The 56,368-nt window shown below is 73.8% G+C and carries 44 protein-coding genes, 1 tRNA gene, 2 pseudogenes and 1 riboswitch; of the genes and pseudogenes, 14 read left to right on the top strand and 33 right to left on the bottom strand.

Annotated features, from left to right (window positions below; genetic code table 11):
- Window positions 1–18: 18 nt before the first annotated feature.
- From ACIQ9P_RS20760 to mca, 5 genes are all read right to left on the bottom strand, one after another.
- A complete protein-coding gene (locus ACIQ9P_RS20760) occupies window positions 19–783 on the bottom strand; it encodes a sterol desaturase family protein (protein ID WP_402357793.1) in 765 nt (254 codons plus the stop codon).
- 116 nt (window positions 784–899) lie between these two features.
- Entirely contained in the window at window positions 900–1,796 is an 897-nt protein-coding gene (locus tag ACIQ9P_RS20755; protein ID WP_402357790.1) for a GNAT family N-acetyltransferase, read from the bottom strand.
- A 42-nt stretch (window positions 1,797–1,838) separates the two neighbouring features.
- The gene (locus tag ACIQ9P_RS20750) at window positions 1,839–3,905 is read right to left on the bottom strand and encodes a thioredoxin domain-containing protein (protein ID WP_402357787.1); all 2,067 of its coding nucleotides are present in this window, start codon (window positions 3,903–3,905) and stop codon (window positions 1,839–1,841) included.
- A 42-nt stretch (window positions 3,906–3,947) separates the two neighbouring features.
- Window positions 3,948–4,139: a hypothetical protein gene (locus tag ACIQ9P_RS20745; protein ID WP_030307612.1), complete on the bottom strand. Its 192-nt coding sequence runs from the start codon at window positions 4,137–4,139 to the stop codon at window positions 3,948–3,950.
- A gap of 49 nt (window positions 4,140–4,188) precedes the next feature.
- Window positions 4,189–5,094 carry a mycothiol conjugate amidase Mca gene (gene mca / locus ACIQ9P_RS20740; RefSeq protein WP_402357784.1) on the bottom strand — a complete coding sequence of 302 codons (906 nt, stop codon included), beginning with the start codon at window positions 5,092–5,094 and terminating at the stop codon, window positions 4,189–4,191.
- A 241-nt stretch (window positions 5,095–5,335) separates the two neighbouring features.
- On the opposite strand from mca, the gene ACIQ9P_RS20735 reads away from it, so the two are divergent.
- Both ACIQ9P_RS20735 and greA read left to right on the top strand, forming a co-directional pair.
- Window positions 5,336–5,746: a DUF4307 domain-containing protein gene (locus ACIQ9P_RS20735; protein ID WP_402357781.1), complete on the top strand. Its 411-nt coding sequence runs from the start codon at window positions 5,336–5,338 to the stop codon at window positions 5,744–5,746.
- A 361-nt stretch (window positions 5,747–6,107) separates the two neighbouring features.
- The gene (greA, locus tag ACIQ9P_RS20730; RefSeq protein ID WP_030397059.1) at window positions 6,108–6,608 is read left to right on the top strand and encodes a transcription elongation factor GreA; all 501 of its coding nucleotides are present in this window, start codon (window positions 6,108–6,110) and stop codon (window positions 6,606–6,608) included.
- A 129-nt stretch (window positions 6,609–6,737) separates the two neighbouring features.
- On the opposite strand, the gene ACIQ9P_RS20725 is transcribed toward greA, so the two are convergent.
- From ACIQ9P_RS20725 to ilvA, 3 genes are all read right to left on the bottom strand, one after another.
- A complete protein-coding gene (locus ACIQ9P_RS20725) occupies window positions 6,738–7,595 on the bottom strand; it encodes an ABC transporter permease (protein ID WP_402357778.1) in 858 nt (285 codons plus the stop codon).
- A gap of 1 nt (window position 7,596) precedes the next feature.
- Window positions 7,597–8,634 (bottom strand): ATP-binding cassette domain-containing protein, encoded by a 1,038-nt coding sequence (locus ACIQ9P_RS20720; RefSeq protein WP_402357775.1) that lies wholly within the window; start codon window positions 8,632–8,634, stop codon window positions 7,597–7,599.
- A 132-nt stretch (window positions 8,635–8,766) separates the two neighbouring features.
- Entirely contained in the window at window positions 8,767–9,978 is a 1,212-nt protein-coding gene (gene ilvA / locus ACIQ9P_RS20715) for a threonine ammonia-lyase (protein ID WP_402357772.1), read from the bottom strand.
- Window positions 9,979–10,100: 122 nt separating this feature from the next.
- Here ilvA and ACIQ9P_RS20710 point away from each other — a divergent pair, with 122 nt between their 5' ends.
- On the top strand, window positions 10,101–10,580 hold the full coding sequence (locus ACIQ9P_RS20710) for a MarR family winged helix-turn-helix transcriptional regulator (protein ID WP_402357769.1): 480 nt from the start codon (window positions 10,101–10,103) through the stop codon (window positions 10,578–10,580).
- Window positions 10,581–10,669: 89 nt separating this feature from the next.
- Here the strand turns inward: ACIQ9P_RS20710 and ACIQ9P_RS20705 are convergent, their stop codons facing one another.
- Window positions 10,670–11,827: a cystathionine gamma-synthase gene (locus tag ACIQ9P_RS20705; RefSeq protein WP_402357766.1), complete on the bottom strand. Its 1,158-nt coding sequence runs from the start codon at window positions 11,825–11,827 to the stop codon at window positions 10,670–10,672.
- Between the two features lie 131 nt (window positions 11,828–11,958).
- Between ACIQ9P_RS20705 and msrA the strand changes: the two genes are divergently transcribed.
- Together msrA and ACIQ9P_RS20695 are read left to right on the top strand one after the other, a co-directional pair.
- Window positions 11,959–12,630, top strand: a complete 672-nt coding sequence (msrA, locus tag ACIQ9P_RS20700; protein WP_402357763.1) for a peptide-methionine (S)-S-oxide reductase MsrA — start codon at window positions 11,959–11,961, stop codon at window positions 12,628–12,630.
- Between the two features lie 119 nt (window positions 12,631–12,749).
- Window positions 12,750–13,118 (top strand): cupin domain-containing protein, encoded by a 369-nt coding sequence (locus tag ACIQ9P_RS20695; protein WP_402357760.1) that lies wholly within the window; start codon window positions 12,750–12,752, stop codon window positions 13,116–13,118.
- A gap of 18 nt (window positions 13,119–13,136) precedes the next feature.
- Here the strand turns inward: ACIQ9P_RS20695 and ACIQ9P_RS20690 are convergent, their stop codons facing one another.
- From ACIQ9P_RS20690 to ACIQ9P_RS20675, 4 genes are all read right to left on the bottom strand, one after another.
- A complete protein-coding gene (locus ACIQ9P_RS20690) occupies window positions 13,137–13,652 on the bottom strand; it encodes a DUF1203 domain-containing protein (protein WP_402357757.1) in 516 nt (171 codons plus the stop codon).
- A gap of 71 nt (window positions 13,653–13,723) precedes the next feature.
- Entirely contained in the window at window positions 13,724–15,034 is a 1,311-nt protein-coding gene (locus ACIQ9P_RS20685) for an Ig-like domain-containing protein (protein ID WP_402357754.1), read from the bottom strand.
- A gap of 181 nt (window positions 15,035–15,215) precedes the next feature.
- The gene (locus ACIQ9P_RS20680; protein ID WP_402357751.1) at window positions 15,216–15,554 is read right to left on the bottom strand and encodes a hypothetical protein; all 339 of its coding nucleotides are present in this window, start codon (window positions 15,552–15,554) and stop codon (window positions 15,216–15,218) included.
- 524 nt (window positions 15,555–16,078) lie between these two features.
- Complete coding sequence (locus ACIQ9P_RS20675) at window positions 16,079–17,482, bottom strand: cystathionine beta-synthase (RefSeq protein ID WP_402357748.1); 1,404 nt, start codon at window positions 17,480–17,482, stop codon at window positions 16,079–16,081.
- 199 nt (window positions 17,483–17,681) lie between these two features.
- On the opposite strand from ACIQ9P_RS20675, the gene ACIQ9P_RS20670 reads away from it, so the two are divergent.
- The 3 genes from ACIQ9P_RS20670 to ACIQ9P_RS20660 all read left to right on the top strand — a co-directional run bounded on the left by ACIQ9P_RS20670 (window position 17,682) and on the right by ACIQ9P_RS20660 (window position 21,406).
- On the top strand, window positions 17,682–18,863 hold the full coding sequence (locus ACIQ9P_RS20670; RefSeq protein ID WP_402357745.1) for an SGNH/GDSL hydrolase family protein: 1,182 nt from the start codon (window positions 17,682–17,684) through the stop codon (window positions 18,861–18,863).
- 62 nt (window positions 18,864–18,925) lie between these two features.
- Entirely contained in the window at window positions 18,926–20,146 is a 1,221-nt protein-coding gene (locus ACIQ9P_RS20665; RefSeq protein ID WP_402357742.1) for an acetyl-CoA C-acetyltransferase, read from the top strand.
- A 291-nt stretch (window positions 20,147–20,437) separates the two neighbouring features.
- Window positions 20,438–21,406: a hypothetical protein gene (locus ACIQ9P_RS20660; protein ID WP_402357739.1), complete on the top strand. Its 969-nt coding sequence runs from the start codon at window positions 20,438–20,440 to the stop codon at window positions 21,404–21,406.
- 192 nt (window positions 21,407–21,598) lie between these two features.
- Here ACIQ9P_RS20660 and ACIQ9P_RS20655 read toward each other — a convergent pair whose 3' ends face one another.
- The 3 genes from ACIQ9P_RS20655 to ACIQ9P_RS20645 form a co-directional block, all read right to left on the bottom strand.
- Window positions 21,599–22,003, bottom strand: coding sequence for a hypothetical protein (locus tag ACIQ9P_RS20655; protein ID WP_402357736.1), 405 nt, complete (start codon window positions 22,001–22,003; stop codon window positions 21,599–21,601).
- A gap of 105 nt (window positions 22,004–22,108) precedes the next feature.
- Window positions 22,109–23,020 (bottom strand): Bax inhibitor-1/YccA family protein, encoded by a 912-nt coding sequence (locus ACIQ9P_RS20650; RefSeq protein ID WP_402357733.1) that lies wholly within the window; start codon window positions 23,018–23,020, stop codon window positions 22,109–22,111.
- A gap of 138 nt (window positions 23,021–23,158) precedes the next feature.
- A tRNA-Leu gene (locus tag ACIQ9P_RS20645) sits at window positions 23,159–23,240 on the bottom strand.
- A 400-nt stretch (window positions 23,241–23,640) separates the two neighbouring features.
- On the opposite strand from ACIQ9P_RS20645, the gene ACIQ9P_RS20640 reads away from it, so the two are divergent.
- Entirely contained in the window at window positions 23,641–24,414 is a 774-nt protein-coding gene (locus ACIQ9P_RS20640) for an ABC transporter ATP-binding protein (protein ID WP_402357730.1), read from the top strand.
- Between the two features lie 62 nt (window positions 24,415–24,476).
- A complete protein-coding gene (locus ACIQ9P_RS20635) occupies window positions 24,477–27,035 on the top strand; it encodes an ABC transporter permease (protein ID WP_402357727.1) in 2,559 nt (852 codons plus the stop codon).
- Between the two features lie 210 nt (window positions 27,036–27,245).
- Here the strand turns inward: ACIQ9P_RS20635 and ACIQ9P_RS20630 are convergent, their stop codons facing one another.
- The 7 genes and pseudogenes from ACIQ9P_RS20630 to ACIQ9P_RS20600 form a co-directional block, all read right to left on the bottom strand.
- Window positions 27,246–28,622, bottom strand: a complete 1,377-nt coding sequence (locus ACIQ9P_RS20630) for an NAD(P)/FAD-dependent oxidoreductase (RefSeq protein WP_402357724.1) — start codon at window positions 28,620–28,622, stop codon at window positions 27,246–27,248.
- Window positions 28,623–29,050: 428 nt separating this feature from the next.
- On the bottom strand, window positions 29,051–29,992 hold the full coding sequence (locus ACIQ9P_RS20625; RefSeq protein ID WP_402357721.1) for an exopolyphosphatase: 942 nt from the start codon (window positions 29,990–29,992) through the stop codon (window positions 29,051–29,053).
- A 140-nt stretch (window positions 29,993–30,132) separates the two neighbouring features.
- Window positions 30,133–30,660, bottom strand: a pseudogene (locus ACIQ9P_RS20620) (DUF501 domain-containing protein); the annotation flags it as partial.
- Window positions 30,632–31,126: a septum formation initiator family protein gene (locus ACIQ9P_RS20615; protein ID WP_402357718.1), complete on the bottom strand. Its 495-nt coding sequence runs from the start codon at window positions 31,124–31,126 to the stop codon at window positions 30,632–30,634. The gene ACIQ9P_RS20615 and the pseudogene ACIQ9P_RS20620, both read right to left, overlap by 29 nt.
- Before the next feature lie 126 nt (window positions 31,127–31,252).
- Complete coding sequence (eno, locus tag ACIQ9P_RS20610; protein ID WP_030398007.1) at window positions 31,253–32,539, bottom strand: phosphopyruvate hydratase; 1,287 nt, start codon at window positions 32,537–32,539, stop codon at window positions 31,253–31,255.
- Window positions 32,540–32,845: 306 nt separating this feature from the next.
- Entirely contained in the window at window positions 32,846–33,688 is an 843-nt protein-coding gene (locus ACIQ9P_RS20605; protein ID WP_402357715.1) for a transglycosylase family protein, read from the bottom strand.
- 5 nt (window positions 33,689–33,693) lie between these two features.
- A riboswitch (cyclic di-AMP (ydaO/yuaA leader) is annotated at window positions 33,694–33,842 on the bottom strand.
- A 231-nt stretch (window positions 33,843–34,073) separates the two neighbouring features.
- Window positions 34,074–35,360, bottom strand: coding sequence for a cytochrome P450 (locus tag ACIQ9P_RS20600; RefSeq protein ID WP_402357712.1), 1,287 nt, complete (start codon window positions 35,358–35,360; stop codon window positions 34,074–34,076).
- A 222-nt stretch (window positions 35,361–35,582) separates the two neighbouring features.
- Here ACIQ9P_RS20600 and ACIQ9P_RS20595 point away from each other — a divergent pair, with 222 nt between their 5' ends.
- Complete coding sequence (locus ACIQ9P_RS20595) at window positions 35,583–36,005, top strand: SDR family NAD(P)-dependent oxidoreductase (RefSeq protein WP_402357709.1); 423 nt, start codon at window positions 35,583–35,585, stop codon at window positions 36,003–36,005.
- 68 nt (window positions 36,006–36,073) lie between these two features.
- Here the strand turns inward: ACIQ9P_RS20595 and ACIQ9P_RS20590 are convergent, their stop codons facing one another.
- Window positions 36,074–37,150, bottom strand: coding sequence for a MazG family protein (locus ACIQ9P_RS20590; RefSeq protein WP_402357706.1), 1,077 nt, complete (start codon window positions 37,148–37,150; stop codon window positions 36,074–36,076).
- A 77-nt stretch (window positions 37,151–37,227) separates the two neighbouring features.
- A complete protein-coding gene (locus tag ACIQ9P_RS20585; RefSeq protein ID WP_402357704.1) occupies window positions 37,228–37,905 on the bottom strand; it encodes a hypothetical protein in 678 nt (225 codons plus the stop codon).
- A gap of 202 nt (window positions 37,906–38,107) precedes the next feature.
- On the opposite strand from ACIQ9P_RS20585, the pseudogene ACIQ9P_RS20580 reads away from it, so the two are divergent.
- A pseudogene (locus ACIQ9P_RS20580) lies at window positions 38,108–38,686 on the top strand (phosphatase PAP2 family protein); the annotation flags it as partial.
- Between the two features lie 216 nt (window positions 38,687–38,902).
- Here the strand turns inward: ACIQ9P_RS20580 and ACIQ9P_RS20575 are convergent.
- The 5 genes from ACIQ9P_RS20575 to ACIQ9P_RS20555 all read right to left on the bottom strand — a co-directional run bounded on the left by ACIQ9P_RS20575 (window position 38,903) and on the right by ACIQ9P_RS20555 (window position 46,062).
- Window positions 38,903–39,631 (bottom strand): response regulator, encoded by a 729-nt coding sequence (locus ACIQ9P_RS20575; protein ID WP_402357701.1) that lies wholly within the window; start codon window positions 39,629–39,631, stop codon window positions 38,903–38,905.
- Window positions 39,632–39,638: 7 nt separating this feature from the next.
- Window positions 39,639–41,069, bottom strand: coding sequence for a sensor histidine kinase (locus tag ACIQ9P_RS20570; protein ID WP_402357698.1), 1,431 nt, complete (start codon window positions 41,067–41,069; stop codon window positions 39,639–39,641).
- A 110-nt stretch (window positions 41,070–41,179) separates the two neighbouring features.
- A complete protein-coding gene (locus tag ACIQ9P_RS20565) occupies window positions 41,180–42,823 on the bottom strand; it encodes a protein kinase (RefSeq protein WP_402357696.1) in 1,644 nt (547 codons plus the stop codon).
- Window positions 42,820–43,617, bottom strand: a complete 798-nt coding sequence (locus ACIQ9P_RS20560; RefSeq protein WP_402357694.1) for a hypothetical protein — start codon at window positions 43,615–43,617, stop codon at window positions 42,820–42,822. Before ACIQ9P_RS20560 ends, ACIQ9P_RS20565 begins: the two co-directional genes overlap by 4 nt.
- A gap of 246 nt (window positions 43,618–43,863) precedes the next feature.
- Window positions 43,864–46,062 carry an N-6 DNA methylase gene (locus ACIQ9P_RS20555; RefSeq protein WP_402357691.1) on the bottom strand — a complete coding sequence of 733 codons (2,199 nt, stop codon included), beginning with the start codon at window positions 46,060–46,062 and terminating at the stop codon, window positions 43,864–43,866.
- A gap of 223 nt (window positions 46,063–46,285) precedes the next feature.
- Between ACIQ9P_RS20555 and ACIQ9P_RS20550 the strand changes: the two genes are divergently transcribed.
- Window positions 46,286–46,939 (top strand): DUF4352 domain-containing protein, encoded by a 654-nt coding sequence (locus ACIQ9P_RS20550; RefSeq protein WP_402357688.1) that lies wholly within the window; start codon window positions 46,286–46,288, stop codon window positions 46,937–46,939.
- A gap of 181 nt (window positions 46,940–47,120) precedes the next feature.
- Here the strand turns inward: ACIQ9P_RS20550 and mfd are convergent, their stop codons facing one another.
- Entirely contained in the window at window positions 47,121–50,750 is a 3,630-nt protein-coding gene (gene mfd, locus ACIQ9P_RS20545; RefSeq protein WP_402357685.1) for a transcription-repair coupling factor, read from the bottom strand.
- Window positions 50,751–51,454: 704 nt separating this feature from the next.
- On the opposite strand from mfd, the gene ACIQ9P_RS20540 reads away from it, so the two are divergent.
- Window positions 51,455–52,771 carry a nucleotide sugar dehydrogenase gene (locus ACIQ9P_RS20540; RefSeq protein WP_402357683.1) on the top strand — a complete coding sequence of 439 codons (1,317 nt, stop codon included), beginning with the start codon at window positions 51,455–51,457 and terminating at the stop codon, window positions 52,769–52,771.
- Between the two features lie 130 nt (window positions 52,772–52,901).
- Here the strand turns inward: ACIQ9P_RS20540 and ACIQ9P_RS20535 are convergent, their stop codons facing one another.
- The gene (locus tag ACIQ9P_RS20535; RefSeq protein WP_402357680.1) at window positions 52,902–54,377 is read right to left on the bottom strand and encodes a hypothetical protein; all 1,476 of its coding nucleotides are present in this window, start codon (window positions 54,375–54,377) and stop codon (window positions 52,902–52,904) included.
- 266 nt (window positions 54,378–54,643) lie between these two features.
- The coding region (locus tag ACIQ9P_RS20530) for an SUKH-4 family immunity protein (RefSeq protein WP_402357677.1) at window positions 54,644–56,368 on the bottom strand (1,725 nt) is incomplete at its 5' end.

Raw genomic sequence — 56,368 nt, 5'->3', positions numbered from 1 at the left:
GACTACCGGCCGGAGGCCCTACCGGTCGTACCGGCCGGGGTCCGGAGCCGCTCGGCGGGCGTCGTAGCCGGGGTCGACGGTGCCGAACAGCCGGTCCCAGACCGTGGTGTAGAAACCCAGGTTCACCGCGGGGTCCCGGTGGTGGCCGACGTGGAACATCGGCAGCGCCACCCACCGGAACACCGCCAGCCGCCGGACCCCGACCGGGAACGGCTCCACCCCGAGGTGCCCGAGCAGACCGAAGACCAGATTCACGCCGATGTAGCCGACCAGCGCCGCGGCGGACATCCCCGGCCAGAGACAGAGCACCGCGATCCAGGCCCCGCCGAAGCCCAGCACCTCCAGCGGGTGCAGCACGAACAGGGTGGCCGGGCCCGGATCCGGGTAGGCGTGGTGCAGTTCGTGCGCCAGCCGGTAGAGCCGGCGCCGGTGGGCCAGCCAGTGGCCGCCGTACATCAGCGCGTCCATCACCAGTGAGAACAGCAGCAGGTCGGCCAGTGCCCGCGGCCCGGTGTCCGCCGTGAGCCGGATCCAGCCCGCCCGCCAGAGCAGCCAACCGGCCAGTCCCAGCGCCGAGTTGAGCAGCACCGCCACCACCGTCAGCAGCCGTTCGCGGCGGTCCGGCGGCGCGGGGGCCGGGGTCAGCCGCCGGTCACCGAAGCGGCGCACCAGCCAGCCCCCGGCCAGCACGGCCACCACGAACAGCGCGAGGTTGCCGGCCAGCGCACCGGCCGCCACCTCCAGCGGCCCCAGCCCGGCCGCCCGTGCGAGTACCTCGTCCACCGCCACGCCCCCTCCGGCCGTCTGCCCTGCCTGCTCCGGCCGCCCCACCGGTCCGACGTCCTCCCGGTGCCGGCGGTTCCCGGGCTCCGCGGCCGTCCGCCGCCGGGCGGCGGACCTCAGTCGCCGAAGGCCAGCTCCACGCAGTCCTCCACCGGCCGGTAGCCGATCTGCTGGTAGATCGAGTTGCTGGTCGGATTGGCGAGGTCGGTGTAGAGCAGCACCTCCGCCGCACCCAGGGCGAGGGCGGCGGCCGAGGCTGCCGCCGTGACGCCGCTGGCGTAGCCCCGGCCCCGGGCATCGGCCGGGGTGTAGACCGGACCGATCCGCGACATCCCGGCGATCACCGCACTGGCCCCCGCCACCGCGACCGGCCGCCCGTCGTCCTCCCACAGGTGCAGCTGGCCGGCGGCGGTCCGGTCGTCCACCGCCGTCGCGAGGTTGGGTATCCGGATGTCCACCTCCTCGGCGAACTCGGCGAACCAGCGGATCAGCAGCTCGCGGTCGTCCGCTGCGGCCAGCCGGGACCGGCCGGACGGCGGGCGCGGCGGGTCCGTCAACTCACCCAACCGGTAGAGCCGTTCGTTCGTCCGGACGGTGCTCGTGGTGCCGGTGGCCCCGGCCCAGGCGGCCCCGAAGGCCAGCGTCGCCGCCGCGCCGCCGCCCGCTCCGGTGATCGCCGCGGGCCCGGCCGGGGCGGCGGCCGGCCCGGTCTCCCGCCCGCCGGCCGGATCGGTGGCCAGTTCGGTCGCCAGCTCGGCCGCGGCGGACTCCGGCATCAGCCCCAGCCGCGGGGTGAACGGCGGCGTGTGCACGAACGCGCCGCCGACCGGTCCCTCCGGTTCGGCGCGCCACCAGCCGAACACCGGCACGCCGTCGCCGTAGTAGTGCGGACCGCTCGTCGCCAGCCGGTCGGTGATCGTGAGCAGGACGGTGTTCCGGGCCGGGTGCGCGGCGAGGAATTCGCCGGCCCGGGCGCGGAACTCGTCGAGGGAACTGCTGATGGTCCAGGGCATGGCCCATCCTCCCCCGTCTCCCCCGGCCCCACCACCGCTTTCCTACTGTTCGGCCGCCTCCTGGAACACGCCCAGCCGGGCCGCGAGGACGCCCGGATCGGTGGTCGGGGCGTCACAGGTGAAGTGGCGGCAGACGTACGCGGCGGGCGCGCCGTCGACCAGCGGCCGGCCGGCCAGCAGTGGGACGTCGTCGCTGCCCGCGCCCGGCTCGCCGAACGCGACCACCGCGCCGGGCGCGGTGCCCAGCAGCGCGGTCCGGTGCAGCGCGACCGTCGCCGGGTCGCCGGCCGGACCGATCACCGCGACCTCGCGCGGCCCGTCGACCAGCGCCTCGGCCGCCGCCAGACCCCAGCCGACGAACCGGGGCGCACGCGGGGCCAGCGCCCCGACGATGCCCAGCGCCCGCTCGGCGGCGGTCCGGTGACGGTCCGAACCGGTGTAGGCGGCGTAGCCGAGCAGTGCGTTCGCGGCCGCGGTCCAGCCGGACGGGGTCGCGTTGTCGGTCGGGTCCTGCGGGCGCCGGATCAGCTCCTCCGCGTCGTCGGCGGTGTCGTGGAGGGCACCGGTCGCCTCGTCGGCGAAGTGCTTGAGCACGGTGTCGAGCAGCCCCCCGGCCAACTGGAGCCACTCCGCCTCCCCGGTGACGGCGTACAGCGCGAGGAAGCCCTCGGCGGTGTCGGCGTAGTCCTCCAGCACACCCGCGTTGGCGCCGGGGCGGCCGTCGCGGGAGGTGCGCAGCAGCCGGCCGTCGGAGGTGAGGTGGACGGCGAGCAGCAGATCGGCGGCGCGTTCGGCGGCGGCGACGAGGTCGGGGCGCTCCAGCAGGGCGCCGGTCTCGGCGAGGGCGGCGATCGCCAGGCCGTTCCAGGCGGCGACGACCTTGTCGTCCCGGGCGGGCGCCGGGCGCTCCGCGCGTGCCGCCAGCATCCGCGCCCTGATCGTCTCGTACTCGGCCCGGTCCTCGGGGTCGGCGAGGAGCTGGAGCACGGAGGTGCCGTGTTCGAAGGTGCCCTCGGCGGTGACGGAGAACAGCCGGGCGGCGGTGGCCGCGTCGGCCGGACCGAGCAGGTCGACCAACTGGCCCGGCTCCCACACGTAGTACGCGCCCTCACTGCTGGCGCCGGTCTCCTCGTCGAGGCTGTCGGCGTCCAGCGCCGAGGCGAACGCGCCCTCGGGGGTGCGCAGTTCGCGCAGCAGGAAGTCCGCCGTGGAGAGCGCCGTCCGCCGGGCCAGCGGGGAGCCGGTCGCCCGCCACAGGTGCAGGTAGGCGCGGAGCAGCAACGCGTTGTCGTAGAGCATCTTCTCGAAGTGCGGCACCACCCACGCGGCGTCCACCGCGTACCGGGAGAAGCCGCCGCCGAGCTGGTCGTGGATCCCGCCGCGGGCCATCGCCTCCCCGGTGCGGACGGCCATCTCCAGCGCCGCCCCGGAACCGGTCCTGGCGTGGTGGCGCAACAGGTACTCGACCACCATCGCCGGCGGGAACTTCGGCGCCCCGCCGAACCCGCCGTGCCGCTCGTCGAACTCCCGGCCCAGCCCGACCAGCGCCCCGTGCAGCCCCGCCTCGTCGGGCGCCGTGTGCACCCCGCTGCCGACCCCGTACACGGAGGCCCGCTCGGCCAGATCCGCCCGGATCCGACCGGCCACCTCACCGACCTCGTCCCGCCGGTCCCGCCACGCCGCGTGCACCCCCTCCAGCACCTGCCGGAACGAGGGCATCCCGTGCCGCGGCTCCGGCGGGAAGTACGTCCCGAAGTAGAACGGCTCCTTCTCCGGAGTCAGGAAGACGGTCATCGGCCACCCGCCCTGCCCGGTCGCCGCCTGCACCGCCTCCATGTAGACGGCGTCGACGTCCGGCCGCTCCTCCCGGTCCACCTTCACCGCGACGAACCGCTCATTGAGGTACGCCGCCGCCCCCTCGTCCTCGAACGACTCATGGGCCATCACATGGCACCAGTGACAGGCGGCGTACCCGACCGACAGCAGCACCGGCACCCCCCGCCGCTCCGCCTCCGCGAACGCCTCGGGCCCCCAGGGCCACCAGTCCACGGGGTTGTCGGCGTGCTGCTGCAGGTACGGCGACGTGGCGTCGGCGAGGCGGTTCGGCATGCCCCCCATCCTTGCGCATCGGCGCCCGGGAGGGGGCGTGGCTCACTCCTTGGGGGCCTCCGGCTCCTCGGCGAAGTCGACCTTCTTGAACTGGCGGTTCATCGACTTGGCCAGGAACCAGGTGGCCACGCCGAGGGCGGCGAAGACGACGAAGCCCAGCAGGCCGGGGGTGACCTTGGCGTCGTCGACGGCGAGCTCGGCGGCGAGGTGGGTGAGGTTCACGGGGGCGCTCATATCTCTATGGTGGCCCGGCTCACGGGGAGCCGGGCCGTCGGGGGGTGCTTCAGTCCCGCGTGTCGGCCGACTCGGCCGTCAGGCTGGGGGTCCGCAGGCCGGCGAAGAGGTCGGCCTCCGGCAGGTCCACGTCGACCAGGGTACGGGCGAGCTCGTAGTCCTCGGTGGGCCAGACCTCGCGCTGGACCTCCAGCGGGACGCGGAACCACGGGCCGTCCGGGTCGATCTGGGTGGCGTGCGCGATCAGCGCGCGGTCCCGGGTCTCGAACCAGTCGTCGCAGCGGACCCGGGTGGTGATCTCGCGCTCCTTGCGGCCGCTCTTCTCCCAGCCGGCGATCCACTCGCCGTAGGGGGACTCGTGGCCGTTCTCGCTGAGGTACTTGTGCAGGGCGCGGATGCGGCCCATCGGGAAGCCGTGGTTGTAGTAGAGCTTCAGCGGCTGCCAGGGCTCGCCGGCCTCGGGGTAGGCGTCGGGGTCCCCGGCGGCGTCGAAGGCCACCATGGTGATCTTGTGGGTCATGATGTGGTCGGGGTGCGGGTAACCGCCGTTCTCGTCGTAGGTCGTGATGACCTGCGGCTTGAACTCCCGGATCAGGCGGACCAGGGGCTCGGCCGCCTCCTTGACGTCCTGGAGGCCGAAGCAGCCCTCGGGCAGCGGGGGCAGCGGGTCGCCCTCCGGCAGGCCCGAGTCCACGAAGCCCAGCCACGCCTGCTTGATCCCGAGGATCGCGCGGGCCTCGTCCATCTCCTTGCGCCGTACCTCGTGGATGTTCTCCTCGATCTCCGGCTTGCCCTGCAGCTTCGGGTTGAGGACCGAACCGCGTTCCCCCCCGGTGCAGGTGGCCACCAGCACGTCCACCCCCTGGTCGACGTACATGGCCATGGTCGCCGCGCCCTTGCTGGACTCGTCGTCCGGGTGTGCGTGCACCGCCATCAGTCGCAACTGCTCAGTCAACGCGTGCGTTCCTTCCACAAATCTCCGGGCGTCCCGTCGCTATCCGGTCTGCCCACCGTCCGAGCCGCTCTCGGGGCCGCGTCACCGCGGGACCGGCCGCCGCGCCGGGCGCCGACACGACCGAGCCCCGCCCCCGCCGGACCGGCCGCGGGCGTGCCCCTCCTATAGTGACGGACTGGAGGAGCCCCGCATTCCCCCGCACCACCCGCGCGGCCTCCTCCTCACGAGAGGACTGAGCCCCATGAGTGCTGGCACCCGGACCCCGCGGCTCCCCGAGGGGCGCTACGGGCGGCGCGGCGACCGCGAGACCGACCGCCGGCTCAAGGTGGTCGGAGCGGTCTGCGCGGTGCTGGCGCTGGGCCTGATCGCCTGGCTGGGCAGCTCGTACCTGATCCGCGAGACCCGGATCAACGGCACCGTGCCGACCTTCCAGGCGCTCTCGGACAGCGAGCTCCAGCTGCACCTGGCGGTGCGCAAGACCGACGGCACGGCCGGCAGCTGCACCGTCCGCTCGCAGGGCGAGGACGGCGCGGTGGTCGGGGTCGCGGACTTCCCCGTACCGGCGGCGGGAACCGGCTACGACGCGGTGGTCAGCCTGCGGACGACCGCCCGCGGCACCACCGCCGAGCTGCTGGGCTGCACCCCCGCTTAACCCCGGGACCAGCTTCCGGACGCCGGCCCCCGGACGGCGGCCCGCAGCTCCGGAGAGCCCGACCCGCCCGGGAATTCATCGGCGGCCACCCCCGTGGTCGGCGCATATTCACCCGGGTGGACGGGCATCCGTAGGGGAGTCGCCCGCCGATCCGGTACACCTCGGCGCAATGCCGCCGTCAATGGCGCGCCAACGACCCTCCCGATTGTCGGCAGGAGTTGTTAGGCTCGTGGTTTCGCCCCTTCCGCACCAGCTGGTACGGGAGCGGGCGTTGCTTTGTAGTTAAGACCGTTATCAGCACCGCCCTACGCGCTGACGACTGACACCCTCAGCACAGCCCCAGCACCTACGAGGAGCACCCGTGACCCAGACCAGCGAGAACGTGACCTGGCTCACTCAGTCCGGTTACGACCAGCTCAAGGCCGAGCTGGATCACCTGACCGGCCCCTGGCGGATCGAGATCGCGCAGAAGATCGAGGCCGCGCGTGAGGAGGGTGACCTCAAGGAGAACGCCGGCTACCACGCGGCCAAGGAGGAGCAGGGCAAGTACGAGCTGCGGATCCGCCAGCTCACCCAGCTCCTGGAGCGCGCCAAGGTCGGCGAGGCCCCGGCCGACTCGGGCGTGGTGGCGCCGGGCATGGTCGTCACGGTCGCCTTCGACGGCGACGTGGACGACACGATGAAGTTCCTGCTGGGCTCGCGCGAGGTGGCCGGCGACGACGACCTGGAGATCTACTCGCCGCAGTCCCCGCTGGGCCGCGCCATCGACGCGAAGACGATCGGCGACGAGGCGACGTACGAGCTGCCGAACGGCAAGCGCGCCATGGTCAAGATCATCGAGGTCAAGCCCTACACCGGCTGACCCCGCCCCGCCGGTCCGGCGGACGAGCGGAAGGGCGGCCGTGGCATCTGCCACGGCCGCCCTTCGCGCACCCGGGGCCCGCCGGGCCGGGCCGGGCCGGCCCCGGGCGGCAGGGGGTCCCGCCCCGGCTCAGCCGGCGGCCGAGCGGTACTTGCGCACCGAGAGCCAGGAGAACACCGCGATGATCGCCAGCGACCAGAGCACCGACATCAGCTCCGCGTGCTGCATCGGCCAGACGTCGTCCACCGGCCCGACCTGGTTGCCGAAGAGGTTGCGGCACGCCTGCACGGTGGCGCTGAACGGGTTCCAGTAGGCGATCCCCTGCAGCCAGCCCGGCATCGAGCTGACCGGCACGAAGGCGTTGGAGATGAAGGTCAGCGGGAACAGCCAGATCAGCCCGGCCGAGGTGGCCGCCTCCGGACTGCGCACCGAGAGGCCGATCAGCGCCCCGATCCAGGAGAACGCGTAGCCGAGCAGGAGCAGCAGCCCGAACGCCCCCAGCGCGGACCAGAACCCGTGGTGGATCCGCCAGCCGACCAGCAGGGCCACCACCGCGAGCACCACCAGGGTGAAGGCGGTCTGACAGAGGTCCGCCAGGGTACGGCCGACCAGCACCGACGAGCGGGTCATCGGCAGGGAGCGGAACCGGTCCACCAGCCCCTTGGACATGTCCTCGGCGATGCCGGCCGAGGCGCCGGCCACCGCGAAGGTGACGGTCTGGGCGAAGATGCCGGCCATCAGGAACTGGATGTACGTGGAGGAGCTGGACTGCGTCCCGGGGATCTGGATCGCGCCGCCCATGACGTACGAGAACAGCAGCACGAACATCACCGGCTGCATGAGCCCGAACACCACGATCTCGGGGATCCGGGTCATCCGGCGCAGGTTCCGCTTCGCGACCACCCACGAGTCGTGCAGGACGGCGGCCACGCCCCGGCGCTGCTTGGGCACCGCCCCGCCGATGGCGTGCTCGGTGGCACTGCTCATCTCACCGCTCCTTCCCGGCCGGGACGGCCCGCTCGTCGGTGTCCGGGCCGCCGTCGCGGCCCTTGCCCCGGCCCTTGCCGCCGGCCTCCTCCTGGTCGGCCTCGGTGTGGTGGCCGGTGAGCGAGAGGAAGACGTCGTCCAGGGTCGGCCGGCGCAGGCCGATGTCGTCGATCTCGATCGAGCGGGTGTCCAGCTCGCGGATCACGTCCGCGAGCACCCGGGCGCCGCCGCTGACCGGGACGGTGATCCGGCGGGTGTTCTTCTCCAGCGTCGGCTCGCCCAGCGCGTAGGCGGACAGCGCGGCCACGGCCTCGCCGACCAGGTCGGCCCGGTGCACCACGACCTCGATCCGCTCGCCGCCGATCTGTGCCTTGAGCTGGTCGGCGGTGCCGCGGGCGATCACCCGGCCGTGGTCGACCACCGCGATGTCGTGGGCGAGGCGGTCGGCCTCCTCCAGGTACTGGGTGGTGAGCAGCAGCGTGGTGCCCTGCTCGACGAGGGTCTCGATGACCTCCCACAGGGCGAGCCGGTTGCGGGGATCGAGGCCGGTGGTGGGCTCGTCGAGGAACATCACCGGCGGCCGGACCACCAGGGCGGCGGCGAGGTCGAGGCGTCGGCGCATGCCGCCGGAGTAGGTCTTGGCGGTGCGGTCCTTGGCCTCGGTGAGGTTGAACCACTCCAGCAGTTCGAGCGCCCTGGCCTTGGCCGCGCGGACCGGCATCTGGTAGAGCTCGCCGACCATCTGGAGGTTCTCGAAGCCGGTGAGGTACTCGTCGACCGCCGCGTACTGGCCGGAGAGGCCGATCAGGCTGCGGACCCGGTTCGGGTGTTTGAGGACGTCGACGCCGGCCACCGTGGCGCGGCCGGAGTCGGGCTGGAGCAGGGTGGTGAGGACACGCACGGTGGTGGTCTTGCCGGCGCCGTTCGGGCCGAGCAGCCCGAGCACCGTGCCCTCGGGGACGTCGAGGCTGACGCCGTCCAGGGCTCGTACGTCGCCGAAGGTCTTCACCAGGTTCTCGGCTTGGATGGCTGGCGCCATGGGCCTGCCTCATCTCCTCGGGGAGGGCGGAAGGGCGGGGACGACTGCGCGGGACAACATGTGGTCTGTCCACTCTGCCCCCATTCCGGGTGGGCCAGCGACTCCGGAGCCCCGCGCCGGTACCCCGGCCCGCTACCCGGAGACCACGTACCCCGCGTCCCGCAGCTCGCCGAGCACCGCCGCGCAGTGCTCCGGTCCCTTGGTCTCCAGGTGCAGGTCCACCTCCACCTCGGTCAGCCCCAGCCGGGGGTCGACCCGCACGTGCGCCACGTCCAGCACATTGGCGTCGACCCGGGTCAGCACCCCGAGCAGCCCCGCCAGCGCCCCCGGCCGGTCGGCCAGCCGCACCCGCAGCGAGAGGTACCGGCCGGCGGCCGCCAGTCCGTGCCGCAGCACCCGCTGCATCAGCTGCGGATCGATGTTGCCGCCGGAGAGCACCGCCACCACCGGCCCCTCGAAGGAGTCCGGCCGCTCCAGCAGGGCCGCGATCGGCGCCGCCCCGGCCGGTTCCACCACCAGCTTCAGCCGCTCCAGACCGAGCAGCAGCGCCCGGGACAACGAGTCCTCGGACACGGTGCGGACCCCGTCCGCCAGGGTGTTGACGATCTCGAACGGCACGTCCCCGGGCCGGCCCACCATGATCCCGTCGGCCATGGTGGCGAACCGCTCCAGCGAGACCGGCCGCCCCGCCGCCAGCGAGGGCGGGTACGCGGCGGCCGCCGCCGCCTGCACCCCCACCACCCGGACGTCCGGCCGCAGCGGTTTCACCGCCGCCGCGATCCCGGCCAGCAGGCCGCCGCCGCCCACCCCGACCAGCACGGTCCGCACCTCGGGGCACTGCTCCAGGATCTCCAGCCCGACCGTGGCCTGCCCGATCACGATGTCCCGGTGGTCGAACGGGTGGATGAACACCGACCCGCTCGCCTCCGCGTACCGCTGGGCGGCCAGCAGAGCCTCGTCCACGGTCGTCCCGTGCAGCCGCACCTCGGCGCCGTACTCCCGGGTCGCCGCGACCTTCGGCAGCGGCGCGGCCAGCGGCATGAAGACGGTGGAGCGCACCCCGAGCAGCGAGGCCGCCAGCGCCACGCCCTGGGCGTGGTTGCCGGCACTGGCCGCGACCACCCCGCCCGCCCGCTGCACCGGCGAGAGGCCCGCGATCCGGACGTACGCCCCGCGCAGTTTGAACGAGCCGGTGCGCTGGAGGTTCTCGCACTTCAGGTGGACCGGAGCGCCGACCAGCGCGGACAGGTGGCGACTGCCCTCCATCGGCGTCGTCCGGGCCACCCCGGCGAGCATCTTCTGGGCGCCGCGGACATCGTCGAGGGTGATCGGCCAGCTGTGCATGACAGCAGCCTAGAGCTCCGCGACGCGCCGTCCGGGGACGTCGGCCCTGTTCCCGGGCCCGCCCGGCCCGCGTACGCTGCTGGTTCTGAGCCTCTCTCACCGCATGACGATCGTGAGCCGCGATGACGACGACCTCGCCCCTGGCCTCCGACCTCAACGACCCCGTGCACACGCAACTCCAGTACCAGCTGGCGCTGTTCGCCCGCAGAATGGAACAGGTCCGCGGATCCGACGGAGTGGCCGCCCTGGTACGGGCCGCCTACCTGCTGCTGGAGCGGCTGGAGCGGCTCGGACCCGCCAACGTCAAGGCCCTGGCCGACGCGCTGGGGGTCGACTCCTCCACCGTCACCAGGCAGGTCGCCCCGCTGGTCGCGGCGGGCCTGGTCGGCCGGGTGCAGGACCCGGCCGACCGGCGCGCCGTCCGGCTCGCCCTGACCCCGCTCGGCGCCGACCGCCTGGCCGAAGTCCGGGCGGGGCGGACGGAGTTGACACGCCAGCTGGTCGCCGACTGGCCGCCCGAGGAGCAGCAGGTGTTCTGCGCCCTGCTGGCCCGCTTCAACCACTCGATGGAGTCGTACTCGGCGGGCCGGCAGGGCTGCTAGGGCCTGTCTCCTGGATTTTGTCGGATCAGGCGAGGGTCCAGGAGACAGGCCCTGGGGCCGCTCCCGGAGGGGCGGACCCGCGGGCGCCGCTACTTGCCCAGCGCCTGGCGGAGGTCGGCCAGCAGGTCGTCGATCGACTCGATGCCGACGGAGACCCGCACCAGGTCGGCCGGCACCTCCAGCGCCGAACCCGCCACCGAGGCGTGCGTCATCCGGCCCGGGTGCTCGATCAGCGACTCCACGCCTCCCAGCGACTCACCGAGGGTGAACAGCTCGGCCCGGTTGCAGACCTCGACCGCCGCCTCCTCGCCGCCGGCCACCCGGAACGACACCATGCCGCCGAACGCCTTCATCTGCTTGGCGGCGATGTCGTGGCCGGGGTGCTCGGGCAGGCCCGGGTACAGCACCTGGCTGACCTTGGGGTGGCCCGCCAGCAGCTCGGCGACCTTCTCGGCGTTCGAGCTGTGCCGGTCCATCCGGACGCCCAGGGTCTTGATGCCGCGCAGCACCAGCCAGGCGTCGAACGGGCCGGAGACCGCGCCCATCGCGTTCTGGTGGTAGGCGACCTCCTCGGCCAGACCGGCCTCGGCGACCACCAGGGCGCCGCCGACCACGTCCGAGTGGCCGCCCATGTACTTGGTGGTCGAGTGCACGACCACGTCGGCGCCGAGCGCGATCGGCTGCTGCAGGTACGGGCTGGCGAAGGTGTTGTCGACGACCAGCAGCGCGCCGGCGCCGTGCGCGATCTCGGCCAGCGCGGCCAGGTCGGTGATGCCCAGCAGCGGGTTGGACGGGGTCTCCACCCAGACCGCGCGGGTGTTGGGCCGCAGCGCCTCGCGGACGGTGGCGAGGTCCTGGGTGTTGGCCACGGAGAACTCGACGCCCCAGCGGGTCAGCACCTTGGCGAAGAGCCGGAAGGTGCCGCCGTAGGCGTCGTTGGGGATCACGATGTGGTCGCCCGGCTTGAGGATCGTGCGCAGGAGCGTGTCCTCGGCGGCCAGGCCGGAGGCGAAGGCGAGGCCGCGGGCGCCGCCCTCCAGCGCCGCGAGGCACTCCTCCAGCGCGGTGCGGGTCGGGTTGGCGCTGCGGCTGTACTCGTAGCCGCCCCGCAGGCCGCCCACCCCGTCCTGCTTGTAGGTGGACACCTGGTAGATCGGCGTGACGACGGCCCCGGTCTGGGGGTCTGCTTCCTGACCCGCGTGGATGGCGAGGGTCTCGAAGCCCTGGGGAAGCTGGTGCTCGGTCATGCTCCGAGCGTAGTCGGCGAACGCCCGGCTGCCGCCCGGAAGGCGCCGGGCCGTCGGGGGCGGTGCGGAATCCCCGGGCGGGCGACCGCGTTGGAACGTCCGCAACCCCTGTCGAACCGTTGGAGCAGGCCGTGCTGTTCAACCGCCACAAGACCTCGCTCGTCCCCGCCGACCAGGCCCTGCCCGGCCGGGCGGCCCCCGGCTTCACGCTGCGCGAGCCGCACACCGTCCTCGGTCACCCGCTGACCGGCCCGTACCCCGACGGGTTCGAGGTCGCGGACTTCGGGCTGGGCTGCTTCTGGGGCGCCGAGCGGACGTTCTGGCGGCTGCCCGGCGTCTGGACGACGCTGGTCGGCTACCAGGGCGGCCACACCCCGAACCCGACCTACGAGGAGGTGTGCAGCGGCCTGACCGGGCACACGGAGGCGGTCCGGGTGGTCTTCGACCCGGCGGCGATCTCCTACGAGCGGCTGCTGAAGACCTTCTGGGAGGCGCACGACCCGACCCAGGGCAACCGGCAGGGCAACGACGTGGGCACCCAGTACCGCTCGGCGGTCTACACCCACTCCCCCGCCCAGGCGGCCACCGCGACCGCGACCCGGGACGCCTTCCAGCCGGCACTGACGGCGCTCGGCCTCGGCGCGATCACCACCGAGATCGCCCCGGCCGGCCCGTTCTTCCCGGCCGAGCCGTACCACCAGCAGTACCTGTCGGAGGCCAAGAACCCGAACGGCTACTGCGGTCTCGGCGGCACCGGGGCCAGCTGCCCGATCGGGGTGGCCCGGACGGACTCCCAGGGCTGAGCCACCGGGGTTCCTCCCGGCGCCCCACGGGCGCAGACTGGAGGGACCAGGAGGGCGGCCGCGCCACCCGTCCCGGTGGCGCGGCCGCTCCCGTCCCGAGGAGACCCGAGGAGCCCGCCATGGCCGGTCTCATCCGCAGGAACTTCGACACCGATCCCGAGGAGGTCCGCCCGTTCGAGGCGGACAGCGGCGAGCTGCGCCTGGTCCACCTGGACGCCGGCGGCGTCGGGCGGGCGGTGTTCCGGCCGGGCTGGCAGTGGTCCCGGCACGTCAAGCCGATCGCCGGGACGGACAGCTGCCGGGCCGCGCACGTCGGCTACATGCTCTCGGGACGGCTGAAGATCGTCATGGACGACGGCGAGGAGAGCGAGTTCGGCCCCGGCGACTTCATGGTCTGCCCGCCCGGCCACGACGCCTGGGTGGTCGGCGACGAGTCGGCGGTCGTCCTGGACTGGCAGGGCTACGGGGACTACGCCAAGCGCTCGTGAGCACCAGGCCGGTGGTCGTCAGCCCCGCCGGACCTCGTGCATGAAGCACCCGAACTCCACCGCCCGGACGTGCACCACGGCCACCTCCGGGTCGGCGAGCAGCACCGCCGCGCCCGCCTCGGCGGCCTCCGGCCGCACCACGACGCCGCCGAGGATGTGCCCGCGCCGGTCGTAGGCGCGCAGCACCCGCTGCCCGCCGTGGAAACCCTCCGGCCAGCCCTCCCCCGCCGCCGGGCCCTCGCACGGGCCGTCGTGCACGAACACCGGGCCGAGCTCCTCGTACGGACCGGGCTCGGCCCCGGTCTCCGCGGCCCAGCGCCGCAGCGGCGCGTAGCTCACCAGGGCGATCCGCTCGCCGGCCCGCGCCCGGCTCAGGCAGCAGCGCAGCGGGGCGCCGCCGGTGACGTCGACCGAGCGGACCGGCGGGCGGCCGGCGTCGTCGCGCACCAGCAGGGCGTGGTGCACGGCCGGGTCGACCGCCCGGACGGTCAGTACGGACGGGGCGGGCGGAGCGGGAGGGGTGGTGGTCGTCATGCCTCCACCCTCCCGCCGCCGCCCCCGGGAATCCGGCGGATTTCGGCCCTCGCGCTCCGCGCCCGGGGGCGTCAGACCGCGCTGCCGGCCTTCCAGTCGGCCCAGGCCATGTTCCAGCCGTTGAGGCCGTTGGACGGGAGGACGGTCTTGTCACCGGAGTTGGTGACCTCGACCACGTCGCCGACCATCGAGCTCTTGAAGAACTTGTAGCCGTCCGCGTTGGCGTCCTGGCCGCCCTGGACGTCGCGCAGGCCGACGCAGCCGTGGCTGGTGTTCTGGCGGCCGAAGGTCGACGCGGGGGACCAGTAGTTGCCGTGGATGAAGGTGCCGGAGGTGCTGAGCCGCTGGGCGTGCGGCACGTCCGGGATGTCGTACTCGCTGCCGAGGCCGACGGTCTGCGAGTTCATCCGGGTCTGCTGGTACTGCTCGGTGATCACCATCTTGCCGCCCCAGGTACGGAACTCGGGCGAACCGCCGGAGATCGCGTAGACGGCGCTGACCTGGCCGTCGGTGGTGACGGTGAGCTTCTTGGCGGCGAGGTCGGCGACGCTGGTCTGGGCCCGGCCGACGGTGAAGCGGACGTCCTTGGACTGGGTGCCGTAGACGCCCTTGGCGCCCTGGACGTCCTTGAGCCGGAGCTTGACGGTCACCTTGGTGCCCTTGGCCCAGTACTCCTGCGGGCGGAAGTCGAGCCGGGTGCTGGAGAACCAGTGCCCGACGATCTCGACGCCCGGCTCGGCCACCACGGTGATGGCCTGCTGGACGGCCTTGCGGTCGGTGACCGGCTTGCTGAAGTTGATCGAGACCGGCATGCCGACGCCGACCACCGAGCCGTCCTCGGGGGTGAAGTAGCCCACGAAGGTGTTGGCCGGGGTCGCGGTGGTGAAGACCGCGTTGGCGTCGGCCTCCAGCTTGTCCTTGTCGACGGCGGCGGCGGTGACCGTGTACTTGGTGCCGCTGGCCGGGGAGGCGGCGGAGGTCCAGACGGTGCCATCGTCGGACAGCGCGCCGGCCAGCGCCTTGCCGGCGGAGTCGGTGACCTTGACCGAGGTGAGGGTGCCGCCGGCGACGGCGACCCGGACCGGGTCGCTGAAGCCGGCCGAGGTGGTGCCGTCGGCCGGGGTGACGGTGATCACGGCGACGGAGGTCCTGGGCGCGCTGGTGGTGGCGGCGGGCGTCGGCTGTCCGCCACCCGTACCGCCAGTGCCACTGCCGCCGGAACCGCCGGTGCCCGTCGCCCCGGTGCCCGCCCCGTTGTCCGCGCCCTTGGTGTCGTTGCAGGCCGCCAGCAACAGCACCGGAGCACCGACCAGGCCGGCGAGTACGCCACGCCGGCTCCAGTTGCTCCCGGCCGTCCGGCCCTGACCGTCCCGTGCCGTCACGTCGCCCACTCCCTGCTGCTCATCCGGGCATTACGGATACAAAAACGCAATCCGTACGTTCACGGTTCCAACACCAACGGCTTGCGATCGTATGAGAAGACGAAACCAAGTGCCAAATATGGACAAAACGCCCGACCTGCGGAGAGCAGGCCGGGCGTTCGTCGAATGCGGTGGGCGAGCCCTACTCGGCGGGCTCCTCCACCGTGTACTCGTCCCACTCCGCGTCCTCGGGGTCGAAGTCGGTGTTCGCCGACTCCCAGGTCGCCGAGGCGAGCTCGACACCCGGGATGTCGCCGAGCAGCGCCACCGGGTCGATGAAGTGGGCGAGCGAACCCGCCGGGTCCACCTCGATGGCCTCGACGGACTGCGCGCGCTCCTCGTCGTCGAGGTACTCGTCCGCGGTCACCTGCTCAAGAGCGGCCGCCTTGAGGGCGCCCTCGTCGGTGATCTCGGCGATGAGCTCGATGCTGAGCCGGACGTAGCGCGGGCTGTCCTGGTCGGTCGTGTCAGTGCTGGTCATGCGCCGAGACTACGGGATCCGGCCTGTCCCGAGGCGCCGGAGAAAGCAACAGGGCCGGTCCCTCCGAAGAGGGACCGGCCCCACCGCTTCCGCCGGACTCCCCCACCCGGGAGCCGTGCGGACGCGCCGAGCGGCGCGGTTGTCCGGGAGCCGCCTCACCCTGACAGCCGGCCGGAGCCGGGCAGGGGCGGGACGACGGCGTCTCCGTGGACAGGGACACCACCGGCCGGGTCAGGACCGACCGTCGTGCCCGGGACGGACCGCACCGCCGGGGAGCCGCTCCCGGCCGGTCGTTGTCGTCCCGTTCGGCGTCTTGCCGTGTGCACCACCATGCCGGAGTCGTGTTAAGCCCGTGCTGCACGGAGATGACGCCGGTGTACCGGTTCGCCCGGAAACGGAACCGGTGCCGTACGGTTCCTCAGCCACCGGGTCGGGGGCGGCGGCTGACCGCGGGGCGGCGCACGGCGGGGCCGGTGACCGGCGCGGGGCCGACGACCGGCGCGGGCTCAGTGACCGGCGCGGGCTCAGTGACCGGCGCGGCTGCCGGCCAGGAAGCCGAGCAGGTCCTGGCGGGTGACGATGCCCTGCGGCTTGCCCTCCACCAGCACCACCGCGGCGTCGGCCTTCTCCAGCACCGTCATCAGGTTGGTGACGGTCTCGCCCGAGCCGACCACCGGCAGCGGCTTGGACATGACCTTGTCCAGCGTGTCGGTCAGCTGGATCTCCCCCGCGAAGACACCCTCCAGCAGCAGCTTCTCCGCCACCGAGCCGATCACCTCGCCCGCCATGATGTCCGGGTGGCCGGCACCCGGCGAGACCACCGGCATCTGCGAGACGCCGTACTCGCGCAGCACCCGGACCGCCTCGGCGACGGTCTCGTTGGGGTGCATGTGGACGAACTGCGGGATGCCCTCGTGCTCGATGGCGTCCTTGCGGGCCAGCACCTCGCCGATGTGCGCCTCGTCGGTGGCGGACGGCAGGAAGCCGTAGTCGGCCATCCAGTCGTCGTTGAAGATCTTCGAGAGGTAGCCCCGGCCGCCGTCCGGCAGCAGCACCACGACGACGTCGTCCGGGCCGAGCCCGCGCGCCACCTCCAGCGCGGCGACGACCGCCATCCCGCAGGAGCCGCCGACCAGCAGGCCCTCCTCCTTGGCCAGGCGGCGGGTCATCTGGAAGGAGTCCTTGTCGGACACGGCGACGATGCCGTCCGCGACGTCACGGTCGTAGGCGGTCGGCCAGAAGTCCTCACCGACGCCCTCGACCAGGTACGGCCGGCCGGTGCCGCCCGAGTAGACCGAGCCCTCCGGGTCGGCGCCGATCACCTTGACCTTGCCGCCGGAGACCTCCTTCAGGTAGTTGCCGGTGCCGGAGATGGTGCCGCCGGTGCCGACGCCCGCCACGAAGTGGGTGATCCGACCTCCGGTCTGCTCCCACAGCTCCGGACCGGTGGAGTGGAAGTGCGAGGCCGGGTTGTCCGGGTTCGAGTACTGGTCCGGCTTCCAGGCGTTCGGGGTCTCCCGGACCAGGCGGTCGGACACGTTGTAGTACGAGTCCGGGTGCTCGGGCGCGACGGCGGTCGGGCAGACGACCACCTCGGCGCCGTACGCGCGCAGCGTGTTGATCTTGTCGGTGGACACCTTGTCCGGACAGACGAAGATGCACTTGTAGCCCTTCTGCTGGGCCACGATCGCCAGGCCGACACCGGTGTTCCCGGAGGTCGGCTCGACGATGGTGCCGCCCGGCTTGAGGGCGCCCGAGGCTTCGGCGGCCTCGATCATCCGCATCGCGATGCGGTCCTTCACCGAACCGCCGGGGTTGAAGTACTCGACCTTGGCGAGCACGGTGGCGCTGATCCCCTCGGCGACCTTGTTCAGCTTGACCAGCGGCGTGTTGCCGACGAGGTCGATGATCGAGTTGTGGTACCGCACGGGGGTCCTCCCGGTATGTGGGCATGCGAGTGCTGTCGGTACAACAAGCCTAGGCCGTACCGGGCGCCCCGGAGAGCCCGTGCGCCCCACGAACGGCCCAGCCCCCGTCGTAGGCCGCCCCCAACGCGGGTACTAGGGGTGTACACGCATCGGGAACGGCACCCGTCGGGGTGGCACGAGGACGCGAAGGGGGCACCGGATGCCAGGAGCGCAGCAGTCGCGGGCCCGGGTGGCCCGGCGGATCGCCACCGCGGCGGCGTACGGCGGCGGCGGGCTCGGGGTCCTGGGAGTGGGCCTGGTGGGCCTGCTGCTGACCGAGAGCAGACTGGCCGTCCAGGCCATCGGCCTCCTGGACGGCGACCCGCCGAAGGCCGACGGCGTCTACGGCGAGGCGTTCGCCGACGGCGCGGCCGCGCCGCAGCCGCCACTGGTACTGGCCTTCCTGGGCGACTCCACCGCGGCCGGCCTCGGCGTGCTGCGGGCCCGGGAGACCCCCGGGGCGCTGCTCGCCGCGGGCCTCGCCTCGGTCGCCGAGCGCCCGGTCCGGCTGGTGAACGTGGCCTTCTCGGGCGGCCGCTCCGCCGATCTGGCCGGCCAGCTGGAGCAGGCCCTGCCGCTCCGCCCGGACATCGCCGTGATCATGATCGGCGCCAACGACGTGACCCGGCACAGCCCGGCCCAGCTCGCGGTGCGCCAGCTCGGCGGAACGGTGGCGGCACTGCGCGCCGCCGGCTGCGAGGTCGTCGTCGGCACCTGCCCCGACCTCGGGACGATCAAGCCGGTCCGGCCGCCGCTGCGCTGGGTGGCCCGCCGGGTCAGCCGCCAGCTGGCCGCCGCGCAGACCATCGCGGTGGTGGAGGCGGGCGGGCGGACGGTCTCGCTGGGTTCGCTGCTCGGCCCGGAGTTCGCGGCCCGGCCGGAGATGTTCGCCGCCGACCGCTACCACCCCTCGGCCCAGGGCTACGCGACGGCCGCGATGGCCGTGCTGCCCTCGGTCTGCGCCGCACTGGGCCTCTGGCCGCAGGAGGAGCCGGCCGACGGGCCGGTCCCCGGCCAGGCGGTGCTGCCGGTGGCGGTGGCCGCGGCGGCCGCGGCCGACCGGGCCGGCACCGAGGTGGCGGCGCTCGGCGGCGGCGACGGCTCGGCCGGGCGCTGGGCGCTGCTGCGGCACCGGCTGCGGGTGGGCCTGCCGGTGCCCTGGGCGGCCGGGGAGCCAGGCGGGGAAACGGCCGGGAAGCCGGTCGGGGAAGCAACCGGGGAACCGGTCGGCGGGCCGTCCGACGGGGTGCCCGGGGGCCTTCCCGGGGGACTCTCCGGGAGCGCCGGCCAGACCCCCGGCAACACGTCGGCCAGCTCACACACCGGGGCGGGTGACGACTGAGCTACCAGACGGTAACTTTCCTCCCGGACGCCTGTCCGCCGCCACTCAGCGAGGAGCCCGCCATGCCCGAAGCCGTCATCGTCAGCGCCACCCGTTCGCCGATCGGCCGGGCCTTCAAGGGCTCCCTCAAGGACGTCCGCCCGGACGACCTGACCGCCCACGTCATCCAGGCGGCGCTGGCCAAGGTGCCGCAGCTGGACCCGCGCGAGATCGACGACCTGATGCTCGGCTGCGGCCTGCCCGGCGGCGAGCAGGGCCACAACCTGGCCCGCATCGTGGCGGTGCAGATGGGCATGGACTACCTGCCCGGCACCACCATCACCCGCTACTGCTCCTCCTCGCTGCAGACCACCCGGATGGCCCTGCACGCGATCAAGGCCGGCGAGGGCGACGTCTTCCTGTCGGCCGGGGTGGAGACCGTCTCCCGGTCGGTCCACGGCACCTCGGACGGCATGCCGGGCACCATGAACCCGCTGTTCGACGAGGCCCGGGCCCGCACCGCCGAGCGGGCCGAGAAGGGCGGCGGCGAGTGGCACGACCCGCGCGAGGACGGGCTGCTGCCGGACGCCTACATCGCGATGGGGCAGACCGCCGAGAACCTCGCCGCGCTCAAGGGCATCACCCGGGCCGAGCAGGACGAGTTCGGCGTGCGCTCGCAGAACCTCGCCGAGGCCGCCATCGAGGCCGGCTTCTGGGAGCGCGAGATCACCCCGGTCACCACCCCCGACGGCACCGTGGTCTCGACGGACGACGGCCCGCGCGCGGGCGTCACACTGGAGGGCGTCTCCGGACTGAAGCCGGTGTTCCGCCCCGACGGGACGGTCACCGCCGGTAACTGCTGCCCGCTGAACGACGGCGCCGCCGCACTGGTGATCATGTCCGACACCAAGGCCCGCGAGCTGGGCATCACCCCGCTCGCCCGGGTGGTCTCCACCGGTGTCAGCGCGCTCTCCCCCGAGATCATGGGCTACGGCCCGGTCGAGGCTTCGAAGCAGGCGCTCAAGCGGGCGGGCCTGTCCATCGGCGACATCGACCTGGTCGAGATCAACGAGGCTTTCGCCGCCCAGGTGATCCCCTCCTACCGGGATCTCGGCGTCGACCTGGACCGGCTGAACGTCAACGGCGGCGCGATCGCGGTCGGCCACCCCTTCGGCATGACCGGTGCCCGGATCACCACCACCCTGATCAACTCGCTGCAGTGGCACGACAAGCAGTTCGGCCTGGAGACGATGTGCGTCGGCGGCGGCCAGGGCATGGCGATGGTTCTGGAGCGCCTCAGCTGACCCTCCGCTGTCAACCCCGAAGGGTCCAGACCACCCATTTGGAGTGACACACGGTAATTGAGGGCCGGATCACACCGCGAGGTCGATCCGGCCCTCAATTCTTTCGTTTCCGGACCGGAAATCGACGGTGCGGAGCGGATCAACTCCGCAGCGTAGAACGGTGCTACCTAACAATTTGGGGACAAGAGCGAAAGTCACCGACAAATTGGACATTGGCCACTGCGGTAACAGCACCGGATGGGGCAGTGTGGAGACGTAACCCCGTTCCACTCCTCGCTAGGAGTACGTTCCGTGAGCGCCGTCCACACCATCCTGCTGCTGGTCCTGATCGCCGTTTCGACCACCGTCCTGTTCCACCTCCGGGCCGTCTCCCGCCGGTTGGACGCGCAGGCCGCCGCGGCCCCGACCGTCGACGAGGCCGCGATACGCCGGGCCGTCGCCGAGGCCCTGGCCGCCGACCGCGAGCGGGAGATCACCGAGGCCCGCGCGTTCTGGGCCGAGCAGGAGGCGCGCGCGGCCGAGGACGCCCCGCTGTTCGACTCTCCGTTCGCCGGTGTCTTCAGCACCACCGACGAGTGGCCGCTCTTCTTCCCCCGCCCCACCGGGCCGAACGAGGCCGCCGACAACGCCGACCACGCCGGCACCATGGACCCCGAGTTCGGCGAGGCCCTGCGCTCCGCGCTGGAGGACCTCATCGGCGACGGCGGCACCCGGCCCGCCGACTCCGGCCCCGAGGGCGGCAGCCCGCTGCGCCCCGCCCACCCGGCCGGCCACCCCGCCGGTGGCCACCCGGCCGGCGAGGGCACCGGGGACGCCCGGGCCCGCCGCGAGGCCGACCTGCTCGCCACCGGCCTGGAGTCCGGCCTGCTGGACGCCGAGGCCACCGTCGAGGAGGCCCCGGCCACCGCGCCCGACCCGCGCCGCCACCCCTCGCACCCCGACTTCGTGCCCAGCCAGACGCCGTCCCGGGAGTGGACCGACACCCGGCTGACCGCGCTGGCCGAGGAGGGCACCGCGCTGATCGACGTCCGCCCCGGCCCGCTCGGCACCCTGGACGTCTACGCCTTCGCCGACGGCACCACGCTCTGCGTGGCCCCGGGCGACCGCGAGGCCGCGTACCGGCTGATCGACGCCGTCCGGGCCGGTGAGAACGTCCGGCTGCTCGGCGGCTCCCGGTTCTCCGGCTCCTACTCGCTCACCTTCTCCACCGACGAGGACGCCGTGTACGTGCTCGCCGACCGGGTGGTCGCCAGCATCTGACCGGGGCGCGCCGGCCGGGGCGCGCGAACGCCGAGGGCCGGCCGGATCGAGGGGTTACCGATCCGGCCGGCCCTCGGCGTTCGCCGGTCCGGAGCCGGTCCGGAGCCGTCGGCGCCACCGCGGCGGCCGTGACGGTCCGGGCGCCGGAAGGCCGGGGTACCGGAAGGCCGGGGTACCGGAAGGCCGGGGTGCTCAGAGGGCCGCGGCGGTCTCCGCCAGCCACCGCAGGGCCAGGTCCCGCACCGCCGCGGCCGCCAGCGGGTCGTCCGGCAGGGCCACCACGGCCTCCCCGGGCAGCCCGGCCAGCGCCGCCGCAAGATCGTGCCCGACCACGGCGAGCTGGTCGCCGACGGCGAACGCCCCGGCCTCCGGCAGCTCGCGGTCCGCCGGACCGCCGTCCGGCCCGCCGTCGGCGCGCGCCGCCTCGGCGGCCTGCGCCGTCACCGCCAGCCGACGGGCCAGCGCCAGACCGGCCGCGGCCCGCGAGGGGTGCCCCGGGACGGCGCCGAGCAACCGGCTCTGCGGCATCGCGCGGAACCGGTCGGCCAGGGCGTCGACGGCCTCGGCCAGGGACTTCTCATCGGACGTCTCGGGCATGCCGTGAGCATACGGGCCACCGGGGACGAAAACCGCCGGGCCCCGGAGCGGTCGCTCCGGGGCCCGGCAGCAGTGGTGCTACGGCGCAGGCGGTGCGGCGGAGGATCAGTCGTCGCCGCGCAGGATCGCGATCAGGCGCAGCATCTCGACGTAGATCCAGACCAGCGACAGGGTGAGCCCGAAGGCCGCCCGCCAGGACTCCTTCTGCGGGGCGCCCTGCGCGATGGCCTCCTCGATCGCCGCGAAGTCCAGCGAGAGGAAGAACGCGCCGAGGCCGATGCCGACCAGGCCGACCACGATGCCCAGCGGGCCGGAGCGCAGCCCCATGTCGGCGCCGAAGACCAGCGAGGCGACCATGTTGACCAGCATCAGCAGCACGAAGCCCATGGCGATCGCGATGCCGATCCGGGTGTAGCGCGGGGTGACCCGGATCCGCCCGGTCCTGTAGGCGATCAGCATCGCCGCGAACACCGCCGCGGTGCCCAGCACCGCCTGGATCGCGATGCCCTCCCAGATGCTGTTGAACACCTTGGTGATCGCACCGAGGGCGAAACCCTGGAGACCCGCGTAGAGCAGGATCAGCGGCGGGCTGACGCTCCGCTTGAAGGAGATCACCATGCCGACCACGAACGCGATCAGCGAGGCAACGCCGGCCAGCCCGAAGTTCCGCTCCGGCAGCGCGAACCAGGCGAGACCGCCGGCCGCGACCAGGGTGAGCAGCGTCATCGCGGTGCGCGCGACCACGTCGTCGAGCGTCATCCGGCCCGTCGCCGCAGGGCCGGCGGAGGGCGCGTTGTACATCTCGACGAGCTGCTCGTCGGTCAGCGGCGCCCCGGCCTGGGGCTGCTGGCCGTACGGGCTGCCGGCGTACGGGTTGTTGCCGTAAGGGTTGTTGCCGTAGGGGTTGCCTGCGTTCGGGCTCCCGGCCGGCGGGGTCTGGGTGGTCCCGAAACCCGCGTAGCCGGACTCGCGGGAGAAGGACCCCTCCCGCGAGAAGACCGGGTTGCTGCTTCTCATTGCTCATTCCCTCCGTGGCGGCACTGCACCGCCCGCACGACCAGGGTAATGGCTTGGCAAAGGAATCGGCATCCGCCGCGAGAAGGATTCGGTCACTGACGTCCGGCGGGGACGCCGGTCGGCGTCCCCGCGAGTCGGTGCCCAGAGCCGGACTCGAACCGGCACGGCCTTTCGGCCAAGCAGTTTTAAGCTGCCCGTGTCTGCGTTCCACCATCTGGGCTTCTGCGGACCCGGCCCGGCCGGCGGAACGGAGAGCAGCCCTCCGCCCCCGTGCGGGCCACCCCTGAGCCTAGTCGCCCGGCATCCCCTTTCGCATGTTCCGAGGCGGGGAAGTTGTCATGTTTCCTTGCCATCTGACGAACAGTTCGTGATTTGGCCATCCGACCCGCTCGATCCGGCCACCGGTCCTCCGCTCAGGGTCGGCGTCATACCGCAGGAGGAGGGCGTCACCTGGGCGTACGCCCAGCGGTGGTCGGGCCAACCGTCCGGCGGAGCGACGAGAAACCATGATCGCCGGAAGGAGCATGGAGGTACGGCCGGGCGCCCCTCGAAAGGGCCCGGCCGGCCAGCCCCCGGAGCCGTACGGCCCGGCCCGCCATGCCCGACCTGAGGAGCACCTCGTGAGCACGTCGACCGCAACCGCCGTCCGCACCGGCCGGGCGGCCGCCCGCGCCACCGGCCTGAACAAGGTCTACGGGGAGGGCGAGACCCGCGTCGTCGCCCTCGACAACGTCAGCGTCACCTTCCCCCAGGGCGAGTTCACCGCGATCATGGGCCCCTCCGGCTCCGGCAAGTCCACCCTCATGCACTGCATGGCCGGCCTCGACACCGTCACCTCCGGCTCCTCCACCATCGGCGACACCGAACTCGTCGGCCTCAAGGACAAGCAGCTCACCCAGCTGCGCCGCGACCACATCGGCTTCGTCTTCCAGGCGTTCAACCTCCTCCCCACCCTCACCGCCCTGGAGAACATCACCCTCCCCATGGACATCGCCGGCCGCAAGGCCGACAAGCAGTGGCTCGACGCCGTGGTCGAGACCGTCGGACTCTCCGGCCGCCTCTCCCACCGCCCCAGCCAGCTCTCCGGCGGCCAGCAGCAGCGCGTCGCCTGCGCCCGCGCCCTCGCCGGCAAGCCCGACATCGTCTTCGCCGACGAACCCACCGGCAACCTCGACTCCCGCTCCGGCGCCGAGATCCTCTCCTTCCTGCGCAACTCCGTGCGCGAACTCGGCCAGACCGTCGTCATGGTCACCCACGACCCCGTCGCCGCCGCCTACGCCGACCGCGTCGTCTTCCTCGCCGACGGCCGCATCGTCGACGAACTCCCCAACCCCACCGCCGACACCGTCCTGGACCGCATGCGCCGCTTCGACGCCAAGGGCCGCACCAGCTGACCCGAACGACCCGGTAGGCACCGCCCCCGTCCGTTCGCAGACCCCAGGACCCAGGAAACCCCATGTATCGCACCGCACTGCGCAATGTGCTGGCCCACAAGGGCCGACTGCTGATGACGGCGCTGGCCGTCATGCTGGGCACCGCCTTCGTGGCCGGCACCATGGTCTTCTCCGACACCTTCGGCAAGGCCATGCGGGAGAGCAACTCCAAGAGCTACTCCGACGTGTCGGTCCAGATCGTCGACTACTCCGCCGGCGCCACCGCCTCGCTCCGGGACAAGAGCGACAAGAGCGCGGTCACCCTGACCGACGCCACCGTCCAGCAACTCGCCGCGCTGCCCGGCACCGCGAGCGCCCGCGGCGTGGCCGGCGGCTTCACCGGTGTCGCGGACAAGAAGGGCGAGCTGATCGGCCAGGCGTGGTCGGCCAAGGGCGCCAACTTCGCGCCCGGCCCGGACGGCAAGGACGCCCGCTACCCGATGGTCGAGGGCCAAGGGCCGAAGAACGGCAAGGAGATCGCCCTCGACCGGAAGACCGCCGAGAAGGGCGGTTACAAGGTCGGCGACACCGTCCGGATCGGCTCCAACGGCCCGGTCCTGGAGGCGAAGCTCACCGGTGTCTTCACCACCGACGACCCGAGTGTGAACAGCGGCGGCACGCTCACCCTGTTCGACCGCGCGACCGCGCAACAGATCCTGCTGGAACCCGGCCGCTACAGCAGCATCGTGCTCACCGCCAAGCCCGGCACCGGCCAGGACGCCCTGCTCGCCGAGGTGAACCAGAAGATCCGGCCGGAGCAGCAGATCGAGACCCGGACCGGGGCCGAGCTCAAGGCCGAGGAAGAGCGGATGATCGCCGCCGGCACCGACAGCCTGCGCACGATGCTGCTCGCGTTCGCCGGCATCTCGCTCTTCGTCGGCATCTTCATCATCGCCAACACCTTCACCATGCTGGTCGCCCAGCGCACCAAGGAACTGGCCCTGCTCCGGGCGATCGGCGCCAGCCGCAAGCAGGTGACCCGCTCGGTGCTGATCGAGGCGTTCGCCATCGGCACCGTCGCGGCCTCGGCCGGCCTGGTCGCCGGGCTCGGCATCGGCGCGGGCCTGCAGTCCCTGATCGCCTCGCTGAACGACAGCCTCCCGACCGGCGCCCTGGTGGTCAAGCCGCTGACCGTGGTGGTCACCCTGCTGGTCGGCGTCCTGGTGACGGTGCTCTCCGCGCTGCTGCCCGCCGTCCGCGCCGCCCGGATCGCCCCGGTGGCCGCGATGAGCAGCGGTGACCAGCCCGCCTCCCAGAAGTCCCTCGTGGTCCGGAACGTGATCGGCTCGCTGGTGGCCGCCGCCGGTATCGCCCTGGTCGCCTTCGGTGCCTCCAAGGGCAACTCGGACGGCCGGATGCCGGTCGCGCTGGGCGCCGTGCTCGCCGTCCTGGGCGTCTTCGTCCTGCTGCCGCTGCTCTCCCGCCCGGTGATCGCCCTGGTCGGACCGGCCCTCGGCAAGCTGTTCGGCATGCCCGGCAAGCTGGCCCGGCAGAACGCGGTGCGCAACCCGCGCCGTACCGCCGCCACCGCCGCCGCGATCACCATCGGCCTCACCCTGGTCAGCGGTCTGACGGTGATCGGCGCCTCGGTCTCCGACACCGTGGACCGGGCCATCACCAGCTCGATGAAGGCCGACTACCTGATCTCCGCGGCGAACGGGATGAGCCTGTCCGACAAGGTCCCCGCCGAGGCCGCGAAGGCCGCCGGGGTGGCCGCCTCCTCGCCGCTGGTGGAGGTCGAGTGGGACCTCAACGGCAAGTCCAGCAAGATCACCGGCCTGAACGCGGACAGCATGGACAAGCTGCTCACGGTGAAGATGAAGAGCGGTTCCCCGGCCTCGTTCGGCCAGGGCAAGCTGCTGCTCGGCGACGACCTGGCGAAGAAGCTCGGGGTCGGCACCGGTTCCACCGTCGAGATGGGCTACCCCGGCGACGCCAAGGGCACCCTGACCGTCGGCGGCGTCTACGAGACCAACGACCTGCTCGGCGGCGCCATGCTGGCCAACAGCGAGATCCTCAAGCACGACCCCCAGCCCTCCCTGGACAGCGTCCTGGTCAAGGGCACCGACGGGGAGACCGAGTCGCTGCGGAAGGCGCTCAAGGACTCCACCGGCGCCAACCCGGTGATCGAGGTCAAGTCGCGCCAGGACGTCCGGGACGGCTTCAGCCAGAACATCACCTTCGCGCTGAACATGATGTACGGGCTGCTGGCGATGTCGGTGGTGGTCGCGGTGCTCGGGGTGATCAACACCCTGGCGATGTCGGTCTTCGAGCGCAAGCGCGAGATCGGCATGCTGCGGGCGATCGGCCTGGACCGGCGCGGCATCAAGCGGATGGTCCGGCTGGAGTCCGTGGTGATCTCGGTGTTCGGCGCCGGCATCGGCATCCTGCTCGGCTGCTTCACGGCCTGGGCGATCAACGGCACCCTCAAGTCCGCCCTGCCCACCATGACCACGGTGCTGCCGTTCGGCCAGCTGCTGCTCTTCCTGGCCCTGGCCGGCCTGGTCGGTGTGGTGGCCGCCTTCTGGCCGGCCCGCCGGGCCGCCGGGCTGGACATCCTGAGCAGCATCAAGACCGACTGACCGCGACGGCCCGCGGGCCCGCACGGCCCTCGCGGTCGGCGAACAGCAGAAGGCCCCTGCCGGAGGGTTCGGCGGGGGCCTTCTCGCTACTTCTTGTACTCCGCCCGACTCGCACAGCCGGCTGAGCACCACGGAGGTCGTGGTCCGGCAGCGCTGCCGGGCGGAGAGCCTCCGACTCATACCCGGCGCTCCCACACCGGGCCGTAGTCGCTACTTGCTGGTGGCCAGCTCCTTGTCGGCGGCCGGCTTGGCGGCCTCGACGGCGGGACGCTTGGTCGGCGCCGTGACCTCCTGGATCGGCTGGTACGGGTTCTCCATCTGGGAGAGGCCGACCATCTCGCGCTTCAGGAAGACGGCGAGGGTCCAGTCGGTGAAGACACGGACCTTGCGGTTGAAGGTGGGGACCATGGCGCCGTGGTACAGGCGGTGGAACCACCAGGCCGGACGGCCCTTCAGCTTGTACTTGCCGAAGAGGATCGCGACACCCTTGTGCAGGCCGAGGCCGGCGACCGCGCCCAGGTTCTTGTGCTTGTACTCCTGCTGCGGGAAGCCCCGCATGCCGGAGATCACGTTGTCACCGAGGACCGCGGCCTGGCGCACGGCGTGCTGCGCGTTCGGCGGGCACCAGGCACCCTCGCCCGCGGCGAGGTCCGGCACCTGGGCGTTGTCGCCGGCGGCCCAGACGTAGTCGAGGCCCTGGACCTGGAGGGTCGGCGCGGTGTCGACGTGGCCGCGCGGGCCCAGCGGCAGGCCGAACTGGGCCAGCACCGGGTTCGGCTTCACACCGGCGGTCCACACGATGGTGGAGGCGTCCGTCTCCATGCCGTTCTTCAGCACGACGTGGCCGTCGACGCAGGAGTCCATCGAGGTCTCGATGTAGACCTCGATGTTGCGCTCTTCGAGCTTCTCCTTGGTCCACAGACCGAGGTCCGGGCCCATCTCCGGGAGGATCCGGTTGGCGGCCTCGACCACGATGAAGCGCATGTCGTCGCGGCTGACCGTCTTGTAGATCTTGGCGGCGTCGCGCGCCATGTCCTCGATCTCGGCGATCGTCTCGACGCCGGCGAAGCCGCCGCCGATGATCACGAAGGTCAGCGCCTTGCGGCGGATGGCCTCGTCCGTGGTGGACTCGGCCTTGTCCAGCTGCGCCATGACGTGGTTGCGGAGGGCGATGGCCTCCTCCACGGTCTTCATGCCGATGCCGTGCTCGGCCAGACCCGGGATCGGGAAGGTGCGGGAGACCGACCCGGTCGCGACGACGAGGTAGTCGAAGGGCAGCTCGTACGAGTCGCCCGCCGAAGGCTGGATGGTCGCGATCTTGCGCTCGTGGTCCACACCGGTGACAGCACCGGTGAGCACCTCCGCGTTCTTCAGCGCGGTGCGCAGGGGCGCGACGAGGTTGCGGGGCGCGACGTTGCCGCCGGCCGCCTCGGGGAGGAAGGGCAGGTACGTCATGTACGACCGCGGGTCCACGACCGTGACGGTCGCTTCGCCGTAGCGCATCTTCTTGAGGATGCGCATCGCGGCATACAGGCCGACGTAACCACCGCCGACAATGAGGATGCGAGGACGCTCCGTGGTGCTCATATCCGAAAGTATCCAGCACCGTTCGGAGCAGCCTTCGTGAGCCCGCTCACAAGCGGACGGACCCCCTCTGCTACACTTCGCGCCCCCGTTTCGACCCCCCGGCCGACACTTCACGGCCACCCCGGCCCCTCGACGGGCCCGTCCGTGACGACGGCCCCGCTGAGCAGCAACGATCCATGACGGGGCCTGGTTCCCGTGCGGGATTTCGATTTTCAAACCTGTGACGGGTCAGAACCTACGATCCAGCGGTTATCACGCCGAGCGAGCCTTCGGTCCCACATATCGGACGGACCGGACCGCCCAACGCGGCGAACGGGCGGATCCCCATGTGAAGAAATTCACGAACTTTTTCGCCCGGCCCCGGGCGCGCCCCGGCCCCGGGGCCCCCGAGGGGCCTCCGGGGCCGGAGCGGTAAGCCTCGTGCCTGGTCAGCGGGCGATACTCCAGGCGATGCCGTCCAGGATGTCGTGCTCGCTGACGACCACCTCGGCGGCGCCCGTCCGCGCCATGATCTCCAGCAGCTCCAGCGCGCCGGCCGCGATCACGTCCACCCGGCCCGGGTGCATCGAGGGGATCGCCGCCCGCTCCGCGTGGGTCGCGCCCAGCAGCCGCTCCGCGATCTCGGCGACCCGCTCACGGGAGATCCGCGAGTGGTGGATCGCCTCCGAGTCGTACCGCGGCAGGTCCTGGGCGATCGCCGAGATGGTGGTGACCGTCCCGGCCAGACCGACCAGGGTCGCCGCACCCGTCAGCGGGACGGCCTCCTCGGCCCGGTCCAGCTCCGCCCGCACATGCGCCCGCGCCTCGGCGATCTGCTCCGCCGAGGGCAGCTCGGCGCCGCCGAAGTGCCGCTCGGTCAACCGGACGCAGCCGATGTCCACCGAGCGGGCCGCCTCGACGTCCTCGGCCCCGAGCACGAACTCGGTCGAACCGCCGCCCAGGTCGAAGACCAGGTACGGGGTGGCGAAGGTGCCCCCGGTCAGCTCCTTGGTGGCGCCGACGAAGGAGAGGTGCGCCTCCTCCTCGCCGCTGACCACCTCGGGCTCGACGCCCAGGGCCGCCCGCACGCCGTCGACGTACTCGGCGCTGTTCTCGGCGTCCCGGGAGGCGCTGGTGGCGACGAAGCGGATCCGCTCCGGCCCGACGCCGAAGCCGGAGATCACCCCGGCGTACTCGCGGCAGGCCGCGAAGGTGCGCTCCAGCGCGTCCGGGTGCAGCCGGCCGGTACGGTCGACGCCCTGGCCCAGGCGGTTGACGATCATCCGCCGGTCCAGGTCGGTGATCTCCCCCGTCTCCGGGTCGAGATCGGCGACCAGCAGCCGGATCGAATTGGTCCCGCAGTCGATCGCCGCCACCCGGGTGGAACTCATGCCTCGGCCTCCCCAGCCTCGTCCGCCTCCAGCGCCGCCCGCTTGGCGGCCCGGTCGGCGGTCTTCTGCTCCTTGGCCGCGATCACGGCCTCGTGGTCCTGGTTCTTGGCGCGGTTGCGGAGCACCCGCCCACCGGCGGCGTCGACCTCGGCGGCGGAGACGCACGGGCCCTTGGCCCACCAGTCCTCCAGCATCCCGATCGCCTCGTCGCCCAGCGGGTTGACGCCCTCGCCGGCCGCCAGCGAGTGGCCCACCAGCACGTGCAGGCACTTGACCCGGTCCGGCATGCCGCCCGCGCTCGGGAAGCCCTCCAGCACCTCGATGGCGTCCCGGCGGGCGATGTAGTCCTCGTGCGCCTTCTGGTACGCCGCGGCCAGCTCCGGGTCCTCGGCGAGCCGGGCGGTCTGCTCCTTCATCACGCCGTCCGCCTCCAGGGTGCCGATCAGCGAGGCGGCCTTGGGGCAGGTCAGGTAGTAGAGCGTCGGGAACGGCGTGCCGTCCGGCAGTCGGGGGGCCGTCTCGACGACGTCCGGGTTGCCGCACGGGCAGCGGTGGGCGACGCCGCGCAGACCGCGCGGGACCCGGCCGAGCTGCGCGGCGATGGCCGCGACGTCCTGGTCGGAGACGGTGGGGTGGTTCTCAGTGGTCATGGGAGGGGCTGTCTCCAGCGGGGACGGGGGCGGGTGGTGAGGAAGGGTCGGGCTGTGCCGGGGCGGTGGGGGGCGGCGGAGCGGCGGCGGCGTCCACGGAGTCCCAGACACTGGCGTACCAGGGCCGGGCGGCCTTGACCGTACCGGCGGCCGGGCCCTGCGCGGGCGGCGGCGCGCCCTGCGAGGACTTCACCGGGTCCTGGGCCGCCGGGTCCACCGCGATGTACGGGGTCTCCCCCGGCATCGCGTAGTGCAGCCGGGTCCTGGCCTGTGCCTTGACGTACTCCGGGTCCTGCCAGCGGGCCTTCTCCCGGCGCAGCTGCTCGACCTGCTCCCGGGCGTGGTCGGCCCGGGCGCGCTGCGCCGTGATCTCGGAGCGCTGCGAGATGAACTGCCGGGTCGGGTAGGCCAGGATCGCCACCAGCGAGCAGAGCACGAGGACCAGGACGGTCGCCCGGCTCGTGAACCGAGGCCGGGCCGCCAAGCCCGGGATCCTCCAGCCTGCCATCTCCGGTGTCCCCTCCTGGTCGCGACGGTGCCCCGCCGTCCACCCTACGGGGTGAACGGCGGGGCACCGGTCAGGCGTGCGCCACTCGGGCGGCCGGGCGGGTCAGCCCTCGTGCTTGAACCGCGGGAAGGCGCCGCGGCCGGCGTACTCGGCGGCGTCGTCGAGGATCTCCTCGATGCGCAGCAGCTGGTTGTACTTGGCGACGCGCTCGGAGCGGGCCGGGGCACCGGTCTTGATCTGGCCGCAGTTGGTGGCGACGGCCAGGTCGGCGATGGTGACGTCCTCGGTCTCACCGGAGCGGTGGGACATCATGCAGCGGTAGCCGTTGCGCTGGGCCAGCTCGACGGCGTCCAGGGTCTCGGTCAGCGAACCGATCTGGTTGACCTTCACCAGCAGCGCGTTGGCGGTGCCGGTCTCGATGCCGCGGGCCAGGCGGGCCGGGTTGGTGACGAACAGGTCGTCGCCGACCAGCTGGACCTTGTCGCCCAGCTTCTCGGTCATGGCCTTCCAGCCGTCCCAGTCCGACTCGTCCAGCGGGTCCTCGATCGAGACCAGCGGGTAGGCGGCGACCAGACCGGCGTAGTACTCGATCAGCTCGGCGGAGGTGAGGCCCTTGCCCTCGAACTGGTAGGCGTCGTCCTCGTAGAACTCGGAGGCGGCGACGTCCAGGGCCAGCGCGATGTCCTTGCCCGGCACGTAGCCGGCCTTCTGGATGGCCTCGACGATGAGGTCGAGGGCCTCGCGGTTGGAGTCCAGGTTCGGGGCGAAGCCGCCCTCGTCGCCCAGACCGGTGGAGAGGCCGCGCTCCTTCAGCACGCCCTTGAGCGTGTGGTAGACCTCGACGCCCCAACGGACGGCCTCGGAGAAGGACTCCGCGCCGATCGGAGCGATCATGAACTCCTGGATGTCGACGTTGGAGTCCGCGTGCGAGCCACCGTTGAGGATGTTCATCATCGGGACCGGCAGGACGTGCGCGTTCGGGCCGCCGAGGTAGCGGAACAGCGGCAGGTCGCTGGCCTCGGAGGCGGCGTGCGCGACGGCCAGCGAGACGCCCAGGATGGCGTTGGCGCCGAGCGAGGACTTGTCCGGGGTGGCGTCCAGGTCGAGCATGGCCTGGTCGATCAGGCGCTGCTCGGTGGCGTCGTAGCCGACCAGCTCGGGGCCGATCTGCTCGATGACGGCCAGGACGGCCTTCTCGACGCCCTTGCCGAAGTAGCGGTTCTTGTCACCGTCGCGGAGCTCCAGGGCCTCGAAGGCACCGGTGGAGGCACCCGACGGAACAGCGGCACGGCCGGTGCTGCCGTCGTCGAGGCCGACCTCGACCTCGACCGTGGGGTTGCCGCGCGAGTCGAGAATCTCACGGGCTACGACGACATCGATGGACGGCACGAGGCATCTCCTAGCGGAAGCAGGTACGGCTGACAGTGGGGTGCCGTCGGCCGGACGATTGCGGAGTCGTTACGACCAGAGCCTAACCGCACGGGCTGTCCGGGCCACGTCGGCCTCGGCTCCGTCTCAGCGTGTGGCCGTGCTACCCACCGGTAGTTCACCTGGTCGCCCGGCCCCGGACGCCCCCGGGTGGACGAACGGGGTGGAACGGGCCGGACCGGGCCCGCCCGCCCGGCCGCCCGGCCGCCCGCGTGCCCACCTCGGACGACGGGCGGACAAGGGGCGGGCGGGGGGTGCGCGGGAGCGTCAGCCGAGGGTGAGGACCTGGCCGGGGATGATCAGGTCCGGGTCGCCGCCGACCGTGCCGCGGTTGCCGTCGTACAGGGCCTGCCAGCCACCCTGCACGCCCTGCGTGGTGGCGATCCCGGCCAGCGTGTCGCCGGAGCGGACGGTGTAGCCCTGACCGTCCTGCGGCTGCTGGACCTTCGGGGCCTGCTGCTGCGCGTACTGCGGGGCCTGCTGGGCCGTCGGCTTGGGGGCCGCGTGCTTCGGCGCCGCCTTGGGTGCCTGCTGCTCGGCCTGGGCCTGCTGGGCCGGCGACTTGGGCGCGGCGTGCTTCGGGCCCGCCTTGGGTGCCTGCTGCTCGACCTGCGCCTGCGGCGCCCGGGGCTTCGGGGTCTGCTGCTCCGGGGTCTGCTGCTGCGGCTGGGCCTGCGGCTTCGGGGCGGCCGGCGCGGCGTCGGCCGAGGCGTCGACCGCCGCCGGGGCACCGCCCTTGCTCAGGCCGGCCTTCTTGGAGCACACCGGCCAGGCGCCCGGGCCCTGCGAGGCCAGCACCTTCTCGGCGACGGTGATCTGCGCCGCCTTCGACGCCTGGTTGGCCTGCGGCGCGTAGGCGGTGCCGCCGAACGCCTTCCAGGTGCTGGAGGTGAACTGCAGGCCACCGTAGAAGCCGTTGCCGGTGCTGATGCCCCAGTTGCCGCCGCTCTCGCACTGGGCGACCGCGTCCCAGGTCGAGGCCGGGGCGGCCGAGGCGCCGGTGGCGCTGAGGATCGGCAGCGCCAGTCCGACACCGGCGACACCGGCGACGGCGATGGCCTTCTCGGTCTGGGTGCGGCGACGATGACGGCCGTTTCCGACGAGCAGCATGAAGAAGTCCCTCTCCGCACGCCTGCGAGGTGAGCTGTCGGGTTCGGACCGGGAGGTGGCCCGGCCGCGCGGAGGCGGCTTCACCCCTAGCCGTGGGAGACGGCGCAAGACCTGGTTCCCCCGCCCCTGCCCAGGGTTCTGGTCGGTTTCCGGTGACGCGGCGGGCAGGACTCGGCGTTCCGCGCACGGGACCCGCTTCCGCGGGCTCCCCGGAGAGTAGACAGATCTTCAGAGCAATCACAAGCTCATATCGCCGCTATCACACGGAAATCACGTCAGACGATGGATTGCCCACCAACCGAAGAGGTATGTCCTGATTGATGGAGGTTCACACCCCCCGGAACTGCCCTGCGAGACCTCCGCGTCGGCGTGTCGTGAGTCCCCCTCAGGGGACTGCCGAGGGGTCCGCGGAGGTTGCCGCCGAAGTCGGTTCCGGCGTGAACTCCACCGGAAGTTCACGAAGTCCGCGCATGATCAGACCACCGCGCCAGCGCAGTTCCTCCGGATCCGCGGCGAGCCGGAGGTCCGGCAGCCGGGTCAGCAGGGTGGACAGCGCGGCCCGCCCCTCCAACCGCGCCAGCGGGGCGCCGATGCAGTAGTGGATGCCGTGCCCGAAGCCCAGGTGCGGATTGTCCGCCCGGGCCAGGTCGAGGGTGTTCTCGTCCGCGAACCGCGCCGGGTCCCGGTCCGCGGCGGCGAGCACCACAAGCACCGGGTCGCCGACCGGGATCTCCACTCCGCCGATGGTCAGCGGACTCGTCGCGAACCGCCAGGTGGCCATTTCCACCGGGCCGTCGTAGCGCAGGAGTTCCTCGATCCCGGTCTCCAGCAGCGCGCTCTCGCCGCGGCCGATCGAGTCCTGCAGCAGGGCCCGCTGACCCGGATTGCGCAGTAGCGCGTAGACGCCGTTGCCGATCAGGTTGACCGTCGTCTCGAAGCCCGCGAACAACAGGATGAAGGCCATCGCCGCGGCCTCGTTCTCGGTGAGGTGCTCACCGTGGTCGCTGGCCCGGATCAGCCCCGAGATCAGGTCGTCGCCGAGGTCGGCGCGCTTGCGGTGGATCAGCTCCGCGAGATAGGCCCGCATCCGCTTCACCGCCCTTCCCACACCGCCGCGTTGGCCGCCGCCGTGCCGGATCATCATCCCGGCCCAGTCCCGGAAGTCGTCCTGGTCCTCGGCCGGCACCCCGAGCAGGTCGCAGATCGCGTAGATGGGGAGCGGGAAGGCGAACTCGTGGATGAGGTCCGCGGATCCGCGCGCCGCGAAGCCGTCGATCAGCCGGTCGGTCAACTGCTGCACCCGGGGCTCGAAGGCCGCCACCCGGCGCGGGGTGAACGCCTTCGACACCAGGCGGCGCAGCCGGGTGTGGTCCGGCGGGTCGATGTTCAGCAGGTGCGTCATCAGGTCGGCCTGGCGCTCGCCCGGGATGCCGACCCGGCCGGTGCGGTGGGCCTGCTCGCTGTGGTGCGCCGGGTTCTTGGAGAGCCGGCCGTCCGCGAGCGCCTGGCGGGCGTCCGCGTACCGGGTGACCAGCCAGGCTTCCACTCCGCTGGGCAGGGTGGTCCGGTGCACCGGCCGGTGCTCGCGCAGCCACGCGTACGCCGGATACGGGTCGGCGGCGAACTCCCAGGTGAACAGGGGCGGACGGACGGAAGCGGGCTGGGCTGGCATGGGTCGACGGTATCCCGGACGTGCCCCCGGCACCGCACCGCGGGCGTGGGCACGGTCGTGGGCGCCGTCCGGTGATCGTTCCGGTGATGGTGGGGGGAAGCAGGCGTGAGCCTGGTCACCTGAGGGGTAATTCCTGTTGCGGAGGATCCGGTCGTGCCTACGATCCTCCGCAAGATGTCCGTGGGCGCCGGTGCGGAGCCGCCCACAGGGAGGAGCAGGGCCATGCGGGTCACCGGTGCGGTCGTCGTGATCGCGGTACTCGACGGCGGGTCGGGGGCGGGCCTCGCCCGCCGCTTCACCGCGGCGGGAGCCGTCGGAATGCTGATCGCCGACCAGGGCAGCGGGGTCGCCGAGGACCTCGCCACCGAACTCGACCGTCCGGGCTGCCCGGTCGTCGGCGTGTGCGCGGACGTCCGCCGCCCCAGCGACGTCGCCGCGCTGGTCGACACCGCCGAGAAGCACCTGGGTCCGATCGACCTGTTCTGCGTGGCCGGGCCGGACGGCGAGCGGATCGTCTCCCTCGCCGATCTGCCCGACCACCTCGACCTGGAGCGGCTGGCCGAACTCGTCGCGCTGGTCGGCGAGGCGATCGGCGAGGTCGTTCCGCCGCAGCGCCGTCCGGTGCGGGACGTCGCCGCGGCCTGAGCCCCCCAGCGCGATCGGACCGGGCGGTCGTCGGGCCGGTCCGACCGACCGGGCTGCCCGGACGGCTCCTAAAGGTTGTCCGACGGCTCGGGCTGCTCGGGCCGCTCGGCGGGCTTGAGGCCCTCGGCGGCGCGCACCGCGTCCCGGTAGGCCCGCGCCGCCGCCCGCAGCGCCGCGTCCACGTCCAGCCCGGCGTCGTGCGCGCGCTGCGCCACCGCGAGCAACAGCCGGCCCGCGGACTCCGCCGTGAGTTCGGCGGGCAGCTCGTACGGCTCGTCCGGCACACCCGCGAAGCCGGACCGGCGCACCCGCGACACCAGCTTCGCCGCGTACGCCAGCGAGGGCAGCCCGGCCGGGACGCCGTCCAGGACCGACTCGCGGTCCGACTTCTCGGCCGCCTTGAGCGCCTCCCAGTTGGCCTCCACCTCGGCCGCGCCGTCCGCCTCGGTGTCCCCGAACACGTGCGGGTGCCGGTACATCAGCTTTTCGACGATGTCGCCCGCCACATCGTCGATCGAGAACGCCCCGGTGGGGTGCTCCTCGGCGATCCGGGAGTGGAAGAAGACCTGGAGCAGCACGTCGCCGAGCTCCTCGCGGAGGGTGTCGCGGTCGCCCTCCTCGATCGCCTCGACCAGCTCGAAGGACTCCTCGACCAGGTACTTCACCAGGCTGGCGTGGGTCTGCTCGGCGTCCCACGGGCAGCCGCCCGGCGAGCGGAGGCGGTCCATCACGGACACCAGGTCCAGCAGCCGGGAGCCCGGCAGGTCGTACGAACCCGGCAGCACCTCGATCTCCGGCACCTCGCCGGCGCGCTCGACCGCGAGCCGGGCCAGCGCGTCGGTCAGCCCCGGGTCGCCGTCCGGGCCGCCCAGCCAGACCGTCGCCCCGCTCCCGGCCCCGGTGGCACCGTCCGCCGGGGCGCCGGTCAGCAGCCGGGCCAGCGCGGGGGCGGAGCCCGGCGCCACGACCTCCACCTCGACACCCGCCTGCCGCAGCGCCGGCAGCTGCGGGTGACCGGCGTCGCCCGCGAGCACCCGCCCGGCCGAGCGCAGGGCCTCCCAGGCCGGCCAGGACAGCAGACCGGGGGCCACCCGATGGGTGGTGATGAGGAGGATCAGCTTCGCGCCCGGAGGATTCGTCGTCACCCCTCGAACCTACCCGTCCGCCCGCCGCCCCCGCCGCCGGGTTCCGCGCCCCGGCCGGGCCGGGGCGGCGGCCGTCCTCAGCCGGCCGGTCGGGAGCGGACGACCGGGGCGAGGGCCGCGCGCTCCGGGTCCCAGGTGCCGTAGCGGGGGTTCACCCGCAGATGGCGGGTGGTGGCCGTGGCGGCCAGGATCCGGCGGACGGCCGCGTCGCCCGCCGGGGTGTCGGCGTCCGCCCCGGCGGTCGCGGCGAGGCGGCGGATCCCCAGCTCGCGCCCGAGGCGGCCGTCGATCGCCTCGGCCGGAACGCCCTGCGCCGCCAGGGCTCGCGCCAGCCGCCCGGCGCCGCCGAGGCGCCGTTCCTCCTCGGCCCGGGCGGCCGCCACCTCGGTGTCCGCGACCGCCGGGCCCCGCTCCGCGACCGCGCGGGCCACCACCGCGTCGAGCACCAGCTCGGTGACCGCCCGCCGGGCCGGCCCCTCCGTCTCCCACCGGGCGTCCGCCGACACACCGCCCGGGGCCCGGCGCAGTGCCGCCACCCTGGCCTGCACCGCGTCCACCGGGATCCGCCGTCCGTCCAGCACCGCCGCCGTGCCCGGCGTCAGCCCGTCCCCGCCGCACCCGGCCAGCCCGGGGAGGCAGAACAGGGCCCCGACGGCGGCGGCGACGGCCTTGGTGGCCCTGTTGGTTCCGGTGATTCCGGTGATTCCGGTGCTCCTGGTGGTCCCGGTGGTCCCGGTGGTCCGGCGACGGTGCATGGCGGCTCTCCGGGTGCGGGCGGCAGGGATCCCCCGAGCGTAGGGCGGGGTGCCCGGGGCGGTGCGGACCGTCCCCCGGACGGCCCATCCGGGCCGGGCGCCGACACGGCACCGGGCTCAGGTCAACCCTGACGATCGTCAAGGTCGGCCCCTGCCTTTCGGGTCGGGTCGGGACCCGCCTCCGACTCCTACCGTCCGTGTCATGACGAACACGATCAGGAACAGGGCCGTCCTCGTGGTGGCACTCGTCGGTACCGGCGCCGGTGCGGTCGGGTGGCTCGCTCCGGCCGGCGGCGGTGCGGGCGGAGCCGGCCCGCCCGCACCGGGCTGGTCGACCGCGGGCTACCGCCGGGTCGCCGGGGCCGTCACGGACGCCCCGCCCCGCCTCGCCTCCCTGCTGGAGCCCGCCACCGAGGCCGGTCTGGTGGTACTGGGCCTGCTGCTGGCGCTGGTCTGGTGGACGGCACGTGGGCGGCGGGCCACCGGTACCGTCGCGGGTGTCGTGCTGACCGCCCTCGGCACCGTGCTCGCGTACGGGGCGAGCGAGGGCTTGAAGCTCGTCCTGGACGAGGAACGCCCCTGCCGCGCCCTGGCCGGACTGCCGGCCACCGCGCTCGCCGCCTGTCCTCCGCCGGGCGACTGGTCGTTCCCCAGCAACCACGCCACCCTCGCCGTCGCGATGGCCACCGGTCTGCTGCTGCTACGGCCTCGGTGGGCGTGGCTCGTCGTCCCGGCCGGCCTCGGCACGGCGGCCCTCCGGGTGGCGGCAGGCGTGCACTACCCGCACGACGTGGCCGCCGGGGCCGTACTGGGCGGGGTGGTCACGGCGGCCGCTGTGGTCGCGTTGCTGCCCTCGGCGACGGCGGTGGTCGGCACGGCGGGCCGGGTCCGGCTGCTCGGTCCGGTGCTGCTGGCGCCCTCGGCCTCCGCACCCGCCGTGGCCCCGCTCCCGGTCCCGGCTTCGCCTCCGGTCCCGGTCCCGGCCCCGGCCGCGGTTTCAGCCGGCCGGGCCCACCGTCAGTCCGGCCTCGTGGGCGAGGACGGCGGCGGCAGCCCGGTTGGCCACTCCCAACCGGGCCAGGACGGAGCTGACGTGCGCCTTCACCGTGCCTTCCACCACACCGATCCGGCGAGCGATCTGACCGTTGGACAGCCCGGCGGCGACCAGGGTCAGCACATCGCGCTCACGGGCTGTCAGCCCGGCCACCTGCCGCTGGGCCGCGGCCCGGCGGTCGGCCGGACCGCCGGACCGGGTGGCGGCGAGGTGGGCCACCACCCGGGCGGCCACCTTGGGTGACAGATAGGCCGCCCCGTCGGCCACCGCACGCACCCCGGCGATCAGCTCCTCGGGCTCGCCGGACTTGATCAGGAATCCGTTGGCGCCCCCGCTCAGGGCGCGCAGGATGTAGTCGTCCTCACCGAAGGTGGTCAGCATGACGATCCCAGGAGCCGCTCCGGTCCTGGTGGTGACGCCCGCCCGCCGGATCTCGGCGGCGGCGGTGATGCCGTCCGTGCCCGGCATCCGGATGTCCAGCACCGCGACGTCCGGTCGGTGGCGGCGGAGCAGCTCGACCGCCTCCCGCCCGTCCCCGGTCTCCGCGACGATCTCGATGCCCGGGTCGGTGGCGAGCACGGCACGCACCCCGGCCCTGACCATCGGTTCGTCGTCCGCGACCAGTACCCGGATCCGCGCCGGGGCGCCGTTCCCCGGTGCCCCGGCGCTCATCGGACACTCACTGGACCAGGGCGTCCAGGGAGATCAGCACGCCGCCCCGGAAGCAGAGCCGGTACGCGTCCCCCGAGCGGTCGTTGTTGAACGCCTCGGCCGTCATCGCGTAGTACTCGCACGTCACTCCCTCTCCACCGGGTGGCGGGTCGCCTACGGACGGATGGTACGGAAACTGATGTTCCGGCAGAAATCGCTGCACGGTGGACCGGTCCTGGCCGACCCGCAGTTCGGCGTAGTCGGCGGGGTCGAGCACCGACCGCCCGGCGGTGTGGATCGTCCAGCCCCGGAGCACGGCGGTCAGCAGCACCGCGGCGGAGAGCGGCACCAGGACGATCGCGACCACCATGCGGCCCACCCGGCGGCGGGCCAGGCGCAGTTCACGGGCCGGCGACACCGTGACCGGCACTGCGGGGGCCGGGGTCGGAACGCCCGTCCGCGGCAGGTGGGCGCTCACCTCGAAGCCTGGGCCGTCGGCCCGGGGCCCGTAGCCGAAGGTGCCGCCCGCCAGCCGCACCCGCTCGGCCAGTCCGAGCAGACCGTGACCTCCTGTGCCCGGCGGACCGGGGCCCGCCCCGGCGCGGGCCGGGGGCTCGCTCCCCGCTCGGGGACCGTCGAGCACCCGGACGCGAGCGCCGTCCACCGTGTACGCCACCAGCACCGTGACGGGCGCCCCCGGGGCGTGCTTGGCGGCATTGGTCAGCGCCTCCTGAACGACCCGGTACACGGCGTGCTCGGCCGCCCGGGGCAGCCCGTCCGGCCGACCGTCGACGGTCAGCCGGACGTCCAGCCCGGCCGCGGCCGCTTCCCCCACCAGTTGCGGGACGCCCGCGTCGACCGGGCCCCGGACGGTGTGCGGGTCCGTGTCGTCCCGCAGGATGCCGATCACCTCACCGAGGCGTTCGACGGCGGCGGCCGCGCCCGCCCGGATGTCCTGTGCCGCCTCGCGGTGCGGCGGGGCCAGGTCGGGCGCGAGCTTGAGGGCGCCGGCCCGCAGGGCGATCAGGCTCAGGTCGTGGCCCAGCGCGTCGTGCATGTCCTGGGCGATCCGGGCGCGTTCGCGCAGGCGAGCCTGCTCGGCCACCAGTCGCTGCTCGTGCTCGGCCCGTTCGGCCCGCTCCCAGCCTGCCCGCACCAGCTCCTGCGACTGCCGCCAGAACCGGCCCACCATCCACGGGGCCATTCCGGCGCAGACCAGCACCGACACCACCGATGTCGCCCGGACGGCCAGCTCCGGGGCGGCCACCGTCACCAGGGCCCCGGCCGTGACCAGCACCACGAGCAGGGCGACCGCCTCCCGTACCCGGTCCGTCCGCACCCCGGCCGCGAACGCGGCCCCGACACCGGGCACCACCCACCAGAGGGACACCGCACTCAGCCCGAGCGCCCCGGCCGCCAGCGCCGGCAACCCTCGGTCCCACCACGTTCTCGTCCGCATCCGCCCGACCCTACGGACCTCACCGGCGCCGCGGATCTGTCGAAAGTCATGCCCGTCGGCGACCGGTCGCGGGCCCGGTCCCGGCTCGGCACGGTCGGCGTGGCCGACGGTCAGGCGCGCGGGGGCCAGGGGGTGGCGTTGGTGCGGTGCGGTTGGAGGGTGTCCAGGGTCTGCCGCAGGCGGCGGACCGCCGGGTGGTGCGGGCCGTCGCGGCGTTCGCGGTCGAAGAGCAGCTGGAGCAGCCACGACCAGGCCGCCTCCGTCTCACCGAGCGTGGCCAGCAGCACGCCGACCCGTTCCCGGAGGTCGAGCAGCCGCTCGGGCTCGGTCTCCGGCCAGACCGCGAGCAGGGCCTGGTACTCGGCGAGGGCCTCCGCGCCCCGGCCGAGCTGTTCGAGGCACTCGGCCGCCCGGTGGCGGGGTTCGAGCGCCCGTCGGCCGTGCGGTCCGCCCTCGGCGGTGGCGGCGAGCGCCCGGTACTCGGCCAGGGCCTCGTGGTGACGCCGCTCCTGGAGGAGCGTGCGGGCGTAGATGGTCCGGACGGTGCGGACCATCCCCGCGCCGTCGCCGAGTTCGGTGCGTCCGCGGGCCAGCAGCCGGGCGGCGAGGTCGAGCACCTCGGGGCGCCGGCCGGCGTCGACCAGGTCGGAGAGCCGGGCGCAGGCCGCCGCGAAGTCCTCCCCCGCCACCACCGCCGGAGCCTGCGGCGCCACCGGGGCGGGCGGGTTCGGCACGGCGGCGATCAGGAACGGCGGCGGCTCGGCCCGGGGCGGTGGCGTCGGGGCGACGCCCTCCGGGCGCGGCTGCGGCTGGAGCGGGTACCGGTAGGGCCGGGCCGGGTCCGGCAGCGGACCGGACCGGGGCTGCGGCACCGGGACGGCGGCGGGCAGCAGCGGCAGCAACCGCCCGTACACCTCCTGGGCGTCGGCCGGCCTGGCCTCGGGGCGCTTGGCGAGCAGGTCGAGGACGAGCCGCTCCAGCGCGCCCGGCACCTCGGGCCGCAGGTCGCGCAGCGGCACCGGCGGGTCGTCGACGTGCCGCCGCAGCAGTCCCAGCGCGGTGGGCGCCCGGAACGGCCCCTCGCCGGTCAGCATCTCGTGCAGCAGGCAGCCGAGCGCGTACAGGTCGCTGCGGGGGTCGACGGCGGCGGACAGCGCCTGTTCCGGCGCCATGTAGGACGGGCTGCCGATCGGGACGCCGGTCAGGGTGAGCCGGGTGGACTCGGGGTCGAGCGCGGTGGCGATGCCGAGGTCCAGCAGGACGGTCCGGCCGTCCTCACGGACCATCACGTTGCTGGGCTTGAGGTCACGGTGGACGACCCGCACCGCGTGGACGGCGGCCAGCGCGGCGCAGAGCTGGGCGGCCACCGCGACGGCGCGCTCGACCGGGAACGGCGCGTCCTCGGCGATGAGGTCGGACAGGCTGATGCCGGGGACGCGCTGCATCACCAGGTACAGCTCGCCGTCCTCCTCACCGGCGTCGAAGACGGTGACCAGGCCCGGGTGGTCGAGGGCGGCGGTGGTACGGCACTCGCGGAGGAAGCGGCGGCGCAGGTCGTCACCGTGCCGGAGCCGGTCGGTGGTGGTCGGGTCGGTGCCGCCGGCGGCGGCGAGGAGGAGGTCGGTGCGCAGCAGCTTGACCGCGACCGGGCGGGCGAGCCGCTCGTCGTGGCCGGCCCAGACCTGGCCCATGCCGCCGTGACCGATCTTCTCGGTGAGGTGGTAGCGGCCGCCGATCACCCGGGCGAGGGTCACGGGCGGTCCTCGCGGGCCTGGCGGCGCAACAGCTCGCCGAGTTCGCGCAGTTCGTCGGAGGTGGCGGGTCCGGCGCCGGAGGCCCCGTGCGGCGCCCCGTACGGGGGCTGGGCGCCCGGACCCGGCTGCGCGGCCTGCCCGGCCTGCGGATGGGCGGCCGGTGCGGGCGCCGGGTACGGAGCCGGGGTCCCGTACGGCTGCGCGGCACCGTAGGAAGGAGCGGCACCGTAGGAAGCTGCGGCGCCGTAGGACGGCGCGGGGGCGTACGGCTGCGGCGCCCCGTACGGCTGGGTGGACGGGTAGCCGTAGCCGGCCGGCTGCGGGTGGGGGGCGACGCCGGCCGGGGCGGCCGGGCGGCGTGCCGACCAGACCACCTGGCGGTCCATCAGCAGGAAGTGCACCGGCGGGGTGAACCACATCAGCAGCATCGTCGTGGTGCCCACCGCGTCGGCGACCGGAGCCCCGCCCTTGCCGTAGCTGCCGGCGATCCCGATGCAGATGAAGTAGGTGAGGAAGAGCCCGGCGTACACGACCGCGCCCAGGATGTCGTACGCCCGGCGGCGGCGGACCGCCAGCAGCAGCGACGGCACCATGCCGAGCAGGCCGACGGTCAGCAGCGACGCCAGGACCACCAGGACCCGGCCGGGCACGCCGTACGGACCGGCCGGTCGGCGGGGGGCCTGCGGCGAGGCGACCAGGGTCCGGCCGTGGAGCTGCGGCGCGGCGCCGGGTATGCCACCGGCGGGCGCGCCACCGGGCGGTGGGCCGAACTGCCCGGGGTACTGCCCTGACATGCGCGCTCCTGAGCGGTGAGGACGACGGCCGTCCGGATCACGGAACCGGTTCCGCACACCGTACCGCCAGCACCGGTCGGGCCGGAGTCCTTCCGTCGCACCCGTACCGCTCCGGCCCGCGGCGGAGCGGAGCGGGAGGTCGGCCGGTCCGGCGCCCGGGTCCGGTCGACGGCGGGGGCCGACCGGCTCCGGCGGCGTCCGGACCCGCCACGGCACATCACGACACGTCAGGAGGCACCAGCGGCGTCAGGGAGCGGACGGGGGCTCGGCGGTGCCGGCGGCGAGGGCGTCGGTGGCCGCCTGGGCGAGGGCGTGACCGAGGGCGGCGGCCTGCCGCAGCGTCGCGTCGAACGCGGCGAGCCGGGCGAAGGCCGCGCCCAGGCGGCGCTGTTCCGCGATCGGCAGCCGCGGCAGCTCGACCCGGCGGATGTCCAGCCGGGTGGTCGTCGAGGCGTGGCTGGCGGCCCGGCGGGCGACGGCCGTGGAGCGCAGGTGACCGGCCAGGAAGTCCGGGTCGAGGGCGGCCGGGTCGGGGCGGAGCAGGTGGAGCTGGCGGCCGAGGGCCGCTCCGGCGGGCGGGCCGCCCGGACCGACCACCCGGGCGGCGCCGCCACCGAGGGCGGGGACGAGCACGTCGCCGGGCCGGGTCAGCGGGGTGCCGTCGGCGGCGGCGGCCCGGTCGAGGACGGCACCGGGCGCGCTGCCGGTGGCCAGGTCCTGGTCGCTCAGTACGGGGGTGCCCGTCGGGTCGCTGCCGGTGGGCAGGGTCGGGGCACCGGCCCCGGAGGAGTGCACCTCCAGGAACCCGGAGCGGACCAGCTCGCCCAGGGTCACCACCGGGCCGGGGCCCCCGCCCGCCCCCGGCACAGGGTCGGCCGCCGGGCCGGGCAGCAGCGTGCCGGGGTCGGCGAGTCCGGCCAGCAGCTCGGTCAGCCGGCCGCCGAGGTGGGAGAGTCCGGCGGCGCCGCCGGGCGGGGCGGCCGGCGGGACGTGCCGGGCGGGCGAGAGGTCGGTCTCGTCGTCGAGCAGGTCGATCGCCGCCACGGTCCGGTACCGGCCCGGCCGGTCCTCGGGCAGCGGGAGACCCTCGCGGGCGGCGAGGTCGAAGGCGCGCCAGGCGTCCAGCACGGTGCGGCGCAGCTCGGGCCAGCGGACCTTGTCCCGGCCGCCCTCGGCGAGTTCGGCGGAGCCGGGCGAGGTGGCGGCGGCGTCCAGCATCAGCACCTGGCGGAAGTCGTCGCCGGGGCGGGGGGCGCGCAGTACCCAGAGGTGGAGCGGCACCCCGTAGGGGGGCGCGGCCCCGGCCGGGAGGGCGACGACGGCCCGCAGCGCGCCGGAGCGCAGCAGTTCGGCGCGGATCCGGCGGCCGGCCCGGCGGGCGGCGACGGTCGGCGGGAGCAGCAGGGCGGCGAGCCCGCCGGGGCGGGTGTGGGCGAGGCAGTGCAGCACCCAGGCGAGTTCGGACTCGCCGCGCGGCGGGACGAGGCCGCCGGGCCAGCGCCGGTCGAACTGCAGCTCGTCGTGGCCCCAGTCCCGCTCGTTGTAGGGGGGCTGACAGAGCACCGCGTCGAAGGCGTGCCCGGTGTGGGCGTCGGCGCGCAGGGCGTCGCCGGGGCGGAGGTCGACCGGGAGCGGGGCGGGTTCGGTGGCGGGCGCATGCAGGGCGAGCCTGAGCCGGGCGAGCGCGGTGGTGACCGGGTCGGTGTCCTGGCCGTGGCGGGCGGTGGTGGACGGCAGGGCGAGCAGCAGGGAGCCGAGGCCGGTGGCGGGGTCGAGCACGGTGGCGGGGACGCCGGCGACGGCGGCGACGGCGGCGAGCAGTTCGGCGGCCTCCGGCGGGGTGGGGCTGAGCTGGCGGGTGTTGGCCTCGGCGTAGCGGGCGAGGAGTTGTTCGTAGGCCGCGGCGGGGCCGGCCTCGGCGGACAGCCGGGCGAGCAACCGGGCGAGGTCGAGCTCGGTGGAGCCGAACAGGCCGGGCCGCCCGGGGCCGGTGGCACCGTCCAGGCCGTCGGAGCCGTCGGCACCGGTGCCGGACGCCGCGCCGGGGCCGAACACGGTGCGGACGGTGTCGGCGAGGGCGCGGGGCAGGGCGGTGGCGAGCCTGGTGTCCGGCTGGTCGGCGAGGGCGGCCCAGCGGTCCGGCTCGCGGTGCTGCAGCAGCAGGACCGCGCCGGCCCGGGCCAGCGGGGCGGCCGGGTGACCGGCCGGGTCGCGCAGGGTCTCGACGAGCCGCCAGACCCGCTCCAGCAGCGGCAGTTCGGCGATCTTGCCCTGGGAGCGGAGCCAGGACTCCACCTCGGCGAGGGCGAAGGCCGGGCTGCTGTCGGTGCCGCCGACCGGGCGCGGGAAGTCGGGGTGGCGGCGGCGCCAGTTGCTGACGGCGGCGCGGCCCACCCCGGCGAGGCGGGCGATCTCGACCGCGGTCACCTCGGGACGGTCCGGCATGGGGGCTCCTTCGTCGGCGACGGCACTGGTGTGGCCACACAGCATAGTCAGCGGCGCCATTCCCATCGTTCACACGTGAACGGAGGTGTTTCATGAAAGCTCGTTGACATCGTTCACAGCAGATGATGTGATTTCTCCTGTCGACAGCACCTCAGGTCGACACCACGCACCGCACAGGACGACAGGCGCCGGTCCCTACCCGGCGACACGACAGGAGACCCCGATGTCCGCGACCACCCGCCGCACCCGCCGCACCGCCGCCCTGCTGCTGGGCGCCACGCTCGTCACCCTCGCCGCGACGGCCTGCGACTCGACCGGCGGCGCGTCCGTCTCCACCGAGGCCAAGCAGACCGCCGCCGCCACCTCCGCCCCCGCGGCCGACGCCGGTGGCAGCGCCCCGGCCAAGCCCGCCGAGAGCAAGCCGGCCGAGAGCAAGCCCGCCGAGGCGGCGAAGGCCCCGGCGAAGGTCGGCGACACCATCGCCCTCAAGAGCACCCTGGAGAAGGGCAACACCGCCGACGTCACCGCGCTGAAGGTGGTCGACCCGGCCGCGAGCACCAACCAGTACCTCACCGCGGCGGACGGCAAGCACTACGTCGCCGTGCAGTTCCAGATCAAGCCCACCGGCGCCAAGGCGTACAGCGAGGCCCCCTGGAGCGCCGCCAAGGTGATCGACGACCAGGGCCAGGCGTACGGCCCGACGCTCGCCGACACCAAGGCCGGCCCGTCCTTCCAGACCCCGACCAACATCGCCGCCGGCGAGTCGGGCAAGGGCTTCGTCGTCTTCGAGGTGCCGAACGGCACCAAGCTCGACAAGGTCCAGTTCTCCCTGGACAACGGCTTCGCCGACCAGGTCGGCCAGTGGAAGCTCGGCTGACGGCGGTGGCGTCACCGGCCACCCCCACCGGGCACTCGTCATCCGGCCACCCGCCGCCGCTCCCCGGCCACGCGGAGGACCGCGCACCGGAAAACGCGAACGGCGGCCCCGGGCCGCACCGCCCGGGACCGCCGTTCGCGGCGAGGACCCCTCCGGGGGCCCTCGACCCCCGCGGGATCCGCTACTTCCTCGCCCCCGCCAGGTCGTCGAACATCGCCGACAGGAACTCCCGGGACCAGGTCAGCAGCTCCCGCCCGACCAGCGGCTTGCCGCCGATCCGCCCGGTGGAGGGCCGCGGCACCAGCAGCTGGTTGGTCGCCGCCTTCACCTGACTGCGCGGGTAGAGCCGGTTCAGCCGCAGCTGCTGCGACTCCCGCAGCTCGACCGGGCCGAAGCGCACGTTGGCGCCCTGCAGCGTGATGTCCGCGATGCCGCAGCGCCGCGCGTACAGCCGCAGTGCCGCCACCAGCAGCAGGTTCTCCACCGGCTCGGGCAGCTTGCCGTACCGGTCGGCCAGCTCGTCCCGGACCTGGGTGATGTCCTCCTCCGAGTTGACCGCCGCGATCGAGCGGTACGCCTGGAGCCGCAGCCGCTCCCCCGGCGCGTAGTCGTGCGGCACATGGGCGTCGACCGGCAGCTCGATCTTCACCTCCAGCGGCTCCTCCTCCGGCTCGCCGCCGCCCGCCAGCGACTCCCGGAACTCGGCCACCGCCTCGCCGACCATCCGCATGTAGAGGTCGAAGCCGACACCCGCGATGTGCCCGGACTGCTCGCCGCCGAGCAGGTTGCCCGCGCCGCGGATCTCCAGGTCCTTCATCGCGACGTACATGCCGGCGCCCATCTCGGTGTGCTGGGCGATGGTGGCCAGCCGCTCGTGCGCCGTCTCGGTCAGCGGCTTCTCCGGGGGGTACAGCATGTAGGCGTACCCGCGCTCCCGGCCCCGGCCCACCCGGCCGCGCAGCTGGTGCAGCTGGGAGAGGCCGAAGGTGTCGCCGCGCTCGACGATCAGGGTGTTGGCGTTGGAGATGTCGATGCCGGACTCGACGATCGTGGTCGACACCAGGACGTCGAACTCCTTCTCCCAGAAGTCGACGACCACCTTCTCCAGCAGGGTCTCGCCCATCTGCCCGTGCGCGGTGGCGATCCGCGCCTCCGGCACCAGCTCCTTCAGCCGGGCGGCCGCCCGGTCGATCGACTCGACCCGGTTGTGGATGTAGAACACCTGTCCCTCGCGCAGGAGTTCACGCCGGATCGCGGCCGAGATCTGCTTCTCGTCGTACGGGCCGACGAAGGTCAGCACCGGGTGCCGCTCCTCCGGCGGGGTGGTGATGGTGGACATCTCGCGGATCCCGGTGACCGCCATCTCCAGGGTGCGCGGGATCGGGGTCGCGGACATGGTGAGCACGTCGACGTTGGCCCGCAGCTTCTTCAGCTGCTCCTTGTGCTCGACGCCGAACCGCTGCTCCTCGTCGACGATCACCAGGCCGAGGTCCTTGAAGCGGGTCTCCGAGGAGAACAGCCGGTGGGTGCCGATGACGACGTCCACCGAGCCCTCGAACAGCCCCTCCAGCACGGCCTTGGCCTCGCTGTCGGTCTGGAACCTGGACAGTGCCCTCACGGTCACCGGGAAGTTGGCGTACCGCTCGGCGAAGGTCGAGAAGTGCTGCTGCACCAGCAGCGTGGTCGGGACCAGCACCGCGACCTGCTTGCCGTCCTGCACCGCCTTGAAGGCCGCCCGCACCGCGATCTCGGTCTTGCCGTAACCGACGTCACCGCAGATCAGCCGGTCCATCGGGACGGACTTCTCCATGTCCGACTTGACCTCGGCGATGGTGGTCAGCTGGTCGGGCGTCTCCGCGTAGGGGAAGGCGTCCTCCAGTTCGCGCTGCCACGGGGTGTCCGGGCCGAAGGTGTGGCCGGGGGCCGCCATCCGGGCCGAGTACAGCTTGATCAGGTCGGCGGCGATCTCCTTGACCGCCTTCTTGGCCCGCTGCTTGGTCTTCGCCCAGTCCGCGCCGCCGAGCCGGTGCAGCGTCGGGGCCTCGCCGCCGACGTACTTGGTGACCTGGTCGAGCTGGTCGGTCGGCACGAACAGCCGGTCGCCGGGGTGGCCCCGCTTGGCCGGCGCGTACTCCAGCACCAGGTACTCGCGGGTGGCGCCCTGCACGGTGCGCTGCACCATCTCCACGTACCGGCCGACACCGTGCGCCTCGTGCACCACGTAGTCGCCGGGCACCAGCGCCAACGGGTCGATCGCGTTGCGGCGCCGGGACGGCATCCGCCGCATGTCCTTGGTGGAGGACTTCTGACCGGACAGGTCGGTTTCGGTGATCACGGTCAGCTTGAGCGTCTCGTCGACGAAGCCGTGCTCGATCGAGCCGCAGGAGACGTACACGACGTCCCGGGTGGGGGCCTCGGACAGGTCGGCGACCAGCCGGGCCGCGATGCCCTCGTTGCCGAGCACCTCGGCGAGCCGGGAGGCCGGTCCGTGGCCCTCGGTCACCATGACGACCCGCCAGTCGGCGGCCAGCCGCTCCTTGGCGTCGGCGATCGCGCGGGCGGTGTCGCCCCGGTACGCCTCGACCGCGTGCATGCCGAGGGTCAGCGTGTTGGTGTCGAACTCCAGCATCCCGCCGGCCGAGGCGTCGCTGGTCGCGAACGGGCTGACCGACCACCACGGCAGACCGATCTCGGCGGCGTGCTCGCGCACCTCGGCGAGCGAGCGCAGCGAGGCGGCCGAGACGTCGATCGTCTCCAGGTCGATGGGCCGGTCGCCCCCGGAGGCGGCGGCCACCCAGGAGGCGTGCAGGAACTCCTGACTGGTCGCCACCAGGTCGGCGGCGCGGGTGCGGACCCGCTCGGGGTCGCAGACCACGGCGACCGAACCGAGCGGCAGCACGTCCATCAGCAGTTCCATGTCGTCGACCAGGACCGGCGCCAGCGACTCCATGCCCTCGACCGCGATGCCCTCGGCGATCCGGTCCAGGATCTCGGCCAGGCCCGGGTGCGCGGCGGACAGTTCGGCGGCCCGCGCCCGCACCTCGTCGGTCAGCAGCAGCTCACGACAGGGCGGCGCCCACAGACCGTGTTCGGCGATCTCCAGCGAGCGCTGGTCGGCCACCTTGAAGAAGCGGATCTCCTCGACCTCGTCGCCCCAGAACTCCACCCGCAGCGGGTGCTCCTCGGTCGGCGGGAAGACGTCCAGGATGCCGCCGCGCACCGCGAACTCGCCGCGCTTCTCGACGAGTTCGACCCGGGCGTAGGCGGCCGCGGCGAGCCGTCGGGCCACCTGGTCCAGATCGTGCGACTCACCGCGCTGCACCGCCACCGGCTCCAGCTCGGCGAGCCCCTTCACCTGCGGCTGCAGCACCGAGCGCACCGGCGCCACGATCACCTGCACCGGCCCGGCCGCCGGATCGTCGGCCCTCGGGTGGACGATCCGGCGCAGCACCGCGAGCCGGCGGCCGACGGTGTCCGAGCGCGGGGAGAGCCGCTCGTGCGGCAGCGTCTCCCAGGCCGGGTACTCGGCGACCGCGTCCGGCGGCAGCAGCGAGCGGAGCGAGGCGGCGAGGTCCTCGGCCTCCCGGCCGGTGGCGGTGACGGCCAGCACCGGCCGGCCGCGCTCACCGGCCGCCTGCCCGGCGAGCGCGCGTGCCAGCGCGGCGATCGCGAACGGCCGGGCGGCGGGCGGGCCGACCAGGTCGAGATGGCGGCGGCCCCCCGCCGCGGCACCGGTGGCGGTCGCGGCCTCGATCGCCTCGGCGAGGGCCGCGTCCCGCGCGACGACATCGAGCAGTCCGGTCAGGCTCATCTGGAGTCTCTTCTTCGTCCCGAGGAAGGTGCTGCCCGGGGGCCCTGGGCCCGTCGGGGCAGCGCGAACGGCCCGGCACGCCGTGCGGCCGGGGGTATCCAGCCTACGCCGCGGGGCTGACGCGCACGCGGCACACGGCCGGGGCGGGGCGGCGCGCGACCGGCGCACGACCCGCACGCCGTCCGCGGGCGATCCGGTGCGGACGAACCACCGCCGCACGCTGCCGGTCCTGGTGCTCCGCCGGGCCGTTTCCCCATCGTCGCGTTCTGCCACGAACTGGACATACTCCTGTCACTGCCCGTCCATGGAGATCGCGCACCATGGTGAATGTGCCCGCCGCACCCAACCGTGGGGGATGGCTGCGAGGGGCACGGTCGCACACCCGATGGGGGTCGGGAGTGCGAGGCCGGGCGGCCCTGGGTGGGGGCGCCCGCCCACACGCCGGGAACCGTGGCGTCCTTTCCTGGAGGACGCCACGGGTCTCGGCCTCATTCTTTTCCCCGCCCGCCCCCGCCGTCCACACACCCGGTGTCACGATCGGATGCCGTCCCGGCCCGGGAAGGGCGCCGCGTCCCTTTCCGGCCCCTTTCGGCGCGATCCCGGGAAAGCCCGCGCCGCCCGGCCCCGCTCCCTACCCTGTGGTGAAGACCGTGTGGAGACGCCCGGAGGGGCCAGGGGCGTCGCGATGGAGGGGGTTCTTCGTCATGCGCGTTGTCATCGCAGGCCAGGGCTACGTGGGGCTGCCGCTCGCGGTCCGCGCGGCCGAGGTCGGGCACCGGGTGGTCGGCTACGACGTGGACGAGCGCCGGATCAAACGGCTGGCCGTCGGCGAGTCCTACGTCGAGGACATCCCGGCCGAGCGGCTGCGGCCGCTGCTGGAGAGCGGCGCCTACCTGCCCTCCGCGGAACCGTCCGACGTCGCGGACTTCGACGTCGCGGTGATCACCGTGCCCACGCCGCTGCGCGACGGCGTGCCCGACCTGTCGTACATCGAGACCTCGGCCGCCCTGCTCGCCCAGCACCTGCGGCCGGGGGCGACGGTCGTCCTGGAGTCCACCACCTACCCCGGCACCACCGAGGAGCTGCTCGCGCCGCTGCTGGAGCAGGGGTCGGGACTGACCGTCGGCCGGGACTTCCACCTCGGCTACAGCCCCGAGCGGATCGACCCGGGCAACCCGACCTGGCGGCTGGAGAACACCCCGAAGGTGGTGTCCGGGATCGACCCGGCCTCCCTGGCCGCGGTCGAGGGCTTCTACGGCGGGCTGATCGAGCGGACCGTGCCGGTCTCCTCCTGCAAGGAGGCCGAGCTGACCAAGCTGCTGGAGAACACCTTCCGCCATGTGAACATCGCCCTGGTCAACGAGCTGGCGATGTTCGCCCACGATCTCGGGATCGACGTCTGGGAGGCCATCGACGCCGCCTCCACCAAGCCGTTCGGCTATCTGCGCTTCACCCCCGGCCCGGGGGTGGGCGGGCACTGTCTGCCGATCGACCCGTCCTACCTGTCCTGGCGGGTGGAACGGGCGCTCGGCCAGTCGTTCCGCTTCGTCGAGCTGGCCAACGACGTCAACAGCCACATGCCCGACTACGTGGTGCGGCGACTGGCGGAGGCGCTGAACGAGCGGCAGCGCTCGGTCAAGGGCTCGCGGGTGCTGCTGCTGGGGCTGGCGTACAAGAAGAACACCGGCGACGCCCGGGAGACGCCGGCCGCCCGGGTCGCCGAACTGCTGGTCCGGATGGGCGCCGAGGTCCGCGCCGCCGATCCGCACGTGGTGGTCGGGGTGCACGTGCCCGAGCCGGTGATCCCGGGCCAGCGGGCGGCCGAGCACGACCCGCACGGCGACCCGTTCGCCGCCGTCCACCGGGTGGAGGCGAGCCCGGAGGAGCTGGCGGCGGCGGACGCGGTGGTGCTGCTGGCCGACCACGACGACTTCGACTACGAGGCGGTCACCGCCCACTCCCGGTACGTGCTGGACTGCCGGCGCCGCCTGACCGGCGGCGCCGCCGTCGAGGTGCTCTGAGCCGTCCCGACGGGCCGCCCCGCTCCGGCAGCTCCGGCCCCGCCGCCTCCGGCCCGGGCCACGAACGCGCCGGGCCCCGAACGCGGCTCGGCGTTCGGGGCCCGGGACGGACCGGACGGCCCGCGGGCGGTCAGCGCCGGCGGCGGTAGGCGACCGTGTTCGGGGTCCCGTACTCGGCGCCGTCGTCGACGATCACGATCTTCGGGATGATCCTGGTCTCCTCCTCGGCCGGCCGTTCGGCGCCGGCCGCCTCACCACCGGCCGCCTCGGCGCCGTCCGCCACCACCGGGGGCGCGGCCGGCCTCGGCGGCACCGGGCCGGTGGCGACGGCCGGGGTTCCCGCCTGGGGGGCGACCGGAGCGACCCGTCCGGGGGTGACCCGGAGCATCGCGGTGGCCGCCTCGCCCGCGGCGGGCGCCGGGCCGACGGACAGGGCCGGGACGGGCTCCTTGCGGAGCACCGCCCGCGGGTCGGCGGCCGCGGGCACCGGGACGGACTTCGCGACGGGGACGGGGACGGGCAACGGGATCTCCCCGGTGTCCGCCTCCGAGTCCACCGGCGGCGCGTCCGAGGGGGCCGCGTCGACCGGGGCCGCGTCGACCGGGGCCGGCTCGGTCCGGACCGGACCGACCGGAGCCGCACCCGCAGGAACCGCGTCGACCGGAGCCGCGTCGGCCGAGGCCGCGTCCGCGGGGGCGCCGTCCGCCGGGAACGGCAGCGGCTCGATCGCACCCACCGCGGCGCCCGTGAGCGAGGCCAGCGTCGCCTTGATGTGGTCGAGGTGCTGCTGCACCGTCTCCAGCCTCGCGGTGAACTCGCGGTGCTCGCGCTCGGTCTCCGTGTTGATCCGCTCGGCCTCGCGCCTGGCCTGCTCGATCAGTTCGTCCGCCCTGGCCTGTGCCTCGGCGTCGCTCTGCTTGATCCGGCCGAGCACCGACTCCCGGAACTGCTCGGCCTCCTTGACCCGCCGCTCGGCGGTACCGGAGATCGCCTCGTCCTCGTTGTCGGCCCTGGTCTGCGCCTCGGCGAAGGTCTCGTCGGCCTTGCGGCGCAGCTCGGCCAGCTTGGCCTCGGCCCGCTCCGACGCCTCGGCGGCCGCGACCCGGACCTGGGCCGCGTGCGCGGTGGCGGCGTCCCGGACGGTCCGGACCTCACGGTCGGTGTCGGCCCGGATCGTCTCGGCCTCGGCCCGGGTGCGCTCGTCGGTGCGGCGCGCGGCGGCGTCGGCCTCGGTCCGGGTGACGGTCGCGTACTCCTTGGCGGCCCGGTCGGCCGCCTGGCCGGCCTCGTAGACCTCGTCGCGGAGGTCCTCGGCCCGGCGCTCGGCCTGGTCGCGGACGGCGCGGGCCTCGTTCTCGGCCGTCCGGGCCAGCCCGGCGGCCTGCTCGCTGAGTACCTCGTAGTCCGGCTCCGGGGCGTCGGCGGCGGCCTGCTGGACCTCGGCCAGCCGGCGCTCCATCTCCCGGATTCCGGACCCGAGCACGCTCAGCCGCTCCCACGCCTCGTCCCGCTGCGCGGTGAAGGCGGTCAGGGCTCGGTCGACCTGGTCGGGCGCGTAACCGCGTCGGGCAACGGTGAAGCCGTACTGGGGGACGGCGTCGCTCATGGGCTCTTCCCCTCGTGTCGCGGGCTGCGGAGCCCATGATCGGACGGATCGGTCCGCTCGGGAACCGGGTCGGTGAACCCGGTCTGGATTCGGACCTCGAACGGATCGAAACATGTCGAGGATGGACGATTGCGACCATCCTCTTGACCTATTTTGCGCAGATCATGGCGAAACCCCAATGAGGCACCGCCGCACCGGTACGCCGAAGGGGCCGTTCCGGACACCGGAACGACCCCCGGCCACCCGCGTGGATCCGGGGCCGCCCGCTACAGCAGGCCGTCCCAGAACTGCTCCAGCAGCACGGCCCACCAGGTGTCCGCGGACTGGAGCGCGGCCGGGTCGATCGCGGCCAGCTGAGCCTGGAAGTCGGTCGTCCAGCGACCGGCCTGGTCCGGGGTCAGCCCGTACCGCAGCCGCCACATCCGACCCAGCAGGGCCAGCGCGCGGACGAACTCCGGTACACCCGTGTTGACGAACCGGGGCGGCTCCCCGGTTCCTTCGAGATCCACCGCGACCACGTGCGCCGTGCCGTACTGCACACACAGCTGCCGGCCGTAGTCGTTGCCGAGCACCAGGTAACCGCCGAAGTCGGAACCGCCGGCCAGACCCCGCTCGGCCGCCAGCTCGGCGAGCGTCGGGATCGGCCGGCCCTCCTGGGCCTGCGCCCAGAAGAACGGTCCGAACTCGCGCGGCAGACCCGCCCACATCAGCGTCTGCGCCACCGGCTCGGGCACGCCCTGCCGGGCCACCGCACGCTGCTCGAAGCGGAACACGTTCGCCCCGAACGCCTGGCCGAGCTCCTGGCCGAGCTGCTGCGGCGGCACCGGCTGCGGCACCGGGACGGTGCCCGGGGCCGGCGGCGGCACCCGGAACGGCCGCACCCGCTGCGGACCGGAGGCCAGCTGGTGCAGCTCGTCCAGGTGGTCGAGCAGCTGGGCCATGCCGGCCTGCCGGGAGTGGTGGTCCCGGCCGTAGTCGGCGGTGTGGGTGAGCCGGACGTTCGGCCAGGAGGCGGCGATCATCCGGTGGCAGTAGCCGCCGGGCAGGTCGCAGGACTCCAGCTCGGTGTAGAGCTCCAGCACCTGCTCCGGCGGCACGTTCAGCCGCCGCAGGTCCTGGAGGATCTTCCACTCCGGGTGCGGGGTGCCGGGCTCGCTGCGGTGCAGCAGCTTCTGCTCCGACCCGTCCGGGCCCCGGTAGCTGAGCGCGGCGAAGTAGCCCGGGCCGACCGCCGGCACACCGGGCGGCACCGGGGCACCCGGCGGCGGTCCGGGGACCGGTGCCGGCGGGACGGCCGCGGGTGGCGCGAGCGGGGCCGGTGCCGGGGCGGCGGCGGGAGCGGGCCCGGCCGGGTAGCCGTAACCGGCCCCGGCGGCGTGGGGCGCGCCGCCACCGGGCGGCGGCGGGACGGCGGGACCGCCGGACGGCGGGGTGCCCGGGTCGGCCGGGGCTCCACCCAGCAGCGCCGGGTCGATCGCGCCCGCCAGCTGGGTGCGCTCGTACGCCACCCCGCCGGGCGCGGCCGCGGCAGGAGCGGCGGGCGGGGTGGCCGGGCCGTCCGCGGGACGGAGACCGGCCGGCGGCGGGGGCGGCGGGGCGCCGGTGGCGCCGCGGCCGCCGGAGCCGGCCGGGGCCGCAGGGCCGGAGCCGCCGCGCAACCCGACGGGCGGGGGCGGCGGCGGGGCCGAGCCGGGGTTGCGGCCGAGCGCACCCGGCGCCTGGCCCGCTCCGGGACCGGCCGCCGCGGCACGCAGGACGGCGGGCGGGGGCGGTGGCGGAGCGGAGCCGGGGGCGCGGCCGAGCGCGCCGGGCGGCGCGGGTTCGGCGGGCGGCGGGACGGGGGCGCCGGGCGCACCCGGCAGGCCCGCCAGTCCGGGCGGACCGTCGGGCGGGGCCAGCATGGTGGCGGCGTGCTCGACCCCCGCTCCGGCGGGCGGCGGGACGGGCGTCCCCGGGGCGGGCGTGCCGGGCGCGCCCGGCAGGCCGGCGAG

It is taken from the genome of Kitasatospora sp. NPDC094019 (assembly GCF_044764505.1).
In the GTDB taxonomy this organism is placed as follows: Bacteria; Actinomycetota; Actinomycetes; order Streptomycetales; family Streptomycetaceae; genus Kitasatospora.
The sequence above is the reverse complement of the archived record's forward strand: the minus strand, read 5'-3'. Positions and strand labels throughout refer to the sequence as shown.

What these genes read in the sequence shown, in the direction of transcription:
- ACIQ9P_RS20755 (WP_402357790.1), bottom strand. Translation starts at nt 1,796, where the DNA reads ATGCCCTGGACCATCAGCAGTTCCCTCGACGAGTTCCGCGCCCGGGCC.
- ACIQ9P_RS20750 (WP_402357787.1), bottom strand. Translation starts at nt 3,905, where the DNA reads ATGCCGAACCGCCTCGCCGACGCCACGTCGCCGTACCTGCAGCAGCAC.
- ACIQ9P_RS20745 (WP_030307612.1), bottom strand. Translation starts at nt 4,139, where the DNA reads ATGAGCGCCCCCGTGAACCTCACCCACCTCGCCGCCGAGCTCGCCGTC.
- ACIQ9P_RS20735 (WP_402357781.1), top strand. Translation starts at nt 5,336, where the DNA reads ATGAGTGCTGGCACCCGGACCCCGCGGCTCCCCGAGGGGCGCTACGGG.
- ACIQ9P_RS20725 (WP_402357778.1), bottom strand. Translation starts at nt 7,595, where the DNA reads ATGAGCAGTGCCACCGAGCACGCCATCGGCGGGGCGGTGCCCAAGCAG.
- ACIQ9P_RS20720 (WP_402357775.1), bottom strand. Translation starts at nt 8,634, where the DNA reads ATGGCGCCAGCCATCCAAGCCGAGAACCTGGTGAAGACCTTCGGCGAC.
- ilvA (WP_402357772.1), bottom strand. Translation starts at nt 9,978, where the DNA reads ATGCACAGCTGGCCGATCACCCTCGACGATGTCCGCGGCGCCCAGAAG.
- ACIQ9P_RS20710 (WP_402357769.1), top strand. Translation starts at nt 10,101, where the DNA reads ATGACGACGACCTCGCCCCTGGCCTCCGACCTCAACGACCCCGTGCAC.
- ACIQ9P_RS20705 (WP_402357766.1), bottom strand. Translation starts at nt 11,827, where the DNA reads ATGACCGAGCACCAGCTTCCCCAGGGCTTCGAGACCCTCGCCATCCAC.
- ACIQ9P_RS20695 (WP_402357760.1), top strand. Translation starts at nt 12,750, where the DNA reads ATGGCCGGTCTCATCCGCAGGAACTTCGACACCGATCCCGAGGAGGTC.
- ACIQ9P_RS20690 (WP_402357757.1), bottom strand. Translation starts at nt 13,652, where the DNA reads ATGACGACCACCACCCCTCCCGCTCCGCCCGCCCCGTCCGTACTGACC.
- ACIQ9P_RS20680 (WP_402357751.1), bottom strand. Translation starts at nt 15,554, where the DNA reads ATGACCAGCACTGACACGACCGACCAGGACAGCCCGCGCTACGTCCGG.
- ACIQ9P_RS20670 (WP_402357745.1), top strand. Translation starts at nt 17,682, where the DNA reads ATGCCAGGAGCGCAGCAGTCGCGGGCCCGGGTGGCCCGGCGGATCGCC.
- ACIQ9P_RS20665 (WP_402357742.1), top strand. Translation starts at nt 18,926, where the DNA reads ATGCCCGAAGCCGTCATCGTCAGCGCCACCCGTTCGCCGATCGGCCGG.
- ACIQ9P_RS20655 (WP_402357736.1), bottom strand. Translation starts at nt 22,003, where the DNA reads ATGCCCGAGACGTCCGATGAGAAGTCCCTGGCCGAGGCCGTCGACGCC.
- ACIQ9P_RS20650 (WP_402357733.1), bottom strand. Translation starts at nt 23,020, where the DNA reads ATGAGAAGCAGCAACCCGGTCTTCTCGCGGGAGGGGTCCTTCTCCCGC.
- ACIQ9P_RS20635 (WP_402357727.1), top strand. Translation starts at nt 24,477, where the DNA reads ATGTATCGCACCGCACTGCGCAATGTGCTGGCCCACAAGGGCCGACTG.
- ACIQ9P_RS20630 (WP_402357724.1), bottom strand. Translation starts at nt 28,622, where the DNA reads ATGAGCACCACGGAGCGTCCTCGCATCCTCATTGTCGGCGGTGGTTAC.
- ACIQ9P_RS20625 (WP_402357721.1), bottom strand. Translation starts at nt 29,992, where the DNA reads ATGAGTTCCACCCGGGTGGCGGCGATCGACTGCGGGACCAATTCGATC.
- ACIQ9P_RS20605 (WP_402357715.1), bottom strand. Translation starts at nt 33,688, where the DNA reads ATGCTGCTCGTCGGAAACGGCCGTCATCGTCGCCGCACCCAGACCGAG.
- ACIQ9P_RS20600 (WP_402357712.1), bottom strand. Translation starts at nt 35,360, where the DNA reads ATGCCAGCCCAGCCCGCTTCCGTCCGTCCGCCCCTGTTCACCTGGGAG.
- ACIQ9P_RS20595 (WP_402357709.1), top strand. Translation starts at nt 35,583, where the DNA reads ATGCGGGTCACCGGTGCGGTCGTCGTGATCGCGGTACTCGACGGCGGG.
- ACIQ9P_RS20585 (WP_402357704.1), bottom strand. Translation starts at nt 37,905, where the DNA reads ATGCACCGTCGCCGGACCACCGGGACCACCGGGACCACCAGGAGCACC.
- ACIQ9P_RS20575 (WP_402357701.1), bottom strand. Translation starts at nt 39,631, where the DNA reads ATGAGCGCCGGGGCACCGGGGAACGGCGCCCCGGCGCGGATCCGGGTA.
- ACIQ9P_RS20570 (WP_402357698.1), bottom strand. Translation starts at nt 41,069, where the DNA reads ATGCGGACGAGAACGTGGTGGGACCGAGGGTTGCCGGCGCTGGCGGCC.
- ACIQ9P_RS20560 (WP_402357694.1), bottom strand. Translation starts at nt 43,617, where the DNA reads ATGTCAGGGCAGTACCCCGGGCAGTTCGGCCCACCGCCCGGTGGCGCG.
- ACIQ9P_RS20555 (WP_402357691.1), bottom strand. Translation starts at nt 46,062, where the DNA reads ATGCCGGACCGTCCCGAGGTGACCGCGGTCGAGATCGCCCGCCTCGCC.
- ACIQ9P_RS20550 (WP_402357688.1), top strand. Translation starts at nt 46,286, where the DNA reads ATGTCCGCGACCACCCGCCGCACCCGCCGCACCGCCGCCCTGCTGCTG.
- mfd (WP_402357685.1), bottom strand. Translation starts at nt 50,750, where the DNA reads ATGAGCCTGACCGGACTGCTCGATGTCGTCGCGCGGGACGCGGCCCTC.
- ACIQ9P_RS20540 (WP_402357683.1), top strand. Translation starts at nt 51,455, where the DNA reads ATGCGCGTTGTCATCGCAGGCCAGGGCTACGTGGGGCTGCCGCTCGCG.
- ACIQ9P_RS20535 (WP_402357680.1), bottom strand. Translation starts at nt 54,377, where the DNA reads ATGAGCGACGCCGTCCCCCAGTACGGCTTCACCGTTGCCCGACGCGGT.